Here is a 56672-nt window from a genome sequence, read left to right on the forward strand (position 1 = left end):
AACATCTTCAGCCAGAAACAACACGCGTCCTTGTGTGCAGCTTTAGCGTCCTTTGAATTGGGCGACGTTATCGCCCCTGCTGTCCTGGGCGGATAACGCAGCGCCAACCCCTAAACGCTCACCTGTCTGGGCATCAAACAGCAGTACCTTGGCCGGATCGAACTGCAAGTTCAGGCTCTCACCCACTTGCGGTGCGACATCAGGCGCGAGGCGGCAACACACCTTGACGTCATTGAGCTGGACGAACACCAGCGTGTCCGGCCCGGTGGGCTCGGTCACTTTGACTTCGGCGCGAAGCGTTGGCAGGCCATTGGCCTCGTGCGGTGCCAGCATGATCTGCTCGGGACGAATCCCCACGATGACATCCCGCTCTTCAAGCCCTGCGTCCTGCACCCCCAGCGGCAACTCACAACGTGCCTGCCCGCTGTCTAGCACGGCCATCAAGCGGCCGTCTTGACGCTTCAAGCGTAGACCAATGAAATTCATTGGCGGCGAACCGATGAAACTGGCGACGAACAGGTTGGCCGGGTCGTTGTAGATCTGCTTGGGGGTGCCGAACTGCTGAATGATGCCGTCCTTCATGACCGCGACCTTGTCGCCCAGGGTCATGGCTTCGATCTGGTCGTGGGTCACGTAGACGGTGGTGGTCTTCAGACGCTGGTGCATCAGTTTCATTTCAGTACGCATCTCGACCCGCAGCTTGGCGTCGAGGTTGGACAGCGGTTCGTCGAACAGGTAGATCTTGGGCCGACGTGCCAGCGCACGCCCCATCGCCACCCGCTGCTGCTGACCACCGGACAACTGGCCGGGCTTGCGATTGAGCAAGTGCTCGATCTGCAACAGCTTGGCGACCCGCGCGACTTCTTCGTCAATGGCCGACTGGGCCATCTTGCGGATCTTGAGGCCGAACTCGATGTTCTCGCGCACGCTCATGGTCGGGTACAGCGCGTAAGACTGGAACACCATGGCGATGTCGCGGTCCTTGGGGCTCATGCCGCTGACGTCCTGATCATCAATCATGATCGCGCCGCCAGTGATGTTCTCAAGGCCCGCGATGCAGTTCATCAGCGTCGACTTGCCGCAGCCCGAGGGCCCGACCAGGATCAAAAACTCGCCGTCCTTGATCGACAGTTCAATGTTCTTGAGGGTGTCTGGCAGGCCAGCACCATAGGTCTTGTTTACGTTACGAAGCTCGAGCGTTGCCATGATTACCCCTTGACCGCGCCGGCCGTCAGCCCGCGCACGAAATACTTGCCTGCGACCACATAGACCAGCAGGGTCGGCAGCCCGGCGATCATCGCCGCCGCCATGTCCACGTTGTATTCCTTGACCCCGGTGCTGGTGTTGACCAGGTTGTTCAGCGCCACGGTAATGGGCTGGGAATCACCGCTGGAAAACACCACACCGAACAGGAAGTCGTTCCAGATCTGGGTGAACTGCCAAATCAGGCAGACCATGATGATCGGGGTCGACATCGGCAGGATGATCCGCCGAAAGATCGTGAAGAAACCCGCGCCATCCAGACGTGCAGCCTTCACCAGTGCGTCGGGAATGCTGACGTAGTAGTTACGGAAAAACAGGGTGGTGAACGCCAGCCCGTACACGATGTGCACGATCACCAAGCCCGTGGTGGTGCTGGCCAGGCCCATCTTGCCGAGGGTGAACGAGGCTGGCAGCAGCACCGTTTGAAACGGCAGGAAGCAGCCAAACAGCAGCAAGCCGAAAAACAATTGCGAACCGCGAAAGCGCCACATCGACAGCACGTAGCCGTTCAACGCGCCGATGGCGGTCGAGGCCAGCACCGCCGGAACGGTGATCTTGATCGAGTTCCAGAAGTAACCGTCAACGGTGGCCCAGGCCTTGACCCAGCCAATGCCGGTAACCACGCTCGGCCAGCTCAGCAAGTTGCCGGTGCTGATGTCTTCCGGGGTTTTGAAACTGGTCAGCAGCATCACCACCAAAGGCACCAGGTACAGCAATACCGCGACAATCAGCACCGCGTAGATCGCGATGCGGCTCAGGCTTAATGAGCGTTTGCCGGTCAGACTAGTCATTTCGCTTGGCCCTCAGCTCGGAATACAGGTAAGGCACGATGATCGCGAGAATCGCCCCGAGCATCAGAATCGCACTGGCAGAGCCCATGCCCATCTGGCCGCGACTGAAGGTGAAGGAGTACATGAACATGGCCGGTAAATCTGACGAGTAGCCCGGGCCACCGGCAGTCATCGCCGCCACCAGGTCAAAACTCTTGATCGCGATGTGCGCGAGGATCATCACCGCACTGAAGAACACCGGACGCAGGCTGGGCAGCACCACTTTCCAGTAAATGCGCGGCAAGCTTGCGCCATCGATCTGGGCGGCACGGATGATCGATTGATCCACCCCGCGCAGGCCCGCGAGAAACATGGCCATGATAAAACCGGAGGCCTGCCAGACAGCGGCAATGACCAGGCAATACACCACGCGGTCAGGGTCGATCAGCCAGTCGAGGCGAAAGCCTTGCCAGCCCCAGTCACGCAGCAATTTGTCCAGACCCATGCCTGGGTTCAGCAGCCATTTCCAGGCGGTACCGGTGACGATCATCGACAGCGCCATCGGGTACAGATAAATCGTGCGGATAAACCCTTCGCGGCGAATGCGCTGGTCGAGAAACACGGCCAGGGTCACGCCGATCACCAGGGTGATGCCGATAAACATGCCGCCAAACACCACCAGGTTCTTGCTGGCGACCCACCAGCGGTCGTTGTCGTACAAACGCTGGTATTGCGCCAAGCCAGCCCACTTGTAGGTCGGCAGAAAGGTCGAGGTGGTGAACGACAGAACGAACGTCCACAGGATGTAGCCATAGAAGCCCACCAACACGATGATCATGCTCGGCGCCAGCACCAGTTTGGGTAGCCAGCGTTGCAACACATCGAAGGGCGAGACTTTCCTGAACGCAGCAACAGAACTCATGGTGGAAATCCGTGCGAGGAAAAAGTAGAGACTGCTCCGGGTAGGAGCGAGCTTGTCTCGCGATCTTTTAAAACCTCAAAAGATCGCGAGGCGAGCTCGCTCCTACAGGAGGGGGTTACTTGGCGGACTTGATCGCTGCGCCAAGTTTTTTGGCGGTGTCGGCCGGGTCGGCTTTAGGGTCGTTGATGTAATTGGTGATTACGTCAAAGAACGCCCCCTGCACGGCCAGCGTGGTCGCCATGTTGTGCGCCATGCTTGGCTGCAGGCCGCCGGACTTGGCATCTGCCAGGAAGTCCTTGGCCGAGGTCTGGGCACAGGCGTCAAAGCCGAGCTTTTCCATGTTGTTCAACATGTCGTTGCGAACCGGAATTGAGCCCTTGTTGATGCTGAAAACTTTCTGGAAGTCTTCACCCAGCGCCACCTTGGCAATGTCTTGTTGACCGGCCTTTGTGCCCTCGTCTTTCACCTTGAACACCGCCAGAGAGTCGATGTTGTAGGTGAAGGCTTTGTCAGTGCCCGGGAAGGCTACGCATTCATAGTCTTTGCCAGCGATTTTCTTGGCGGCGGTCCATTCACTCTTGGCCCAGTCGCCCATGATCTGCATGCCGGCCCTGCCGTTGATGACTTTGGCCGCTTCCAGGTTCCAGTCCTGGCCTTTGCCATCGGCGTCCATGTAGGTCGCGACTTTCTTCAGTTCGGTCAGCGCCTTGACCATTTGCGGGCCGGTTAGGGCATCGTTGTCGAGGTCAACCAGGGCTTTTTTGTAGCCATCGACGCCCATGACCGAGAGCACCACCGCTTCAAACACGGTGCTGTCCTGCCAAGGCTGGCCGCCGTGGGCAAGCGCAATAAAGCCCGCGGCCTTGAGCTTGTCACCGGCTGCGTAGAATTCTTCGAGGGTGGTCGGTGGTTTTTCGATACCGGCTTTTTTGAAGACTTCCGGGTTGATCCACAGCCAGTTCACGCGGTGGATATTCACCGGCACGGCCACGTAATCACCGTCGTACTTCACGGTGTCGGAGACTTTCTTGTCGAGCAGGCTGTCCCACTTTTCGTCTTTGGCGACCGTCTTCAACACGTCAGTGTCGAGCAGCCCGGTAGACGCCCACTCTTGAATGTCCGGCCCTTTGATCTGTGCCATACCCGGCGGGTTACCCGCCACAGCGCGGCTTTTCAGTACGGTCATCGCGGTGGCACCGCCACCCCCGGCGACAGCGCCGTCCTTCCAGGTGAAACCGTCTTTTTCAACTTGGGCCTTCAGCACATCGACAGCAGCTTTTTCGCCACCTGACGTCCACCAGTGCACCACTTCAACCGAACCTTTGGAGTCGGCGGCATAGCTGCTCAGAGGGAATAGTGTGGCGAGAGAGATAACGACGGCGAGGCGATTGAATGAATTCATGAGATGCCCTTTCTTGTTGTTATAGCTGTGCAAGTCTTTTGCTTGCGCTACGAATGAGTGTATCCACGCGCCACCCGCCTCAAGTAACGAAGAGACGTCTGTTTGTCACCGTCTGGTGACATTCAAAACGCGGCCACGGGGCTGTTTGAGATCTTTCAGTATGAGCAACGTCAGCCTTCTTGTAGGCCAGAACCGTTGAAATCCCCACGAGATACAGTTTTTTCCGCATTGCCTGTAGGACGCATCCCGAAGTCGTTTTCCCACGTTGTACCCGCAAATAACATCAGCGAGTCTGCTACTCATCGTCGTAGAAAAAGAACGGATGCCGACCCCCTCAGGAGATTTTAGCCATGACAGAACGTAACTTAACGTCCCGGAATCATTGCTTCATTTACCCCATCAAAGATCAGGAAGGTCGACCCTACGCCTGGAAAATCGATATTCAACGCGCGGGCAAAGTGCATGTGCATCACTTTGCTTTCGACCAATATGGCGGCGAGATTCCTGCCCTGGAGGCCGCCGAAAACTTGCGTAACCAACTGGTCCTGAAAATGCCGCAGTCTTTTACCTATGAAGACCGCCAGCGCTTGATGCCGCATAACACCAGCGGCCACCCCGGCGTGTACCGCGTGCAGTCCAATCAGATTGATTACTGGCGCGCCACCACGCGCATTCACGGCTACAACCTGAGCAAGAGTTTTCGCATTGACAAGTATGGCGATGACCAGGCCAAACAGCTGGCGCTTGAGGAGCGTGAACGGCAGTTAACCCTGTGCAGCGACCCCTACGATGTCGCCATGGAGAAGCTCCAGCATCACTTCAGCCAGACCAGCCGGCGCGTGCGCGAAAACCGTATCAAGGCGGCGATGCACAAGCCCCGTGAGCCAAAGCCCACCGCCCAGGAGGTCTCTGGCACGCAGATGGAACGCATACTGCCGATCAGCGCCGAGCAGGCCAGTCTGTCCATCAGTCGGCATTTCGCGGCAAGTACAAAGTGACCCGCAAGCCGCCCACGCGCAGGTTTTGCAAGCTCACTTCACCGCCATGGCTGTGGGCGATGCTGCGCGCAATCCCCAGCCCCAAGCCGTAGCCTTGCTGCTGCCCGGCCAGTCGAAAGTGTGGTTCAAACACCTGCTCAAGGCGCTGTTCGGGCACGCCCGGCCCCTCGTCGTCGACGGTCAGCACAAACGCTTGCTCGTTGTCGTCTATGCGCAAGTGCGCATTGGTGCCGTACTTAAGTGCGTTATCAATCAGGTTGCCCATGCAGCGGCGCAGGGCCAGGGGTTTGCCGTGATAAGGGCTGGTCGCTCGCCCCTGCAGCGTTACCCGACCATTACCCTGCGGCAGCACATAGGGTTCTATCAGACAGTCGAGCAAGGTGTTGACGTCCACCGACTCGATATTCTCGTGAATGTCGGTGTCTTTCACGCACTGCAGCGCACCTTTGACCAGCATTTCCAGCTCGTCCAGATCGCGGCCAAACTTGTATTGCAGTTGCTCGTCATCGAGCAGTTCTACGCGCAAGCGCAGCCGGGTGATGGGCGTGCGCAGGTCATGGGAGATGGCGCTGAATAACTGACCCCGCTCGGTCAGGTACCGGCTGATGCGCGCACGCATGGTGTTAAAGGCCCGCCCCACTTCAACCACTTCGCTGCCACCGCCCACTTCGACAGGCTGGACCTCGTCTTCGCCCAGTGACATGTCACGGGCCGCCCTCGCCAAACGCTTGAGCGGGCGGCTTTGCCAATGCACCAGCACGCCGATAAACAGCAGCAAAAAGATACTGCTCAGCACGATAAACCACAGTTGCAGCGCCGGCAGCCCTTCTTCCTCAAGGCTGGTGTAGGGCTGGGGAAGCAAAGAGGCGATGTACAGCCACTCGCCCTTAGCCATCTGGATTTGCGTCACCAGCACCGGCGGGTCAACCGGCTCCAGGGTCAGGGCAAAGTGCGCCCACGAACGCGGCAGTTCGTCGAGCTTCAGGCCCGCGTTGAAAATGCGTAAGTCCTGGGGGCTGACAAACTTCACCGACAAGTCGACATCCGGCCCCAGCGACTGGCGCAGCACTTGGTCCACGGCGTCCAGCACCGCCTGTTTGCGCTGGGTTGGCGGTAGCACCTGCATGTCCAGCGGCCGGTCATTGAGGCTGACGACAAAGCGCGTGCCGCCCATGCTGCGCATTTGATCCAGCACCAGCGGGCGATAGGCCAGCGGCAGGGAGCGCAAGTACGTCACTGTGGCGTTCATCGAGTGCGCCATGCTGCGGGCACTGTTGACCAGGCCTTCAAGCTGGGTGGTGCGCAATTGTGAGAGCCAGATGGCACTCGACAACGTCTGCGCAAGCAAGATGGCCAGCAACGTCAGCAGCAACATGCGGCCCAGCAGCGAACGGGGGAGATGCAGGCGGGATAAAAACTTAATGGCCATTTCCGACGGCGACCTCAGCTGCCAACTGGTAACCGCTGCCACGGATCGTGCGGATAAGCCGTGGCGGCTTCTCGGTGTCGCGCAGGCGCTGGCGCAAACGGCTGACCGCCATGTCGACAATGCGGTCCAGCGGCATCAGATCGCGGCCACGGGTGGCGTTGCCGATCATGTCGCGATCAAGGATCTGCTGCGGGTTGTCCAGAAACAGCTTGAGCAAGGCGAAATCCGCCCCTGACAAAATCACCTCTTCGCCATCGGTATGGAACAGCCGATGGGTCACGGTGTTGAGCCGCCACTCGTCAAAAGCCATGACTTCATGACCGGCGCTCGCACTGGAAAACTGCGCACGGCGCAACAAGGCCTTGATACGTGCTTGAAGCTCGCGGGGGCTGAAAGGCTTGCCCAGATAATCATCAGCGCCCAGTTCCAGGCCGATGACCCGGTCGGCTTCATCGGAACTGGCGGTGAGCATGATGATCGGAATTTGCGCAAAACGCGGGTGTTGGCGCACCCAGCGGCACAGGCTGAAACCGTCTTCGTCGGGCAGCATCACGTCCAGGATCAATAAATCGCTGGCCTGCTCATCAAGCGCCCGCCTGAAGCCCGCACCGTCGGCCACGGTGCGCACCTGAAAGCCGGCACGGGTGAGGTAGATATCAAGGAGCTCGCGAATTTCCTGGTCATCATCGACCAGCAAAATGGATTTGCCGGATGTGCTCACAGGCGCTGATCCTTATTGTTGTTATGGACGAAAGATCACTCGGTAGGAGCGAGCTTGCCTCGCGATCTTTTCAACGGTCAAAAGATCGCGAGACAAGCTCGCTCCTACAGTCAACCGAACGCTTGTTGCAGTGCCACGCCGGCGCCGATCAGGCCCGAGTACGGTGCGGTCACCAGCCAGACCGGGATGCCGTTGAGATAGTCGCTCATGCAGCCTTTGTCGGCAAAGCTTCGGGCAAAGCCGCTGGCCACAAAAATATCGGCAAAGCGCGGGATCACACCCCCAACAATGTACACCCCGCCACGCCCGCCGACTGTCAGAACGTTGTTGCCGGCCACACGGCCCAGCCAGCAACTAAAGTGCTCCAGCACCTGCAACGCCACCGGATCACCCGCCAACGCCGCCGCAGTGATCGCCCGGTCACTGTCCAGCACCGGTTCATGCCCGTCGACCGCACAGATCGCCCGATACACACGCGGCAAACCGCTGCCGCTCAAAATACTTTCGGCGCTGACGTGGCCGATTTCGTTGTAGATGTGCTGCCACAACTGCACTTCACGCGGGTTGCTCATGGGCAGGTCGACGTGGCCGCCCTCCCCCGGCAAGGCCAACCATTGCTCGTCGCCCAGGTTCAGCAACGTGCCTACGCCCAGCCCCGTTCCAGGCCCGATGACCACCGCCGGGCGCGCCGGATCGGCAATGCCGGGGCACACCTGGCGCACGTCTTCGGGTTGCAGGCGCGTCATGCCCAGGGCCATGGCGCTGAAGTCATTGATCAGCAGCAAGTGATCGACTTGCAAGGTTTCGCAAAACGCCGACCGGCTCAAGCGCCAATGGTTGTTGGTAAAGCGAAACTCGTCGCCGCTCACCGGCCCGGCCACCGACAGGCACACCGAACCCACCGCTCCGGGCGCCAGGTTCAACTCATTGAGGTAAACCTTGATTGCGTCTTCCGGGCAGGCGTAATCGGCCGTGGCCAACACGCTGACTGAACGCAACTGTTCGTCTTCCCAGAGGGCAAAACGGGCGTTGGTGCCACCAATATCACCGACGAGGGCGAGTTTCATTTCAGGGATTCCAGAGACGAGGTAAAGGTACTCGCGCCCTGCTCGGCCGAACTGAAGGCCTGACGCATAAACGCAAACAACTCGCGCCCGGTACCGACGGCATTGCTCAAGGTGCCGACAGCCGGGGTGCGTGCGGCGAATTCTGCCTCATCCACCAACAGTTGCAACGTGCCTTTTACACCATCGACGCGAATCAGGTCACCGTCCTGGACCCGCGCCAGCGCGCCGCCCACTTCCGCCTCGGGGCTGACGTGAATCGCCGCCGGGATTTTGCCCGACGCACCGGACATGCGTCCGTCAGTAATCAGCGCCACTTTGAAGCCGCGATCCTGCAGCACGCCCAGGAATGGCGTCATTTTGTGCAGCTCTGGCATGCCATTGGAGCGCGGGCCCTGAAAGCGCATCACGGCGACAAAGTCGCGTTCCAGTTCACCAGCCTTGAAGGCATCGGCCAGTTGTTGCTGGTCCTGGAATACCCGCGCCGGGGCTTCGACAATCTGATGTTCGGGCGCAACCGCCGACACCTTCATGACCCCGCGCCCCAAGTTGCCTTCCATCACCCGCAGGCCGCCCTCGGCCGAAAACGCACGGGCCACCGGGCGCAAGATGGTCTCGTCGAGGCTTTCGATCGGGCCATCACGCCAGACCAGTTGGCCATCCACGAGGAACGGTTCGCGGGTGTAGCGGCTCAAGCCGTAACCGGCCACGGTGTTGACGTTTTCGTGCAACAACCCGGCTTCGAGCAGTTCGCGAATCAGGAACGCCATGCCGCCCGCGGCCTGGAAGTGGTTGATGTCGGCTTTGCCGTTTGGATACACATGGGACAGGGTTGGCACCACCTCGGACAGGTCGGCCATGTCTTGCCAGGTCAACTGAATACCCGCTGCCATGGCAATCGCCGGCATGTGCAGGGTGTGGTTGGTGGAGCCGCCGGTGGCGTGCAAGGCGACGATGGAGTTGACCAGAGAGCGCTCGTCCACGATCTCGCCCAACGGGGTGAAATTACCGTTTTGCTGGGTCAGACGGGTGACTTGATGCGCCGCTTCGCGAGTCAGGGCATCGCGCAATGGCGTGTAAGGATTGACGAAAGAAGCACCCGGCAAATGCAGGCCCATCACTTCCATCAGCAACTGGTTGGTGTTGGCGGTGCCGTAAAAGGTGCAGGTGCCTGGGCTGTGATAGGACTTCATCTCGGATTCCAGCAGCTCTTCGCGGCTGGCTTTGCCTTCAGCGTAGCGCTGGCGTACGTCGGCTTTTTCTTTGTTGGAAATGCCCGACGGCATCGGCCCGCCCGGTACAAAGATGGTCGGCAGATGACCGAAGCGCAGCGCGCCCATCAGCAGGCCCGGCACGATTTTGTCGCAAATGCCCAGCATCAAAGCCGCGTCGAACATGTTGTGCGACAGCGCCACGGCGGTCGACAGCGCGATCACTTCACGGCTCAACAGGCTCAGCTCCATGCCGGCCTCGCCTTGGGTCACGCCGTCGCACATAGCCGGGGTGCCGCCCGCGAACTGGCCCACAGAGCCCATCTCACGCAGGGCTTGCTTGATTTGTTCCGGGAAGTGCTCGTATGGCTGATGCGCCGAGAGCATGTCGTTATATGACGAAACAATTGCCACGTTGGCAGCGTTCATCAGCTTGAGGGTGTTTTTGTCTTCTGTGCCACATCCGGCCACGCCATGGGCAAAGTTGGCACATTGCAGCTTGCCGCGTTGCGGTCCGTCACTGGCCGCATCACGAATAAGCGTCAGGTACGCCTCGCGGGTAGCTCGACTGCGGGCAATAAGACGCTCGGTGACTTCAAGAACGCGGGGATGCATGTGTTGAACTCCAGGCTAACGGATGTGGCGACCTGTGCGTGTCCTATGCTGACTGAGGCTCGCAGACGCGTGCTCAGTCGTTCGGACCCGTTGATTCAGGTCACTCGTTGTAGATAAAACAAAATATTGCCACTTAAATGGCTTGTTTTCTATTTTTATGAGAATAATCTTGTAATTCCAACAACAAATTGATGACAGGTGCTGTCCATGACATTACGAATCGCAATCAATGGTTTTGGCCGGATCGGCCGTAACGTCCTGCGAGCACTGTATACCCAAGGCTACCGACAGGACTTGCAGATCGTCGCCATTAACGACTTGGGCGACAGTTCGATCAACGCTCACCTGCTCAAGTACGACACCGTTCACGGCACGTTCGATGCCACTGTTGAGCATGATCAGGAAAGTCTGACGGTCAATGGTGACCGAATTGCGGTGACCGCCATTCGTAATCCGGCTGAACTGCCTTGGGCCGACCTGAAGGTTGATGTGGTGTTTGAGTGCACCGGTTTCTTCACCGAGCGCAGTAAAGCAGAGGCGCACATTACGGCCGGTGCGCGTAAGGTGATTATCTCGGCTCCGGGTAAAAATGCCGATGCGACGGTGGTCTATGGCGTTAACCACGACATTCTGCGCCAATCGCATCAAATCATTTCCAACGCGTCGTGCACCACCAACTGCCTGGCGCCTGTGGCGCAAATCCTCAACCGCGAGTTCGGCATTGCCAACGGCCTGATGACCACCATCCACGCCTACACCAATGACCAGAACCTCACCGACGTTTATCACACCGACCCGTACCGCGCGCGTTCGGCCACACAGAATATGATCCCGAGCAAAACCGGCGCCGCCGAAGCGGTGGGTCTGGTGTTGCCAGAGTTGGCCGGCAAGCTGACCGGCATGGCGGTACGCGTACCGGTGATCAACGTGTCGCTGGTCGACCTGACCGTTGAACTGACACGCGAAGTCACGGCTGAAGAAGTCAACGCAGTGTTTAAAGAAGCCAGCCAACATTCCAAGGTGCTGGGCTACAACAGCCTGCCGCTGGTTTCCAGCGACTTCAACCACAACCCGCTGTCGTCGATTTTTGACGCCAACCACACCAAGGTCAGCGGCAAGCTGCTCAAAGTGCTGGCGTGGTACGACAACGAGTGGGGCTTCTCCAACCGTATGCTCGACAACTGCCTGGCGCTGCACAACGCGGAGTGACGCGATGATCGGTATCAGCTTCACCACGGCCACCCTGGCGGCGCGCAAGCGCATCGCCCTGGTGGCGCATGATCACTGCAAAGGGTTTTTGCTGGACTGGGCCGAACGCCACAAGGCCGCGCTCAGCCAGCATGACTTGTGCGCAACGGGCACCACCGGCCTGTTATTGAGCAAGCGCCTGGGGTTGCCGATCGAAAGCATGATCAGCGGCCCGTTGGGCGGTGATCAACAGGTGGGGGCGCAGATCGCCGAGCAGAAAATCGACATGCTGGTGTTTTTCTGGGACCCGTTCGAGCCACAGCCCCACGACCCGGACATCAAGGCTCTGCTGCGCGTGGCGGCCGTGTGGAACATTCCGGTGGCGAGCAACGAATGCACCGCTGACTATTTGCTCAGCAGCCCCCTGATGAACCAGCCGCACGAACACCGCATTCCCGATTACGCGGCGTATTTGAAAGGCCGGGCATAAAATAACGCTCCTGCAGGACCGCATTTCCTGTAGGAGCGAGCTTGCCTCGCGATCTTTTGATCTAATACCACCCCGCTTAATTGGCGCTTACTCAAAACATCACTTGACCAAACACACAGATGATAAGCATTATCATTCGCTCAAAATCGGTCGGGTAGTGCTGTGAGTCAGTCCCAGTTCAATCAAGTCTTCCTTACTCAGCGGGTGACCTTGCTGCGCACGTTACAGCGGATGGTGAATAACCCCAGTACCGCCGAAGACTTGCTGCAAGAGACTTACCTGCGGGTTACCCGCGCCTTGAACGAGCGTTCGGTCGAGCACCTGGAACCGTTTGTCTACCAGACCGCGCGCAATCTGGCGCTCGATCACCTGCGCTCGCGGCGCATCCAGGCGCGCACAGTGGTTGAAGATGTTCCGATCGAGGTGCTTGAGGGCATTGCGTCTACCCACAGCACCCCGGAAGAAGCCCACCAAGCAGCGCAATTACTGGAGCGTTTGAGTGTGAGCCTGAGCCAGTTGAGCGCACGTCAGCAGCGGATTTTTATCCTCAGCCGGCTGCATGGCTGCAGTTATCAAGAGATCGCCGAAGAACTTGACGTGTCATTGAGTACCGTTCAAAAGGAACTCAAATTGATCATGGCAATCTGCATCGGGGTAGCCGACAGGCTGAATCGGCCTTAACCTTGCCCTTTAATGCCACGCGAACGCCCTGAAACTGCCAAGGAACCTCTGTGACGGACACTCACAAATCTGCTGCGCCCGACCCGGCGCACGAGGTGCTGCAAGACAGCGCCATGGATCAGGCACTGGATTGGCTGATCACCCTTGAGTGTGCGAGCGACGAACAGAAAATCGTGTTTGAGCAGTGGCTGAATGCCGACCCGGCGCACGCCAGGGCGTTTGCCAAGGCTAACGCCATCTGGAACGGGCAACCCGTGCTAGACGCTGCACAAACCCTGCAAACCCGGCGCAAGCCCAGCGTGCTGCGGCGTATCAGCCGGCATTGGAAGCACGTGGCTGCGGCGGCAGTGCTGGTACTGACAGTTGGTAGCTATACCAACGTGCCGCTACGCCTTCAGGCAGATCACCTGACCGTGGTGGGTGAACGCCAGCGCCTGCAACTCGAAGACGGCTCCAAAGTGCTGCTCAATACCAATTCGGCATTTTCCAGCAAAGTGGTGAATACCCAGGCCCGCGCCCGGTTGTTGCAGGGCGAAGCCTTTTTTGAAGTCCCGGCCAACCTTGAACTGCCCATGGTGCTGGATGCCGGCCCGGTACGCGTCAGCGTGCGTGACACCGCGTTTGCGGTGAGCTACTTCAATGGCGAAGCGCAAGTACGGGTACAGCGCGGTGATGTGGACTTGCGAGTGAACAGTGTCGGCACACAAATGCGCCTGTCGGCGGGCAACAGCGTCAGCATTGGCCCGAACGGTTTTGGCCGCCCCACTACCCTCAACCCCCAGACCGACCTTGCCTGGGTGCAAGGCCGATTGGTGTTTGAAAACTGCCCGATGAGCAAAGTGCTCGATGAAGTGCGCCGCTACTACCCCGGCTGGATCGTCAACAACAACGAAAAGCTCGCCAACGTGGCCGTCACCGGCAACTACCGGCTCGACCAGCCACTGGATATCGTGCGCTCGCTGGCCCACATCACCTCCAGCCGCCTCTCGGAATACCCGGCGCTGGTCATCCTCAATTAAAAAAATTCGATTAATCGACTCTTTTTTTACTCGATAGCCCAAGTTCATTCGTCTCGTTGTGATCAATGCAACTGATTCGCATTTTGAGTCAGCTTCGCAACTACAAGACTTGTCACCTCTGGAGCGCTATCAATGCCCACACGTTTCAACAGCCGGTCCACTTCCAACGCTCGCACTGGCGGCTTGCACCAGTGCACATTGTCGTTGTTGACCGTTGCCATGCTGATGGCTGGCGTACAGGCCGCACCGGCCCTGGCCGCAACCGATCCGCAGCCAGCCAGCCGCTCCGTGGGCAGTTATAAGTTTGCGATCGCTCAGCAGCCACTCGCCTCTGCGTTGAATGACTTCAGCAGCGTGACCGGCTGGCAGGTCGGCCTACCGGCAGAGCTGGCACAGGACGTGGCCTCGCCCGGCGTACGTGGCTCCCTGCCCCCGGAAAAAGCCCTGGAGCGCCTGCTCACCGGCACCAACCTGACGTACCGCAAGCTGAGCACTAATAACATCGTGCTGGAAAAACGCAGCGCGACCTCCGGCACCCTGGCCTTGCAGCAAGTCACCATCAGTGCCACGCGTAACGCACAAGATGTGAGCGCCGTCCCCAGCACCGTTACCGTTCATGACCGCCTGGACCTGGACCGCGAAAACGTTAACACCATCAAAGACCTGGTTCGTTATGAGCCGGGTGTTTCGGTAGGCGGCGCCGGTCAGCGCGGCGGCATCACCGGCTACAACATTCGCGGCATCGACGGCGACCGTATCCTCACCCAGATCGATGGCGTTGAGATCCCCGACTCGTTCTTCAACGGCCCTTACGCCCAGACTCAACGCAACTACGTTGACCCTGAAATCATCAAAAGCGTTGAAATCCTCCGTGGTCCGGCGTCCGTGCTGTATGGCAGCAACGCCATTGGCGGTGCCGTCAGCTACTTCACCTTGGACCCGGATGACATCATCAAGCCGGGCCAGGACGTTGGCGCCCGCCTCAAAACCGGTTACAGCTCGGCTGATCGCAGCTGGCTCAAGTCGGGCACCGTGGCCGGTCGCTCGGGTGACTTCGACGGTTTGCTGCACTTTAGCCAGCGCGATGGCCATGACACTGAATCGTACGGCGACCGTGGCGGCAACGGCCTGGCCCGTACCGCGGCCAACCCGGAAGACGTGAGAACCACCAGCGTGCTGGCCAAGGCAGGCTGGAACTACAACGATGACGACCGACTGGCCTTCACCTACGAGAAGTACAAAAGCCACGACGACGTCAATGTGAAGAGCGCCGTCGGCGGGCCGTTCAACAACGGCCAGGCACTGGGCATGTACCGCTCGCGTACCGGCACCGATACGGTGAGCCGTGAACGCTTCGGCCTGGTCAACACCATGACGGTCGACAGCCTGGTTGCTGATCACATCAAGACCAGCCTGAACTACCAAATTGCCAAAACCGACGAGGCCACACTGGAAGATTATTTCCCGTTCACACGTCACGTCATGCGTACGCGCGATACCAACTACCAAGAGAAACAGTGGGTACTCGACGCACAGGCAGACAAGGCCTTCAGCATCGGTGAAACCGATCATTTGCTGACCTACGGCGCCACCCTGAAAAACCAGAAAGTCACTAGCTCGCGCAGCGGCTCGGCTACTTGCCTGGCGGTGGGCAGAGGCTGCACAGCCGTCGGCGCTGATAGCCCGCTAGATTACCTGGTCAAGTCCAGCGACTTCCCTAACCCGACCATCAACACCTACAGCCTGTTCGCCCAGGACCAGATCAGCTGGAACGACTGGACGTTCTCGCCGAGCTTGCGTTACGACTACACGCGCCTGACGCCGCACCTTACCCAGGAATTCCTCAATACCATTCCTGTGGATGAACGAAACAACGTCCCGGACGACAAGAAAATCTGGCACCGCGTGTCGCCAAAATTCGGCCTGACCTACGCCCTGACCGAGCAATACACCTGGTACGGCCAGTACGCGGAAGGTTTCCGTACGCCGACGGCCAAAGCGCTATACGGCACCTTCGAGAACCTGGCAGCCGGTTACAAAGTGGCGGCCAACCCGAACCTGGAACCGGAAAAAAGCAAAAGCTTCGAAACCGGCCTGCGTGGCAAGTTTGATGCGGGTTCGTTCGATGTAGCGGTGTTCTACAACAAATACCGCGACTTCATTAACGAAGACGCCATCACCCCCGGCTACAACGAGACCACGTTCCAGAGCAACAACATCAAACACGCCACCATCAAGGGTGCCGAGGTTAAGGGTCAATTGAACCTGGATGCGTTCGGTGCGCCGAAAGGCCTGTACACACGCGGTTCGGTGGCGTATGCCCACGGCAAAAACGACGACAACGGCGAGCCGATCAACAGCGTCAACCCACTCAAAGCCGTTATGGGCCTGGGCTACGACCAGGAAACCTACGGCGCTCTGGTCAGTTGGACGCTGGTCAAGCGTAAGGACCAGGTGGATAACACCAGCTTCTTTGCCCCGGACGGCACCAGCAAGCAATTCAAGTCGCCAGGCTATGGCGTAGTGGACCTCACCGGCTTCTACAAAGTCACCAAGGACGTCACCGTCAACGCAGGCCTGTACAACCTGACCGACAAGAAATACTGGAACTGGGATGACGTGCGCGGCTACGACAGCGTGGGTGAAGCCGGTGTGCTCAACCCTGCCAACATGGATCGCCTGACCGCTCCAGGTCGCAACTTCTCGGTCAATCTGGTGTGGGACATCTGATAGACACATCCACTGCGTAGTCTTTTCAGGCTACGCAGTGAGGAATTTTTACTGTGATGCGTCTTCTTGATCGTCTAGTTACAAAGCGCATCTCATTCTCAAGGATATTTGCATGACCACTCCTGATACCGCACAGCGTCCAGCCTTGCGTTCTCAACGCCTGAACCAGATCACCAACGAGCCGCATCAAAAGCTCGATGCGCTGGTAAAAGCTCACAAGCCTTTTGACACCCGCGAAAACTTCGCCCGTTTTGTTGTGGCTCAATACCTGTTCCAATCCGAGCTGCAAGCGCTGTACACCGACGCGGCCTTGAAAGAGATCGTGCCGGACCTGCCAGAGCGTTGCCGTGCAGAACAAGCCAAGGCTGACCTGGCTGACCTGAACACCCAGGTGCCAGCTCCAGTCGCTGGTGCAGTCAATGCTCCGAGCAAAGCTGAAGCCTTGGGCTGGATCTTTGTGTCGGAAGGCTCCAAGCTTGGCGCTGCGTTTTTGATCAAGCGTGCTGTGGCACTGGACCTGAGCGAAACTTTCGGTGCGCGCCACTTGGGCGAACCGGCCGGTGGTCGTGCTGAAGGCTGGAAGAGCTTCGTTAAAACCCTCGACGGCCTGGAACTGAGCGCCGAAGAAGAAGCTGACCTGGACAAAGGTGCAGTCGCAGCGTTTGAACGTTTTACCGTATTGCTGGAACATGCTTACGCTGCTGAGCCAGAACTGGCCTAAGCAGGATCTGCTCGGTCAGCGAGCGCTGACCGAGTATCTTTTTCTGCGCCTTGAGCCTATGACACACCCAACTCAATCCTCATCCAAAATCGCCCGCTTCCTGTTTGGCGTGCTGGCGTACGTCAGCTTGGGCATTGGCCTGATCGCCATCGTGATCCCAGGCTTACCCACCACCGAATTTATTTTGCTCGCTGCCTGGGCTGCGACCAAAAGCTCCCCTCGCCTGAGTGCCTGGCTCGAAAACCACCGTTTGTTTGGCCCGATTTTGTTCAATTGGCGCAACGGCAAAATCATCCAGCGCAAAGCCAAAGTCAGCGCCACCATCAGCATGCTGCTGTGTGCCGGGTTGATGCTTTACGTGCTTGATCACGACTGGCCGGTGTTCCTGGCCATTGCCGGCATGAGCATGGGCAACCTGTGGATCTGGTCCCGCCCGGAACGCTTGCCGCTGGCGAGCGAGTAACTGAACCACACAACTGTAGGAGCGAGCTTGCCTCGCGATCTTTTGATTTTTTAAAAGATCGCGAGGCAAGCTCGCTCCTACAGTTTTATTGGGGGTTAGAGCGTTAACGCCCCGCTGTACAGCCCATACGCCGCGCCCAGCGCGGTAATCACGACTGCTGCAAATATCAGCGGCTCTATGCCCTTGAACAACGCCTGCCCTTGCTCACGCTTGGCCTTGGCAAACAGAAATATCCCCGGCGCATAGAGCAACGCGGACAACAGCAAGTATTTGGGCCCCGCCGCATACAGCAACCACATCGCGTAGATCAATGCGATGGCACCTATCAGCAGGTCCTTGACCCGGCTACGACTGGCCTTGGCGTAGGTTTCACCGCGCACGCACAACAACACCGAATACGCCGCCGACCAGAAGTACGGCACCAGAATCATTGATGAGGCGAGGTAGATTAGGGTGGTGTAGGTGCCCGATGACACAAGCGTGATGACCAGAAACAGCTGAATCATGATATTGGTCAGCCACAGGGCGTTGACCGGCACATGGTTGGCGTTTTCCTTTTTCAGGAACGCCGGCATGGTTTTATCCCGAGACGTCGCGTACAAAATCTCGGCGCACAACAACGCCCATGACAGCAGCGCTCCGAGCAATGAAACCGCCAGGCCTATGCTGATCAGAATCGCCCCCCAATCCCCCACCACATGCTTGAGCACCCCGGCCATCGACGGGTTTTGCAGTTGCGCCAGTTCAGGCTGAGTCATGATGCCCATCGACAGCACGTTCACCAGCACCAGCAACGCCAGCACGCCGAGAAACCCGATCACGGTGGCCTTGCCCACATCGGAACGCTTTTCGGCGCGCCCCGAGTAAACACTGGCGCCTTCGATACCGATAAACACAAACACGGTGACCAGCATCATGTTGCGCACCTGGTCCATCACGCTACCGACGCTGGGCATTTCTGAGCCCCACAGGTCACGGGTAAAGATGTCGGCTTTAAACGCCACGGCGGCCAGCACGATAAACATCACGATCGGTACGATTTTCGCGACGGTGGTCAGTTGGTTGATAAACGCGGCCTCTTTGATGCCGCGCATCACCAAAAAATGCACGCCCCACAGCAACAGCGATGCGCAGCCGATGGCAATGGGCGTATTGCCTTGGCCAAACGCGGGAACGAAAAAACCCAAGGTGCTGAACAGCAACACGAAGTAACCCACGTTGCCCATCCAGGCACTGATCCAGTAGCCCCAGGCAGACGAAAAGCCCATGTAGTCGCCAAATCCGGCCTTGGCGTAGGCGTACACCCCCGAATCCAGCTCAGGCTTGCGATTGGCCAGGGTCTGGAACACAAAAGCCAGCGCCAGCATGCCCACCGCCGTGATTGCCCAACCAATCAACACCGCAGCGCCAGCGGCTCGTTCGGCAATATTTTGTGGCAATGAAAAAATACCGCCACCAATCATCGACCCGACCACTAACGCAATCAAGGCATTGAGCCGAAGCTTCTGGGTCTGTTGAGACATCGCTACCTCTTAGTTATGGTGTTTATTAATGCTGCTTATCCATCGAGAGACGTTTACTGAGTAAATAAATTTTTGTCCAAAACGTTTAATAAAGTTGCGCTATAAGCCTCATTTTTTTAACAGCAAGATTTTCTATTAAAGACCAAAAAGTGGCGCAGATGCAGATGACGTTTTCATTTCATAGGCCGTTAAATGAAACATCCTGCTCACATTTGCAAATTCTCAAATAGTGTCTAGCTTCATTCCCCACGACGAATCAATTAAAGCCGCTGTATTACCTGAAAGCCCTCTGGAGCCGGGTTTCCAGCGCGCGTCATAAAAATGCGCAATAGCGACCTTCTCGCTCTTCTGACAATGGAATGTAGTCATGACCTGACCTAAGTCAACAGGGTAAGCAAACATCGCAATAACCTCTTAGACATCACTTCACATGGATTGGAGTCACTCTAAATGTCTGACACTCCTGGAAAACTTCGACTAGGTGCATTGGTTGCTCTGGTAGTCGGCTCAATGATTGGCGGCGGGATCTTTTCGCTGCCACAAAACATGGCGGCAAGTGCTGATGTCGGGGCGATTTTAATCGGCTGGGCGATCACCGCCGTGGGCATGCTGACCCTCGCCTTTGTGTTCCAGACCCTGGCCAATCGAAAACCCGACCTGGACGGCGGCGTGTACGCCTACGCCAAGGCCGGGTTTGGCGATTACATGGGTTTCTCGTCGGCCTGGGGGTACTGGATCAGTGCCTGGCTGGGCAACGTGGGTTACTTCGTGCTGCTGTTCAGCACACTCGGTTACTTCTTCCCGATCTTCGGTGAAGGCAACACGGTCGCCGCCATCGTCGGCGCGTCAATCCTGCTCTGGGCCGTACACTTTCTGGTCTTGCGCGGCATCAAGGAAGCAGCGTTCATCAACCTGGTGACCACCGTCGCCAAGGTCGTGCCGCTGATTCTGTTCATTCTGATTGCACTGTTCGCCTTCAAACTGGACATCTTCACCAGTGACATCTGGGGCCTGAAAAACCCGTCGCTGGGCAGCGTGATGGACCAGGTGCGCAACATGATGCTGGTCACCGTGTGGGTGTTCATCGGTATCGAAGGCGCGAGCATCTTCTCGTCCCGTGCCGAAAAACGCTCAGACGTCGGTCGCGCCACCGTGATCGGTTTTATCACCGTGCTGCTCTTGCTGGTGCTGGTGAACGTGCTGTCGCTGGGCATCATGACTCAGCCAGAACTGGCAAAACTGCAAAACCCTTCGATGGCGGCCGTGCTTGAACACGTGGTCGGCCACTGGGGTGCGGTGCTGATCAGCGTCGGCTTGATCGTGTCCTTGCTGGGAGCCCTGCTGTCGTGGGTGCTGCTGTGTGCAGAGATCATGTTCTCGGCCGCCAAAGACCACACCATGCCGGCGTTCCTGAAGAAGGAAAACGCCAACCATGTACCGGTCAACGCCCTGTGGCTGACCAACGTGATGGTGCAGATCTTCCTGATCATCACCCTGTTCTCGGAAAGCACCTACCTGTCGCTGATCTATCTGGCGACCTCGATGATCCTCGTGCCTTACCTCTGGTCGGCGGCCTACGGCCTGCTGCTGGCGGTGCGCGGCGAGACTTACGAGAACGCCCTGGCTGAACGCAAAAAAGACCTGATCATCGGTTCTGTCGCGCTGATCTACGCGATCTGGCTGATCTATGCCGGTGGCCTGAAATACCTGCTGCTCTCGGCCCTGCTGTATGCACCTGGCGCCATCTTGTTTGCCAAGGCCAAGCGCGAAAGCGGCCAACAAGTGTTTACCAACATCGAGAAAGTGATTTTTGCCGCAGTGATTATCGGTGCCCTGGTGGCAGCGTATGGCCTCTACGACGGCTTTCTAACCCTGTAATACCCTGTTTTATGTACTTTGGAGGATGACTGTAATGACCACGGAAAAAGTGAAGTACGGCGTGCATTCCGAAGCCGGCAAGCTGCATAAGGTTATGGTTTGTTCCCCAGGCCTGGCTCACCAGCGTCTGACCCCGAGCAACTGCGACGAGTTGTTGTTTGATGACGTGCTCTGGGTCAACCAGGCCAAGCGTGACCACTTCGATTTCGTCACCAAAATGCGCGATCGCGGGATTGATGTGCTGGAGATGCACAACCTGCTGACCGATATTGTTGCCATTCCAGAAGCGCTGGACTGGATCCTTGACCACAAGGTCACGCCAAATCAAGTGGGCGTGGGCCTGGTCAATGAAGTCAAAGCCTGGCTCAAGAGCCTTGAGCCGCGCCACATTGCCGAGTACCTGATTGGCGGTGTCTCTGCTGACGACCTGCCTAATAGCTTCGGTGGCAAAACCATCCAGATGTTCCGTGATTTCCTGGGCCACACCAGCTTTATCCTGCCGCCCCTGCCGAACACTCAGTTCACCCGTGACACCACCTGCTGGATCTACGGTGGCGTAACGCTGAACCCGATGTACTGGCCTGCCCGTCGCCAGGAAACCCTGCTGACCACGGCAATTTACAAGTTCCACCCTGAGTTCACCCAAGCTGAATTCAAGGTCTGGTACGGCGACCCGACCGTTGACCACGGCAATGCCAGCCTCGAAGGCGGCGACGTGATGCCAATCGGCAAGGGCGTGGTGCTGATCGGCATGGGCGAGCGCTCGTCACGCCAGGCCATCGGCCAACTGGCACAGAACCTGTTCAAGAACAAAGCAGTTGAGCGTGTGATTGTTGCCGGGCTGCCCAAGTCTCGGGCGGCGATGCACCTGGACACCGTGTTCAGCTTCTGCGATCACGACCTGGTGACCATCTTCCCGGAGGTGGTCAATCAGATTGTCGCCTTCTCCCTGTACCCGGATGAAAGCAAAGCCGGTGGCATTGACGTTCGCCGTGAAGAAGCCAGCTTCCTCGATGTGGTGGCCAAGGCCTTGGGCCTGAAAGCCCTGCGCGTTGTCGAAACCGGCGGTAACAGCTTCGCCGCCGAACGCGAGCAGTGGGATGACGGCAACAACGTCGTGGCTCTGGAGCCGGGCGTGGTCATCGGCTACGACCGCAACACGTACACCAACACCCTGCTGCGCAAAGCCGGTGTCGAAGTGATCACCATCAGCGCCTCTGAACTGGGACGCGGCCGTGGCGGCGGTCACTGCATGACCTGCCCGATCGTACGCGACCCTATCGATTACTAAGTCACCCATTGATTGCTTGCGCTGACCCCACAAGGGGCGGCGCAAGCCGGTTAACCAGAAACCCAGGAGATCCCCATGGCGTTTAACATGAAAAACCGCAGCTTGCTGAGCTTGGTTCATCACACCCCTCGTGAGCTGCACTTCTTGCTGGATCTGTCCCGTGACCTCAAGCGCGCCAAGTACACCGGTACTGAAGAGCCGCACTTGAAAGGCAAGAACATCGCGCTGATTTTTGAAAAAACCTCGACCCGCACCCGTTGCGCGTTCGAGGTGGCGGCCCACGACCAGGGCGCGCATGTGACTTACATCGACCCGGTTTCTTCGCAAATCGGCCACAAAGAAAGCATGAAAGACACCGCCCGCGTTCTCGGCCGCATGTTTGACGCCATTGAATACCGTGGCTTTGAGCAAGTGGTTGTCGAAGAGCTGGCCAAGTACGCAGGCGTACCGGTGTTCAACGGCCTGACCGCTGAGTTCCACCCGACGCAAATGATCGCTGACGTGCTGACCATGCGCGAACACAGCGATAAGCCGCTGCACAACATCAGCTACGCCTACCTGGGCGATGCGCGCAACAACATGGGTAACTCGCTGCTGCTGATCGGCGCCAAGCTGGGCATGGACGTGCGCATCGCCGCACCAAAAAGCCTGTGGCCAGAAGAAGCCTTCGTCAAACAGTGCGAGGAATTCGCCAAGGAAAGCGGTGCCAAAATCACCCTGACCGAAGACCCGAAAGCGGCGGTCAAAGGCGTGGATTTCATCCACACCGACGTATGGGTATCGATGGGCGAGCCGGTTGAAACCTGGAACGAACGCATCAAGCTGCTGCTGCCTTACCAGGTCAACACCGACATCATCAAGGCGGCAGAAAACCCGCGCGTGAAGTTCATGCACTGCCTGCCAGCGTTCCATAACAGCGAAACCAAAGTCGGCAAGGACGTGGCAGAGCATCACCCGAACCTGAAAAACGGCATTGAAGTGACCGAAGAAGTGTTCGAGTCGCCGGTCAACATTGCCTTTGAACAGGCTGAAAACCGCATGCACACCATCAAGGCCATTCTGGTGGCGGCGCTGGCTGATATCTAAGCCCTGACGCCCTCTTGTAGGAGCGAGCTTGCCTCGCGATCTTTTAAAAGATCGAAAGCTCGCTCCTACGGATCCGGTCCTCCCCTTTAAATAAGGACATTTTCTATGCGTATCGTCGTTGCACTGGGCGGTAACGCCCTTCTTCGTCGCGGCCAGCCCATGACCGCTGACAACCAACGCGAAAACATCCGTACGGCCACCGCCCAAATCGCCCGCGTCGCCCCTGGCAACGAACTGGTGGTGGCGCACGGTAACGGCCCGCAAGTGGGCCTGCTGTCGCTGCAAGCCGCTGCCTACACTGACGTTGCGCCCTACCCGCTGGACGTACTCGGGGCTGAAACCGAAGGCATGATCGGTTACATGATCGAGCAAGAACTGGGCAACCTGCTGCCCAAAGACGTGCCTTTCGCCACCTTGCTGACCCAGGTAGAAGTCGATCCCAAAGACCCGGCGTTCCAGAACCCGACCAAGCCGATTGGCCCGGTGTACAGCGAAGCTGACGCCAAGCGCCTGGCCGCTGAAAAGGGCTGGGACATTGCCCCGGACGGCGACAAGTTCCGCCGCGTGGTGCCAAGCCCCAAACCCAAACACATCTTTGAAATCCGCCCGATCAAATGGCTGCTGGAAAAAGGCACCGTGGTGATCTGCGCCGGCGGTGGCGGTATTCCGACCATGTACGGCGAAGACGGCAACCTCAAAGGCATTGAGGCGGTAATCGACAAAGACCTCGCCTCGTCCCTGCTGGCCCAACAACTCAACAGTGACTTGCTGGTGATCGCCACAGACGTCAACGCTGCCTTTATCAACTGGGGCAAACCTGACCAGAAAGGCATTGCTCACGCGCACCCGGACGAACTGGAAAAACTCGGCTTTGCCGCCGGTTCCATGGGCCCGAAAGTTGAAGCGGCCTGTGAATTTGCCCGCAAGACCGGCAAGACTGCTGTGATCGGCGCACTGGCGGACATTGAAGCAATCGTTCAAGGTAAGGCAGGTACTCGAGTGAGCACCGAGAAATCGGGTATTACCTACTTTTGAACCCAAGGGCAGGTCTGGCGGCCTGCCCTTGGCTACTTAGCCTCAAGGAGCAGCCCTATGGCCATTTTTAAACCCGGGTACCTGCATATCGAACGCGAATCGCTGGGTCCGCACGACTTTAGTTATGAGATCGTAATTAAGTACCAGGTCGTTCAAGATCCCAAGGAAGGCAAGTCCATGCAGTTCGATATGAGCGGCCAGATTAATGGCAAGGACTTCAAGGAATCGTTCACGCTGCCCAAGGACATGGCGTTCGATTTCGCCCGGGTGGCCTTCAAGATTGCCGTGAAAAACGGGATTCCAAACAACGCGAACATCCTGTCGATGCATAAATACTACGACTTGATGTTTAAGGACGTACGAGAGCAACTCGACGTCAAGCCGGGTGACCCGGTAAAACCTGAACACCTGGAATAATCCCCTCCCTGTAGGAGCGAGCTTGCCTCGCGATCTTTTAAACGATCAAAAGATCGCGAGACAAGCTCGCTCCTGCAGAGCCGATGTGCGGCTCACATTTCACCAATCCTCCCCGCCAAGGCATACTGGCCATCCCCTGGCTCAAGTTTTCTCGTTCCCATGCGTATCCATGTCAGTTTTATCGACCGTGTCGGCATCACCCAGGAAGTTCTGGCGTTGCTTGGCGGGCGTAATCTCAACCTGGATGCCGTGGAGATGGTGCCGCCCAACGTTTACATCGACGCCCCGACCCTCAGCCCGCAAGTGCTCGACGAGCTGCGCGAAGCGCTGTTTCGGGTCAACGGCGTGCAGTCGGTGCGGGTAGTCGATATCCTTCCCGGCCAGCGCCGCCACCTGCAACTCGACGCCCTGCTCGCCGCCATGACCGACCCGGTACTGGCGCTGGACAGCGGTGGCCACGTGCTGCTGGCTAACCCGGCGCTGGTCACGCTGTACGGCCGTGACCCTACTGGTGAAAGCATCGGCGAGCTGTTCAGCGATCCCGGCCTGCTCAATGTGTTGCTGGAAAACGGTTTTCGCCTGCCGTTGCGCGAAGTGACGCTCAACGGCCAGCCGCTGATGCTCGACGCCACGCCGATTACTGACGCCGGTGCCTTGCTCACGTTGTACCAGCCCAGCCGTATTGGTGAGCGGCTGGCCGCCCTGCATCACGATCACGCAGAGGGCTTTGACGCGCTGCTCGGTGACTCCCCGGCGATCCGCACCTTGAAGGCCCGTGCCCAGCGCGTGGCGGCGCTGGATGCGCCCTTGCTGATTCAGGGCGAAACCGGCACCGGCAAAGAACTCGTGGCCCGCGCCTGTCATGCGATCAGCACCCGTTTTGCAGCGCCGTTTTTGGCTTTGAACTGCGCGGCGCTCCCGGAAAACCTGGCCGAAAGCGAGCTGTTCGGCTATGCCCCCGGCGCCTTCACTGGCGCCCAGCGCGGCGGCAAACCGGGGCTAATGGAGCTGGCCAACCATGGCACGGTGTTCCTCGATGAAATCGCTGAAATGTCGCCCTACCTGCAAGCCAAGCTGCTGCGCTTTTTGAATGACGGCAGCTTTCGTCGGGTGGGCGGCGAGCGCGAGGTCAAGGTCAATGTGCGGATCCTCAGCGCAACCCACCGCAACCTCGAAAAAATGGTCAATGAAGGGACGTTTCGCGAAGACCTTTTCTATCGCCTGAACGTGCTGAACCTTGAGGTGCCGCCGCTGCGCGAGCGTGGCCAGGATATTTTGCTGCTGGCACGCGCCTTTATGCAGCAGGCTTGCACGCAGATCCAGCGCCCGGTGTGCCGCCTGGCACCCGGCACTTATCCGGCATTGCTGGGCAATCGCTGGCCGGGCAATGTACGGCAATTGCAGAACGTGATTTTCCGCGCGGCCGCGATCTGTGAAAGCACGCTGGTGGATATCGGTGACCTCGACATCGCAGGCACTTCGGTCGCGCGGCAAAGCGATGGCGAGATAGAAACCCTGGAGCTGGCGGTCGAAACGTTCGAAAAAGCCCTGCTGGAAAAACTCTACGTCAGCTACCCCTCAACTCGCCAATTGGCCAGCCGCCTGCAAACCTCGCACACCGCTATTGCGCACCGCCTGCGCAAGTACGGCATCCCGGGTAAAAATTAATCCAGAAAAGCCACATGCTCCGTATTGATTTCATTCCAGTGGAACGATTTCGATACAGGCACGCCAATCCTCAGTAACCCAAGGCTTTGATCCACTTGGATTTTTTAATTGCGCCAGCACTGTAGCGATTTCGCTACAGCGTGATGAGTCAGTCATCTGCGAAACCACTCTAAGCCACTGATAAATAGGTCTTTTTATAAACTGGCAACCTTCTTGCAATGATCATCGCATTCAGCTCGACCTGCACGAGCATTACACCTGTGACCACCAGACATGTCTGGCCCTGAGGAGTTTCGATGAGCGAATTGCGTTTTACTGAAGACCACGAATGGCTGCGTGCCGAAGCTGATGGCAGCGTGACCGTAGGCATTACGGCTTTTGCGCAAAACGCTCTGGGCGATGTGGTGTTTGTTCAGTTGCCAGAGTTGCAGGCTTACGACAAAGGCGCTGAAGTCGCCACGGTTGAATCAGTCAAGGCCGCCAGTGGTGTGTATATGCCACTTGACGGTGAAGTCCTCGAATCCAACGTCAAACTCGAAGACAGCCCGGAACAGGTCAACGAAGACCCGCTGGGTGAAGGCTGGTTTTTTCGCTTTAAACCGGCTGATCCCGAGGCGCTCGGCAAACTGCTCACGCAGGACGCTTACGACCGCTTGATCAAAGCTCAAGACGACAACTGAGGAGCCGGCCATGACGATTAATCTCAGCACTGCCAATGAATTCATCGCGCGCCACATCGGCCCGCGTCAGGCCGACGAACAGGCCATGCTCACTACTCTGGGGTTTGACTCGCTGCAAGCGCTCAGCGCCAGTGTCATCCCGGAAGGTATCAAGGGCACCAGCGTACTCAACCTGCCCGCCGGCCAAAGTGAAGCCGATGCCCTGGCATCAATCAAAGCCATCGCGGCAAAAAACCAGCTGCATAAAACCTATATCGGCCAAGGCTATTACAACTGCCACACGCCTTCGCCGATCTTGCGCAACCTGCTGGAAAACCCGGCCTGGTACACCGCTTACACGCCGTATCAGCCGGAAATCTCCCAGGGTCGTCTTGAAGCCTTGCTGAATTTCCAGACGTTGATCAGCGACCTCACCGGCCTGCCGATTGCCAACGCTTCGTTGCTCGACGAAGCCACCGCAGCCGCCGAAGCCATGACCTTCTGCAAACGCCTGAGCAAGAACAAAACCAGCGAGCGCTTCTTCGCCTCCCGCCACTGCCACCCGCAAACCCTCGATGTGCTGCGCACCCGTGCTGAGCCGTTGGGCATTGAAGTGGTGGTGGGTGACGAGCGTGAGTTGAGCGACCTGTCGCCGTTCTTCGGCGCCCTGCTGCAATACCCGGCAAGCAACGGCGATGTGTTCGATTATCGCGATCTGGTTGAACGCTTCCACGCCGCTAACGCGTTGGTGGCGGTAGCGGCTGACTTGTTGGCGCTGACCTTGCTGACGCCGCCCGGTGAGTTCGGCGCCGACGTGGCCATCGGCAGCGCCCAGCGCTTTGGCGTGCCACTGGGCTTCGGTGGCCCGCACGCGGCTTACTTTTCGACCCGCGATGCCTTCAAGCGCGACATGCCGGGGCGTCTGGTCGGCATGTCGGTAGACCGTCATGGCAAGCCGGCGCTGCGTCTGGCGATGCAAACCCGCGAGCAACATATCCGCCGCGAGAAGGCCACCAGCAACATCTGTACCGCTCAAGTGTTGCTGGCCAACATCGCCAGCATGTATGCCGTGTACCACGGGCCTCAAGGCCTGACCCAGATTGCCCGGCGCATCCATCAGTTGACTGCAATCCTTGCCCAGGGCCTGAAGGGGCTGGGGCTGAACGTTGAGCAAAGCCAGTTTTTCGACACCCTGACCCTGCACACCGGCAACCGCACCAGCGCGCTGCACGCCAAGGCTCAGGCCCGGCACATCAACCTGCGTGTGGTCGATGACGAACGCATCGGGCTGTCGCTGGACGAAACCAGCAGCCAGTCTGACGTCGTTGCTCTGTGGGCCTTACTCGCAGTCGATGGCCAGACGCTGCCTGACTTCGACGCGCTGGCCCAATCGGTAACAGGCACGCTGCCTGCGGCGTTGCTGCGCCAGTCGGCGATTCTGAGCCACCCGGTGTTCAACCGTTATCACTCCGAAACCGAGCTGATGCGCTATCTGCGCCGCCTGGCTGACAAAGACCTGGCGCTGGACCGCACCATGATCCCGCTGGGCTCGTGCACCATGAAGCTCAACGCCGCCAGCGAAATGATCCCGGTGACCTGGGCCGAGTTCGGCAACCTGCACCCGTTTGCCCCTGCCGAGCAAAGCCAGGGCTATCAGCAACTGACCCGCGAGCTGGAGCTCATGCTCTGCGAGGCCACCGGTTACGATGCCGTGTCGCTGCAACCCAACGCCGGCTCCCAAGGTGAGTACGCAGGCTTGCTGGCCATTCGTGCTTACCACCAGAGCCGTGGCGAAGAGCGCCGCGACATCTGCCTGATCCCCTCCTCGGCCCACGGCACCAACCCGGCGACCGCACACATGGCCGGTATGCGCGTGGTGGTGACCGCCTGTGACGCGCGCGGCAACGTCGACATTGAAGACCTGCGCGCCAAGGCCATCGAGCACCGTGATCACCTTGCCGCGCTGATGATCACCTACCCGTCGACCCACGGCGTGTTTGAAGAAGGCATCCGCGAAATCTGCGGCATCATTCATGACAACGGCGGCCAGGTGTACATCGACGGCGCCAACATGAACGCGATGGTCGGCCTGTGCGCACCGGGCAAGTTTGGCGGCGACGTGTCGCACCTTAACCTGCACAAAACCTTCTGCATCCCCCACGGCGGTGGCGGCCCGGGCGTTGGTCCGATTGGCGTCAAGTCGCACCTGATCCCGTTCTTGCCGGGCCACAGCGCCCTGGAGCGCAAGGAAGGCGCGGTGTGTGCCGCCCCGTTCGGCAGCGCCAGCATTCTGCCGATCACCTGGATGTACATCCGCATGATGGGTGGCGAAGGCCTGAAACGCGCCTCGCAGCTGGCCATTTTGAACGCCAACTACATTGCCCGCCGTCTCGAAGAGCATTACCCGGTGCTGTACTCGGGCGCCAACGGCCTGGTGGCGCACGAATGCATCCTCGATCTGCGTCCGCTCAAGGAAACCAGCGGCATCAACGTTGATGACGTGGCCAAGCGCCTGATCGACTTTGGCTTCCATGCGCCTACCATGTCGTTCCCGGTGGCAGGCACGTTGATGATCGAGCCGACTGAAAGTGAATCCAAACAAGAGCTGGATCGCTTCTGCGAAGCCATGATCCGCATCCGCGAGGAGATTCGCGCGGTCGAAAACGGCAGCCTCGACAAAGACGACAATCCGCTGAAAAACGCCCCGCACACGGCCGCAGAAATCGTTGGCGAGTGGACCCACCCGTACAGCCGCGAACAAGCGGTGTACCCGGTCGCGTCGTTGATCGAAGGCAAATACTGGCCGCCGGTGGGCCGTGTCGACAACGTGTTCGGCGACCGCAACCTGGTCTGCGCGTGCCCGTCGATCGAGAGCTATCAGGAGGCTTGATCCCGATCCGTAGGAGCGAGCTTGCCTCGCGATCTTTTGATCTTTTTAAAAGATCGCGAGACGAGCTCGCTCCTACAGGTTTTGCTTGCCAATTCATCTATAAGAAACCGGAGAACCCTATGTCGTTAAGCGTGTTCGACCTGTTCAAAATTGGCATCGGCCCTTCCAGTTCCCACACCGTCGGCCCCATGCGGGCTGCCGCACGTTTTGTCGAAGGTTTGGCCCGCGAGGGTTTGCTGCTCAGTACGGCCTGCGTGAAAGTCGAGCTGTATGGTTCCCTCGGCGCCACCGGTAAAGGTCACGGCAGCGACAAAGCCGTGTTGCTGGGGCTTGAAGGCGAACTCCCGGACACCGTCAACACCGAAACCGTGGCTGAACGCCTGGCCCGGATTCGCAGCAGCGGGCGTTTGAACCTGCACGGCGAACACGCCATCGATTTCAACGAAAAACTGCACCTGGCGATGATTCGCAAACCCTTGGCCTTTCACCCCAACGGCATGATTTTTCGTGCCCTGGACGCCGCCGGAATACAGATTCGCAGCCGCGAGTATTACTCGGTCGGCGGCGGCTTTGTGGTGGATGAAGACGCTGCGGGCGCTGACCGCATCGTCGAAGACAGTACGCCACTGAAGTACCCGTTCAAAACCGCCAAAGAGCTGCTGAACCATTGCACCACGCAGCACTTGTCCATCAGCCAGGTGATGCTGGCCAACGAAAGCGCCTGGCGCCCGGAAGCCGAAACCCGCAGTGGCTTGCTGCACATCTGGCAAGTGATGCAGGACTGTGTGAGCGCGGGCTGTCGCAATGAAGGGATTTTACCCGGTGGCTTAAAGGTCAAACGCCGGGCCGCCGCGCTGCATCGTCAACTGTGCAGCCACCCGGAAGCCGCCCTGCGCGATGCGCTGTCCGTGCTCGACTGGGTCAATCTGTATGCACTGGCGGTAAACGAAGAAAACGCCAATGGCGGGCGCGTGGTCACCGCGCCCACCAATGGGGCTGCGGGGATTATCCCGGCCGTGCTGCATTACTACATGCGCTTTATCGGCGGTGCCAACGAAGACGGCGTGGTGCGGTTTCTGCTGACGGCAGCCGCCATCGGCATTCTGTACAAGGAAAACGCCTCGATCTCGGGCGCCGAAGTCGGCTGCCAGGGCGAAGTCGGTGTGGCCTGCTCCATGGCCGCGGGCGCGCTCTGCGAAGTGCTGGGCGGCAGCGTGCAACAAGTCGAGAACGCCGCCGAAATCGGCATGGAACACAACCTGGGGCTGACCTGCGACCCGATTGGCGGGCTGGTGCAAGTGCCGTGTATCGAACGCAACGCCATGGGCTCGGTCAAGGCCATCAACGCCGTGCGCATGGCGTTGCGCGGCGACGGCCAGCACTTTGTCTCGCTCGACAAGGTGATCCGCACCATGCGCCAGACTGGCGCCGACATGAAAAGCAAATACAAAGAGACCGCCCGCGGCGGTCTGGCTGTCAACATTATTGAGTGCTGATTTTCAAGGAGTCACGAATGTCCACCGAACACTTGCTCATCACCCCGCTGCACGCACTGCACCTTGAACTCGGCGCCCGCATGGTGCCGTTTGCCGGCTATGACATGCCTGTGCAATACCCGCTGGGCGTGATGAAAGAGCACTTGCACACCCGTGAACAGGCCGGGTTGTTTGATGTTTCGCACATGGGGCAGATCCTGCTGACCGGCGCCGGTGCCGCCAAAGCACTGGAAACATTGGTGCCCGTCGACATCATCGACCTGCCGGTGGGCATGCAGCGTTACGCCATGTTCACCAACGAGCAAGGCGGCATTCTGGATGACCTGATGGTTGCCAATCTGGGCAATGACCGGTTGTTTTTGGTGGTTAACGCCGCCTGCAAGGCGCAGGACCTGGCGCACCTGCGCAAACACCTGGGCGCCCACTGCGAGATCCAGCCGCTGTTTGAAGAGCGCGCCCTGCTGGCCCTGCAAGGCCCGGCAGCGGTGAACGTGTTGCAGCGTCTGGCACCTGACGTCACCAAAATGACCTTTATGCAATTTGAGCCTGTGACGCTGCTGGGCGCGGCGTGTTACGTCAGCCGCTCAGGTTATACCGGTGAAGACGGCTTTGAGATCTCGGTACCGACGGCACACGCAGAAAAACTCGCCCGCGCCCTGTTGGCTGAACCTGAGGTTGAAGCCATTGGTTTGGGCGCACGTGATTCTTTACGTCTTGAAGCCGGTCTGTGCTTGTACGGCCACGACATGAACGAAAAAACCACGCCAATTGAAGCCAGCCTGTTGTGGGCGATCTCTAAAGCGCGTCGTGCCGACGGCCCGCGTGCGGGTGGCTTCCCAGGTGCCGACACCATTTTTGCTCAGCAACAACAAGGGGTTGCACGAAAAAGGGTCGGCTTGCTGCCCCAGGAACGCACACCGGTGCGTGAAGGCGCCGAGGTGGTCGATGCACAGGGTAACGTCATCGGCACAGTGTGTAGCGGCGGCTTTGGCCCAACCCTGGGCGCACCGCTGGCCATGGCGTATCTGGACAGTGCATTCACCCCGATAGACACCGAGGTCTGGGCGATTGTTCGGGGTAAACGTGTGCCGATGAAAGTGTCTAAACTGCCGTTTGTAGCGCAACGTTATTATCGGGGCTAAACCCCGGGCTTTTTATACAGTTGTATGACACTTGCGTGCCATACAACTGCCACAAAACAGTGCGAAGTTTCGATAGTGAAAAAAGCATTTTAAACATGAAAACAATTGAACACCTCTATGAACACACTTTCTTTAACGCTGCCCACATCCCACTGTAGGAGCGAGCTTGCTCGCGATCTTTTGATCTTTTAAATGCGTTGCTATAAGTGAACTACATGAGGTTATAAAGGGGTGTATTTAAGGGGCTTGTTTTTTTAATCCTGTTTTCGTAGAGTTTGACCACTGTGTTTGCATGGGTCGCTGGAATCGTGACCTGGGCAGTAGCTCTATGTTTGCTACAACCCGTTCTGCGTCTCTTACTTTCCTGCAACCCAGCACCAGTCCTCTTTCAACGTAAGGAGGCTGCCATTAATTGTTAGCGTCAAGGAATTAAGAAATGTCTCAACGTCAGAGCGGTACCGTCAAGTGGTTTAACGACGAGAAAGGTTTTGGTTTCATCACTCCGGAAAGCGGTCCGGATCTGTTCGTACACTTCCGTGCCATTCAAGGCAACGGTTTCAAAAGCTTGAAAGAAGGCCAGAAAGTGACCTTCATCGCTGTTCAGGGCCAAAAAGGCATGCAGGCTGACGAAGTTCAAGCCGAAGCCTAAGCCTCTGTTCCACAAAAGCCTCTGATGCTGACATCAGAGGCTTTTTTATGGGCGCAATTTCGTAAGATGGGTTTTTCCTTCACGAGAGCCTGCCATGTCGAAACCACCACTTAGCCCCAAAGGCGATTTCCCCGCCGCTGGCCTGGGGCGCCGCCTGGCAGCCATGTTCTATGACTTTCTGCTGTGTACGGCCCTGCTGATCGTGACCACGTTTATCTACAAGCTGATCATGATGGGCTTTATCGGTGAAGCCAAAATGCGCGAGCTGACCGAAGCCGGGTCGCTGGATGGCGACCCGTTGCTCTCGACCATTTTGTTGTTTGTCCTGTTCGCGTTCTTTGCCAAGTTCTGGACCCACAGCGGCCAAACCCTGGGCATGCAAGTGTGGGGCGTGCGCGTGCAAAACGCCGATGGATCGGCGATCAGCCTGTGGCAAGCGCTGTTGCGCTTTATGGTGTCGATTGGTTCGTGGCTGTGTTTAGGGCTGGGGTTTATCTGGTCTGTGTTCGATAAACGCAAGCGCACCTGGCACGACATATACTCCGACAGCCAGCTGGTTCGCATCCCTAAACAAAAGAAATAAAAAAAGCCCGTATCTCGCGATACGGGCTTTTTATTGTTGCTGTGTTTCTGTGGTCACTGCCGTTTGCTGGAGAAACGGGTTGCTGCGCAACCCTTCGCAGCCTTCGGCAGCGACTACAAGGGTTGGTTACTCTGCCAGCTTGAAGGTAATGAAGCTTGCGCGGCCCTGACGCAGTACACGCATCGAGACCGAACGATTTTTTGGCAATGCCTTGGCAATTTCAGTGAATTGCTTGGCATCGGTAATCGCCTGGTTGTTCAGATGAGTGATCACGTCACCCGGTTGCAGACCAATCAACGCCGCAGGACCGTCCTGTACGTCTTTGATGATCACGCCACCTTTGATGTCGTTGGCTTTCTTCTGCTCGTCGGTCAAGTCAGCGACAGCGACGCCCAGACGGTTGCTGCTTTGCTCAGCACCGGTCAGGCCAGCCATCTCCTTGCCTTCATCCGGGATAGCGCCCACGGTGAGGTCCAGGGTTTTGCGCTTGCCGTCACGCACCACTTCAAGGGTGGCTTTGCTACCGGCTTTCAGCGCGCCTACCAGGTGCGGCAGGTCGGCCGACATGACGATCGGCTGGCCATTCATGCTCAGGATCACGTCACCTACTTGCAGACCGCCTTTGGCAGCCGGGCCGTTGTCCAGTACTTGAGCGACCAGCGCACCGGCAGGTTTTTCCAGACCGAAGGATTCTGCCAGGTCTTTGTTGACCTCTTGAATCACCACGCCCAACCAGCCACGGCTAACCTTGCCACCGGCTTTGAGTTGGTTGGAAACGTCCATGGCCACATCGATAGGGATCGCGAACGACACGCCCATGAAGCCACCGGAACGGGTGTAGATCTGTGAGTTGATGCCGACCACTTCACCTGCCAGGTTGAACAGCGGGCCACCGGAGTTACCCGGGTTGATTGGCACGTCAGTCTGGATGAACGGCACATAGCTTTCATTCGGCAGGCTACGGCCGATGGCGCTGATGATGCCTTGGGTGACGGTGTGGTCAAAGCCGAACGGCGAGCCGATCGCTACCACCCATTGACCGGCCTTGAGGTCTTGGGACTTGCCCAGCTTCAGCACCGGCAGGTTTTTGCCTTCAATTTTCAACAGGGCCACATCGGAACGCGGGTCTGTACCAACCAGCTTGGCTTTCATTTCGCTGCGGTCAGACAGACGCACGATGATTTCGTCAGCGTCAGCCACTACGTGGTTGTTGGTCAGGATGTAGCCGTCCGGGGAGATGATAAAACCCGATCCCAGCGATTGAGCTTCGCGCTGACGCCCACCTTGGCCACCGCCCATGCCTGGCGGCATGCCGCGTTCAAAGAAATCACGCAGCCCCGGCGGCAAGCCTTCGAGGTCTGGCATGTTCGAGACTTTGCGGTCCGGCAGCTTTTGCGTCGTACTGATGTTGACGACGGCGGGTGATGCCTGCTCGACCAACTGCGTGAAGTCGGGCAACTGCGCTTCAGCCAGCGCGGGCACTGCCTGGCCGAGCATCAGCACGGCAGCAAAAATGGGTAAGTAAGACTTCAATCGAGGCATTGGTTTACAGCTCCCGTTAATAGCCAGCAGGGTTGTGCAATGAGTCCCAAAAACTTAAGCCAGCATAGACCGGTTTTTGGGCGGACCAGAAACAAACAAGGTCAGAGCCCATTAGGCACTGACCTTTGTAAAAAAAATGAAAAAAACAATTTGAAATGTTCACCGCGCATTTCAGTGTTCCATCAAGGTTTGACCGTCGCCGAGGGTTCGGCCTGCCCTGCCCGCATCGAGAGTGCGATGCGCTCTGCAGTGCCCATCGGGATCTCGCCCACCACGGTTGCGAGGATCTCTGCGTCAGGCGTCGAGAGGTGCCGTGAGACCGCAACAGTCGGCCCCAGCTGCAGGCGCATGTCGGGCACAGCGTCGCCTTTCAGGGGTTCGAGGAACACCGAGAAACGCGTCAAGCCGTCGTCATACATGAGGCTGGTGACTTCTGTTTTGGTTTTGGGATCGCGACGCACGTTGCTGCTCAAGAGTTCAAACCCTGGCGGCAACCAGTCGGAATGCCAGCTGTGCACAGGTTTGCTCACAGGTGCAGCCGCTTGAGAGGTGGTCACGGCCTGACAACGGTCACCGGGGGTGAGCTGGCTGTCGTTGGGCGGCGTCGTTTCAAGGTGGGTGAACTGAAAACGCTCCAGTAACTGCCCTTTGTCATTGATCAGCAATGACTTCAAAGGCAAGCCGGTTTCACGGTCCAGATACAGTTCAACGCCATAGCGATGCTGGTCACGCGGGGTTAGCACAATGACCGCTACAGGGCGACCGGCTACCCGCGAATCACCCGCGCGAGTCACGGCATACCAGTTTTCAAGGCGTTGCAAATCTAGCTGTCGCGCGGTGGTGTCGGCGACATCTGCAAGGCCGTTGATCAGTTTGCCAGTGACGCACTCGGTGCGCCCATCGGCACGGACCACCTCATAAGGTGCACCATCAAGCTGCACCAGTCGTTCACGCACTTTGCCGTCTTGCACGCGGTGCCAGATGCGATGGGTCGAAAAACTCCCATTGCGCTCGTAAACAAACGTGCCTTGATAGCTTTGCTGCTGCTCAGCCGCGCCTAAGCGTTTTAGCCAGTCTTGGGCGTCATCGGCATGAGCAGGTGCAACAAAAAAACCACTGAGCAGAAGCGGTAACAGAGGTAGGACGCGCATCATGGCCCTTAACGGTTTTCCAGGCTTGCAGCTCGTGCGTAAGGCAGAGGGCTTTCAGTTCCTTTCATGGCCGCTTGTTCAGCGTGCTGGCGCAAATAGCCCGGCAAACGCTGATTCTGCCAACCGGCCTGGCCTTGCAGTACACCATTGGCCATTGGCCCGGTGCCCTGATCAGAGCTCTCGCTGTAGTTGGCCAGTACCGCAGGGCCTTTGACTGTCGGCGCACTCAGGCTCGGCTGAGTGCCTTGCTGGGCCAGTTGGGCGCCCACGATGTCATCCTGGTTGTACAGTCTGACACCCGCCAGAACAGCCACCGTCACCGAGGCAGCAACTGCCAGGCGGCCAATGCTTTGCCAGTGACTGCGCTTGGCTTTGGCGGGTGTTTGTTCTTCGGCCAGTGCGGCCGATACTGCAGATGCGATGTCCAGGCGAGGGATCAGCAGATCTTTGTGCATCACTGCACGGGCAACCTGGTAGCGATTCCAGGTGGCACGTGTTTGTGCATCGTCAAAGGCATTCAATACCCGACGTAATTCCAGTTCGTCCGCTTCGTTATCCATCACTGCGGACAGCGATTCCTGCAGGGCTTCACGACTCATGGCGGTTCCTCTCTTGGCTGTCGCCGCTGTCTCAGTTTTCCTGCAACAACGGCTGCAGGGCTTTATCGATGGCTTCCCGAGCACGGAATATCCGGGATCGTACGGTACCCACCGGACATTGCATGACGCTCGCAATATCTTCGTAACTCAGACCATCAAACTCACGTAAAGTTAATGCCGTACGTAAATCTTCTGGCAGTAGCTGAATGGTGCGGTGAACCGTGCCTTCGATCTCATCGCGAAGCAAAGAACGCTCCGGCGATTCCAGATCTTTCAGACCGTGGTCACCATCATAAAACTCAGCATCTTCAGAACTCACATCGCTATCGGGTGGACGACGACCGCGTGACACCAGATAGTTTTTCGCCGTGTTAATGGCGATGCGGTACAGCCACGTATAAAAGGCGCTGTCTCCGCGAAAATTGCCAAGTGCACGGTAAGCCTTGATAAAGGCTTCTTGTGCCACGTCCTGGGCTTCATGGGTGTCGTGCACGAAACGCACGATCAACCCGAGAATTTTGTGCTGGTATTTCAGCACTAGCAGATCAAATGCACGCTTGTCGCCGCGCTGCACGCGCTCGACCAGCTGCTGATCCTCTTCCTGGGTTAGCATGAATACTCCTCATAAGACCGGGAGGAAGAGTGTTTTGCTAATTGATCAGGCTTGCAAACATAGACTCGGGCTTTTCGCAAAAGTTCTCTCCCCCCTGGCAAGTTTCCTGCGCACTCGGATTTGGCACGCACGAAAACGCAGCTCGGGCCTGGCCGGCTGCGTCAATAATCTTGTCGTCAAAGTCACCTGCGCGGGCCGTAAAATCAACCCCGTATGGCATTGACGCAACTCCCCTTTATGGCGGGCAACCTGCTATTGAACCCTGAGCTGTCGGAAAAGTTCCAAAATTCAGATCAGGTGTAACGTCTATAGCAGGATAAAATACAGTTCGTGCGCAGGTTGTGCCCGACGCGCAGCCTCTGGTTTGCCGATTTATTCTGCAAAACGGCATGCAGATCGCCACACTCTGAGGCACACTTCTCGCCCGCTGTAATGACCCAACGCCACAAAGGCCCGGCTATTGTGCCGATCCCCCCCTCTATATACTAGTGGGCGCTTTTTTTGCGGACATAAGAAGAATGAGCCAACATTTTCAACACGATGTGCTGGTGATTGGCAGCGGGGCTGCCGGTCTGAGCCTGGCGCTGTCACTGCCAGGCAATCTGCGCATTGCAGTTTTGAGCAAGGGCGACCTGGCCAACGGCTCGACATTTTGGGCACAGGGCGGCGTCGCTGCCGTGCTGGATGACACCGACACGGTCCAGTCCCACGTCGAAGACACCCTGAATGCCGGGGGCGGCCTGTGTCATGAAGATGCCGTGCGTTTTACGGTCGAACACAGTCGCGAAGCCATTCAGTGGCTGATCGACCAGGGCGTGCCCTTCACCCGCGATGAGGACGCCGACCCTGAGCACCCAGGGTTTGAGTTCCACCTCACTCGTGAAGGCGGCCACAGCCATCGCCGCATCATTCACGCCGCCGATGCCACCGGCGCGGCTATTTTCAAGACACTGCTCGAACAAGCCCGCCAGCGCCCCAATATTGAATTGCTCGAACAACGCGTGGCCGTTGATCTGATTACCGCCCGTCGCCTGGGCCTGGAGGGTGACCGCTGCCTCGGTGCGTACGTGCTCAACCGCGCCACCGGCGAAGTCGACACCTACGGCTCGCGTTTCACCATTCTGGCCTCAGGCGGCGCGGCCAAGGTGTACCTCTATACCAGCAACCCCGATGGCGCTTGCGGTGATGGCATTGCCATGGCCTGGCGCTCGGGCTGCCGGGTCGCGAACCTGGAATTCAACCAGTTCCATCCCACTTGCCTGTATCACCCGCAAGCCAAGAGCTTTTTGATCACCGAAGCCCTGCGTGGCGAAGGCGCACACCTCAAGCTGCCGAATGGCGAGCGCTTTATGCACCGTTTTGACCCGCGTGGTGAACTGGCCCCGCGAGACATTGTGGCCCGCGCCATCGACCACGAAATGAAACGCCTGGGTATCGACTGCGTGTACCTGGACATCAGCCATGAGTCCGACACGTTCATCAAGACCCATTTCCCGACGGTCTATGAACGCTGCCTGGAATTTTCCATCGACATCACCAAACAGGCGATTCCGGTAGTACCTGCGGCGCACTACACCTGTGGCGGGGTCATGGTGGATGGTCACGGGCGCACCGACGTCCCCGGCCTGTATGCCATTGGCGAAACCAGCTTCACCGGCCTGCACGGCGCCAATCGCATGGCCAGCAACTCTTTGCTGGAGTGCTTCGTGTACGCCCGCTCTGCGGCAGACGACATCCTCACGCAACTCGAACACATCGACATTCCGGATTCGCTGCCCAGCTGGGATGCCAGCCAGGTGACCGATTCGGACGAAGACGTAATCATCGCCCACAACTGGGATGAGCTGCGGCGCTTTATGTGGGACTACGTGGGCATTGTCCGCACCAACAAGCGCCTGCAACGGGCCGAGCACCGCGTGCGCCTGCTGCTGGACGAAATCGACGAGTTTTACAGTAACTATAAAGTCAGCCGCGACCTGATTGAGCTGCGCAACCTGGCACAAGTGGCCGAGTTGATGATCCGCAGTGCAATGGCGAGAAAGGAGTCACGGGGGCTGCATTACACCCTCGATTACCCGGACATGTTGCCTGAAGCGCTGGACACTATTCTGGTGCCAACCACCTACGCCGACTGAACTTGAGTCGCACGCGCAAGCGCCGGTGCTGATCCGGCGCCAGCGCGTCACGCGGGATGCACACCGCCCTCACCCACCACTCGCCCGGCACGCGGAACCGCAGCAGCACCATCATCGGCAACGCCAGGCTGTCGCGCTGCAACTGCACGGCCTGCCAGCCCTTGGCCCGACTCCATAACTGCCAACCCTCGGCGTTTCGTCGCACACCGCTGAAGGCCTTGGCGTGGGTCAACCGAATATGCCGGGGCACTGCCCAAACGCCATGCATCAGGCACAACAACAGTCCAAGCAGGCGAGCCCACACGGGTATCGAAAGAAGGCAGATTGAGATCAGTGCCAGCGATTGCACTGCCAGATACGCCGCCAGCAATTGCCCGGAGGCGTGCCAGCGGCATTCAAAAAAATCACTTGGGCTGAACACGGTCCAGAATCATGCGGACCATGCGCTGCAGCTCGGGGTCTTGAGACTCGCTGCGCTCCATGAACCAGCCGAACATGTCCTGGTCTTCGCACTCCAGGAGCTTGCGATAGACTTCGCGATCAACGTCATTGAGATGCGGGTAAACCTCCTTGACGAACGGTACCAACAGTACGTCCAGCTCAAGCATGCCGCGGCGGCTGTGCCAGTAGAGACGATTGAGTTCAACATCTTCGACCATGGAGCGCTCCTCAAATAGAGCGCAAGTATACAGACCGATCCAAGAGAGAACAGTCGGCTTTGGTCGGTTGTCGAGAACCTTTGCGAACTACCCATTTACAGGTCACCCCTCTATGATGTGTTCCAGACTTTACAACCTGCGATGACTCATGGCCGACTCTGCTTTTTTCTGCACCTTGTCTCACGAAGGCGTTCTTGCTGTTATTGGCAACGACGCCAGCAAGTTCCTGCAGGGACAACTCACCTGTAACCTCAATTATCTGAGCGACACGCGCTCAAGCCTCGGTGCGCGTTGCACGCAGAAAGGCCGGATGCAGTCGAGCTTCCGTATCCTCCTCGAACCGCAGGGCTGCTTTCTGGCCATGGCGCGTGAACTGGTCGAGCCACAACTGGCTGACTTGAAAAAATACGCGGTGTTCTCCAAATCAAAATTGACCGATGACAGCGATCACTGGGTGCGCTTTGGCCTGAGCCAGGGCGACGCAGTATTGCAAGGCCTGGGTATCGAGCTGCCTGCCGACACCGACAGCGTTGCCCGGGCGAATGGCCTCATTGCCATTCGTGTGTCAGAGGGCCGCGCAGAACTGTGGGCACCGGCCGAGCAAGCCGAACACCTGCACCAGCAGTTGAAAGCCCAGTTGCCTGAAGCCGATATCAACCAATGGACACTCGGCCAGATCCGCGCCGGCATTGGTCAGGTCATGCCGCAAACGCGCGAACTGTTCATCCCGCAAATGATCAACCTGCAAGCAGTAGGCGGTGTCAGCTTCAAAAAGGGCTGCTACACCGGGCAAGAAATCGTTGCGCGCATGCAATACCTCGGCAAGCTCAAACGCCGTCTTTATCGCCTGTCGCTTGAGGCCGGCAATGCGCAGCCAGAGCCTGGCACGCCGCTGTTTTCACCGACACACAGCAGCGCTGTGGGCGAAGTGGTGATTGCTGCTCATACTCCGGAGCGTATTGAACTGCTGGCCGTGTTGACAGCTGATGCGGTGGAAGCGGGAGACATTCACGTGGGCGATCTGCAAGGCCCTGCGCTGACGTTGCTTGACCTGCCTTATCAACTCGACCGTGATCGTGAGATACAGCGTTAATTCTCGAGAATAAAAATGAGCATGTTGGCGAGCAAAGTCCAGATGGACTTGGTAAAGGCCATCGTTCGAGATGACCTGGTTTTGCCCACGCTACCGGAAGTGGCGTTAAATATTCGCAAGGCAGCGGAAAACCCGGAAATCAGCGTCAGCAACCTCAGCAAAGTCATCGGTCGCGATACCGCGCTGGCGGCGCGGCTGATTAAAGTCGTCAACAGCCCGCTCCTGCGCGCGTTGTACGAAGTGACAGACTTGCACACCGCCATCACCCGGCTGGGCGTGAATTACAGCAGCAACCTGGCCATTGGTCTGGTCATGGAACAGATCTTCCACGCCCGCTCGCCCGTCGTCGAAAGCAAAATGCGCGACGTCTGGCGCCAAAGCCTGGAGGTGGCCGGTGTGTGCTATGCGTTTTGTCGGCGGTATACCTCGCTCAAACCCGATCAGGCAGCGCTTGGCGGGTTGGTGCATCAAATTGGCGTATTGCCGATCCTGATTTATGCCGAGGAACATAACGAACTGCTCGCAGACCCCGTGTCGCTGAACCATGTGATCGAGCGTATTCACCCGGTGATTGGCGACAAATTGCTTGCGGTCTGGGAGTTTCCGGAAATGCTGCTCAAGCTGCCGGGTCAATATCAGGACGTTAGCCGCGAGTCCAAGGCCATCGACTACATCGACCTGGTGCAGATCGCCACGGTGTTCTGCGAACAGCGCGACACCCCGGCACTCAGCCACAACCTGAATGCACTGCACGCATTCAAACGTCTGAAGCTGGATGCTGACAGCGAGCTGTTTCAGCAACAAATGAACGATGCGCGCGGGATGTTCATGTAACGCCACACCTGTGTCCGGCTGCTAAGCGGCCGCAAGATCAAAAGATCGCGAGGCAAGCTCGCTCCTACAGAACCCGTAGTCGCTGCCGAGGCACGAAGGCTGCGATCAACCTACAGCGAACGATTGTCGGCTGCCGATACGAAGCTCACCCGCACTTTTAGCCCACGCTCGGCGCCGTCATGCAAGCTGATGTGGGCCAGATGCGCGCGACAGATTTCGCCGACAATGGCCAGGCCCAGGCCACTCCCCGCCACTTGCTGGTTACGTCGATAAAACCGCTCAAACACTCGCTCCCGATCTTCATAGGGAATGCCCGGGCCGTCGTCTTCAACTTCCAGCACCGCTGGCAAGGACACCCGCAAGATCACGTTACCCCCAGTACAGGTGTGCGCCAGTGCGTTGTCGATCAGGTTGCTCAATAGCTCATTGAGCAAGGTCGGTTCCCCACGAAGCCAGACCGGCTGGTCGGCTTCCAGCGCCAAGGCCACGCCTCGGGAATGCGCCAGAGGCGCCATGGCCATGCCCAGCTCTCGGGCCAGTTGGCTGAGATCGAGCAATTGCGCCCCGCCTTCAGCAATCGCCCTGGCACCATTTTCAATGCGTGCCAGCGACAACAACTGGTTCGCCAAATGCGTCAGCCGGTCGGTGTCTTTAACCGTTTGTTCCAACGTGTGACGCAAAACCTGCGGGTCATGTGTGCGCAAGCCCAATTCAATGCGGGCCTTGAGCACGGCCAGCGGGGTGCGTAGCTCATGGGCAGCGTCGGCAATAAACTGCGCCTGGCGCTCAAACTGCCAACGCAGGCGCTCGGTAAAGTGGTTCAAGGTTTGCACCAGCGGCCTTAGCTCACGCTGCACCGGCACCAGCGGCAACGGCCGCAGATCATCCGGCTCGCGCTCTTCAACGGCGGTACGCAAACGCTCCAGCGGGCGTAAGGCGGCGCTCACGGCAAACCACACCACCAACAATGCGCCCAGCCCCAGCATGCCCAGACGCAGCAAGGTGTCAGCCATCAGGCTGCGCGCCATGGCCACGCGTGCCTCATCGGTTTCTGCCACGCGAATCTCGGCCATGCCATTCATGTTCGGTTCGCTAACGGCCTTGAGCAGGCTCACCACGCGGACGTTTTGCCCACGGTATTCAGCGTTGTAAAAACGCGCCAGCGCCGGGTAATCGTCAGTCCGTGGCGTGCCGGGTGGCGGTGCCGGCAAGTGTTCATAGCCCGAAATCAGCCGCCGCTGAATATCGTAAACCTGGTAATAGATGCGTCCGGCACTGTCGTAGGCAAAGGTGTCGAGCGCCACGTAAGGCACGTCGGCACTCAGGCTGCCATCACGCTGTGACAAGCCTGCGGCAATGGTGCGGGCGGATGCCAGCAAGGTGCGGTCGTAAGCCGTGTCAGCGGCTTCGCGACCATTGAAGTAAGCACTCAGGCTGCTGGCGAGCATCAGCACCACCAGCAACAGGGTCAGGGTCCACAGCAACCGCCAACGCAGGCTGTCGACCTTAAACATCACGGCCTTCCAGCAAGTAGCCCAGGCCCCGGAACGTCACAATTGCCACCGCATGGCCGTCGAGTTTTTTGCGCAAGCGGTGCACGTAGATTTCAATCGCGTCCGGGCTTGCTTCTTCGTCGAGGCCAAACACTTGAGCCGCCAGTTGCTCCTTGCTCATGACCCGCCCCGGCCTTGCGATCAGCGCTTCCAGTACGGCTTGCTCGCGTGAGGTCAGGGTCAGTAATTCGTCTTTTAGCGTGAAGCGCCGGGTCTCCAGATCGTAAACCAGCGGGCCGCAGCGCTGCTGACGCTCGCCACCCAACACGCTACGGCGCAACAGCGCTTTGACCCGCGCTTCGAGCTCAGCCAGCTCAAACGGCTTGGCCAGGTAATCATCGGCGCCCAGATTGAGCCCATGCACCCGATCCTTGACGTCACTGCGCGCAGTCAGCATCAACACCGGCAGGGTTTTGCCACGCGCGCGTAAACGCGCCAGCACCTCAAAACCATCCATTCGCGGCAGGCCCACGTCCAGAATGGCCATCGCATAGTCTTCGCAACTCAATGCCAGGTCAGCGGCCACACCATCGTGCAGGACGTCCACGGTCAGGCCGGTACTTTTCAACGCTTGAGCAACACTCTCGGCCAACTGCAACTGATCCTCGACCAAAAGAACACGCATCGGATTTACCTCATTATTTTTGTTCAGGCCTGTGGCTCTGTGGGCGAAGTGTACAGACGCAAACGGGGCTGTGAACCCCAAATAAACACTGAAAGAAAACTGAAAGGTTCACGAAAGGTTGGCGGATTAGGATTCGCCAACAAACAGTTACATCTGTTGCGCAAATGATTTTTTAGCGCTGCGCAAAACACCTCGACGTGTTTTCGCCAATAAGAACAATAATGGAGCACACCGTATGCTGACGCCTCAGCCTATCGCCCTTTGCCTTCCTGCTTGCCCCGTCTTCGCTCACCGCCACACAGGCCTGCGAACGACATTCTGTTGCCCCTCGCTGTACCCATGACGCTGACGATGCACGGCACTTGCCCTGCGTAAACGTTGGCGATGGCCACGACTGATAACAGCACTTTTCTGCTCATTTAAAACAATAACTCCTGCGGAGACATTATGAATTTCTCACTGCGCTCTTTGGCTCTTGCTGCCGGCTGCATGTTGTTCGCTGGCCAATTGATGGCTGAACCTAAACGCCCTGAATGTATCGCCCCGGCCTCCCCTGGCGGCGGTTTTGACCTGACCTGCAAGCTGGTGCAAAGCGCACTGGTAAACGAAAAACTGCTCAGCAAACCGATGCGCGTGACCTACATGCCGGGTGGCGTGGGCGCGGTGGCGTATAACGCGGTAGTTGCGCAGCGCCCGGCAGACGCCGGCACGTTGGTGGCATGGTCCAGCGGTTCACTGCTGAACCTGGCACAAGGCAAGTTCGGGCGTTTCGATGAAGGCGCTGTTCGCTGGCTCGCGGCCGTCGGCACCAGCTACGGCGCGCTCGCCGTGAAAAAAGACTCGCCCTACAAGAATCTTGACGATCTCGTTCAAGCACTGAAAAAAGATCCGGGCAGTGTGGTGATTGGTTCTGGAGGCACAGTGGGTAGCCAGGACTGGATGCAGACAGCACTGGTCGCCAAAGCAGCAGGTATCAACCCGCGTGAATTGCGATACGTAGCGCTGGAAGGCGGCGGCGAAATCGCCACGGCCTTGCTGGGCGGCCATATCCAGGTCGGCAGCACCGATATTTCCGACTCCATGCCTCACATCCAGAGCGGTGACATGCGCCTGCTGGCGGTCTTCGCCGATGAGCGTCTCGACGACCCGCAAATGAAAGAGATCCCGACCGCCAAAGAACAGGGCTACGACATCGTCTGGCCGGTGGTGCGCGGCTTCTACCTGGGGCCAAAAGTCAGCGACGCCGACTATGCGTGGTGGAAAGAGACCTTCGACAAACTGCTGGTGTCCGAAGACTTCGCCACCTTGCGTGATCAGCGCGAACTGTTTCCGTTCTCGATGACCGGCCCGGAGCTGGACGCCTACGTGAAGAAACAAGTGACTGATTACAAAGTCCTGGCCAAGGAATTTGGCCTCATTCAGTAACCGTCGCTGATCGCTGACTGTGCCCTTAACCGTGGGGGCACAGCCCCGGAGTGAACCATGCTCTTACAACGTATTTTTGCCTCGGCGCTGCTCATCGTCTGCCTCTGTCTGGCGGCGATGGCCTGGCCCTATCAGGCGTCTTTTTCTTACGAACCGGTCGGCCCACGCGCCTTCCCGCTGTTGATGCTCGGCCTGATGTGCCTGGGCTTGATCTACATGATCTTTCGCCCCTCGCCGGTGGTGCACAGCGAGGATGACCCGCAACTGGATCGCGAAACCCTGATCAAAATCGGCCTGTGTGTCGTGCTGTTGCTGATCTTTGCCGGCACCTTCGAAACCCTCGGTTTTGTCCTCAGCGCCATCTTGGTCGGCATCCCGATGGCACGCCTGTATGGCGGCCGCTGGTTGCCGAGCATTGTGATCATCAGCCTGATGAGCGTCGGTCTTTATCTGCTGTTTGATAAAGCGATGGACGTTCCGCTGCCGCTTGGCCTGCTCGAAGTTCTGGAGAACTGATATGGATACTTTTAGCTATTTGGGCCAGGGCTTCGGCGTCGCGCTCAGCCCTTACAACCTGGTTACCGCACTGTGCGGCACCTTGATCGGCACCGTAGTCGGCCTGCTGCCCGGCCTTGGCCCGATCAACGGCGTGGCCCTGCTCATCCCGATTGCCTTCGCCCTCGGCCTGCCGCCAGAGTCCGCGCTTATCTTGTTGGCCGCGGTGTACCTGGGCTGTGAATACGGCGGGCGTATCAGCTCGATTTTGCTGAACATCCCCGGCGAAGCATCGACGGTCATGACCACCCTTGACGGCTACCCAATGGCCCGTAAAGGCCTGGCCGGCGTGGCGTTGTCGCTTTCGGCCTGGAGCTCGTTCATCGGCGCATTCATTGCCACCTGCGGCATGGTGCTGTTTGCCCCGCTGCTGGCCAAATGGGCGATTGCCTTCGGCCCGGCTGAATACTTTGTGCTCATGGTGTTCGCGATTGTCTGCCTGGGCGGCATGGCTGGCGACCGACCACTCAAGACGTTTATCGCAGCACTGATCGGCCTGTTTCTGTCGTGCGTCGGGATCGATGCCAACAGCGGTGTGTACCGCTTCACCGGCGATAACATCCACCTGACTGACGGCATCCAGTTTGTCGTGTTGGTGCTCGGGCTGTTTTCCATCAGCGAGATTCTGCTGTTGCTGGAAAAAACCCATCGCGGCCAGGAAGCCGTGAAAGCCACCGGCCGTATGATGTTCAACCTCAAAGAAGCCTCCGCGGTGTTCGTAGTGAATATCCGCTGCGGTTTGCTGGGCTTCATCATGGGCGTGCTGCCGGGTGCCGGTGCAACCTTGGCCAGTGCGGTGGCCTACATGACGGAGAAACGTCTGGCCGGTGCCACAGGCACATTCGGTCAAGGTGACTCGCGTGGTCTGGCGGCACCCGAAACCGCTATCGGCGCTTCGGCGTGCGGTGCCCTGGTCCCGATGCTGACACTCGGTGTACCGGGTTCCGGCACCACGGCGGTGATGATCGGCGCCTTGTCGCTGTACAACATCACCCCGGGCCCACTGCTGTTTGAACAGCAACCGGACATTGTCTGGGGCCTGATCGCTTCGTTGTTCATCGCCAACATCATGCTGGTGATCCTCAACATTCCGATGATCCGCATCTTCACGCGCATTCTGGCCGTGCCTAACTGGGCACTGGTGCCGGTGATTGCCATCATCACGGCGATTGGCGTGTATGCCGTGCACGCAACCACCTTCGACTTGTTCCTCATGATCGCCATCGGCATCTTCGGTTATATCCTGCGCAAGCTCGACTTCCCGCTGTCGCCGGTCCTGCTAGGGTTCATTCTGGGCGGGCTGATGGAGCAGAACCTGCGTCGGGCGCTGTCGATTTCCAATGGTGCACTGGAGATTTTGTGGGCCAGCCCGATCACCATGAGTGTCTGGGGCCTGACCGCCGTGATGCTGCTGTTCCCTATCGTGCGTATCTGGCGCAAGCGCAGCGCCAAACGCCACACCACAGCCAATGCCTGAATCAGGCGTTAAAGGCTGCGAGTGACACCGCCGCCAGTCGCCCTGACTGGCGGTTGCCTTTATGGCAACCCAGTAAAGCGCCTGGCGGGCGCCCTGCTCGCCGGGTAATCAGTTGATCACCAACTTGTGTGCAATCAACTTAAACACCCACGTAAGCGTATGTATAAAACACTCGCATGAGTGTAGGAATATTCCATTACTGTCATGGACATTCCTACAACCTTGCCACGTTGTTGAGTCGTCAGCAGACCGATTATTTTTAGCACATCAAGAATGATCTTCTCGTCCGGCACACTCCTCAATGCAAGGGCAACATATGAAAAAGTGCAGTTTTTCCAGGCGACCACTCTCGCCGGATACACCCTCTACATCGCCTGATTTCATACCCTCTCTAACGCCAAAAGAGCATGAAGTCCTCAGTTGGTGTGCCCAAGGAAAAACCAGTGCCGAGGTGGCGCTCATTCTGAACAGATCAGAAACAACGATCAATTTTCATATCGCTAATGTACGAATGAAATTCGGCGTCACGTCACGTCACGCCGCCGTCATCAAAGCCATTAAGCTCGGCATGCCTCTGCTGCCTTAGCGGGCAATAAAAAGGCGTGCCAAGGACTATAAGCATGAGCCTATCAACAGCCTCTCTCTCACTATCAGACTGCACCAGCGATGATGCGTTTTGGCCCCCCATCAACTTGACATCGCTCAGGAAGGCCCTGTCCTTGAGCTCAAGTATCAGTGAAGGACGGCTTAGAACAGCAGCGCACGGTGCAACTGCCACCGTCAATAAAGCACTGACCGTGTGGCAGCAGCATGTTCAACAACAAGGTTATGGGTATTTAGAAGAAGTACCCGCACCCACCATCAATAACTGTTCCGTGTTAGTGGCTCACTACCTCAGCGCTGTTGAAGCCAACGCAGCCATTGAGCTTTATCAGCACTTTAAAATTGAAAAGTGCGGACGCCGCTGTTCTATGAATGAACCGCCTGCCGCCCATTTGTTCACGCATGAGTACCGACATCATGACGAATGAAATGATTAGATTGGCTTCGTACTGGTATCTGGAAATCGGGCTTGCGATGATCGACCGTGATGCAGTGTTTGGTGCCTGCCTGGGGGCGTGGGTGGTCACCAGTGCACGCAGGTCTCTCAAGGGCTGGCAACATGCAGGCTCCTTTCTGCTGAGCGCCTGCGTCGGTTATTTATTCACCCCTGTCGCCCTGCCACACTTAAACGGTTTATCCGTGGGAGTCACTGCATTTATTTGCGCACTGGTGGTCATACCCATCAGCATAAAACTCATGATTTGGGTGAACTCTGCAGATATTGTCGATGTACTGCGACGTTTTAAAGGGCCTAAATAAACTAAAGGCGAGCGGCATCATACTCAAGACGAGCTGACAGCTCTTCAACTTGACGAAGTAACAGATAAAGCTGTTGTTTTTCTTCGGCCACTTTATACACAACGCGTTGATCGGAGCGCTTTAATGTTCGAAACATCAATACCATTTTTCGTTCATGTTCCGACAGCCTGCCTACGGTTTCAACCACCGTCGCTGGCGACTGCAATAACATTGGACCCTGACCACCAAATAGCCAGTCAAGCGAGACACCATGTGCGCTGGCAAGCTCCATACACACCGAATAAGGAATGCGATCACGGCCTTTCCAACTACTGAGTGTTTGCGGACTTACTCCCAGAATCTCAGAAAGCCCGGAGTCTGTTTTAACGCGGGTTATTTTTTTCAACCGTCCAAGTATTTCAATAGATTTACTGCTACTCAATTTGAATTTTTCCAATTTGACATTGTTGTGTTTTTTGGCAGAATTTACGCGTATTGAGTATTTTTTAGTTATAGATATGTAACATTTCCCATCAAAACAAAAGACTATTGAAACAGCACATTAGGAAAAAACAAACACATAAAGAAAACTAGAAAAAAAGATTACTTGTCCGAAGTCATAATTCTTACAAGAACAGTTAAAAAGGATTACTCATCATCAAAAAACTGACTAACCCCGACATAAGGTGTCAGCCTGCATGATCAACGGATTGATCTTTCTTTGAAATTAACGTGCTTATTTAAACGAGCACACAACAATAGTTCAATTGGAGTCAGTCATGAGCACCTATAAAATGGTTTGTCCGCATTGCTTAAGCAGAATGCGTATTCGCACCAGCGAAGGTCGACATATCTTCTTACGCGTCGCTTATTTGCAATGCACAACCGAAGCCTGCGGCTGGTCAGTCAGGGCAGAATTTGAAATGACCCATGAGCTGTCTCCCAGTGGTATGCCGAACCCGGACGTGCGCCTGCCGGGTGTCAATCAGGAGTTGCGCCAAGCGGCGCTACCCTCCGAAAAAATCACTGCCGAGGGCGCCCGCGCATGACTCTTATTTATTCGCAAATCGAAGACCACCCCTACCTTCAGCAAGCTGCGCTGGTGTTCTTGCAACGTTATCAGGCTCAGCACCCCGGTAACGATCAGGTGCTTTTTTGCAAGGCAGTTCGGTATTTGGTCACGACGTTTGAATTAAGCACAGCGCTTGCGGAAAAGCTGGTCAGTCATGCCTATGGCGATTTAAAAACCATTCATGAACGACGACGTCTGGACGTCAGTGCCAGCAGCGACACGCTCGCTGTGATTACCGACCCGGCCAACGGCATGACCTGGGCTGTGCCTGTCGCAGCAATAGTCGGCAGAGTGATTGAGGCGCCCGATAACTGTCGCTTGCGCCTGGTCTGACCCGCACAGGCTCAGATCATTGCGCCCTCAGCACACCAGGCGCCTTACCTGGTGTGCCAACGGCGTATGGGCCCTGATCAAACAGGCGGTAACTTCCAGTCGATCGGGGTCAAGCCATTTTGCTCAAGGAACTTGTTGGTACGGCTGAAATGCCCATTGCCGATAAACCCACGGTAAGCCGACAACGGCGACGGGTGCACCGAGGTCAGCACCAGATGTTTAGTCGCATCGATCAGCTTTTGCTTGCTCTGCGCATGGGCGCCCCAAAGCAAAAAGACCAACTGAGGTTGCTGCTCACTGACGATTTGAATAATGCGATCGGTAAAACGCTCCCAGCCTTTTTTGGCATGGGAGGCGGCAATCCCCCGCTCCACAGTCATCGTCGTGTTAAGCAACAACACGCCCTGATCCGCCCAGGACTGCAAACAGCCGTGAGGCGCGATATCAATATTCAAGTCACGCTTGAGTTCTTTATAGATATTGACCAGCGAAGGCGGCACAGCAACACCCGGCTGAACCGAGAAACACAAACCATGAGCCTGGCCAGGCCCGTGATAGGGGTCTTGCCCCAGAATGACCACTTTGATGTTGTTCAGGGGCGTTGAGTTCAGCGCATTGAAAATCAACGGCCCGGGCGGGTAGATTTCTTTGCCGGCGGCATGTTCCTGGCGCAAAAACTCGCGCAACTCACCCATGTAGGGTTCATCGAACTCCTCACGCAAAGCCTGCTTCCAGGCAGCTTCAAGTTTTATACGATCATCCGACGTCATGGCTACACCCTTAAAAACAATGCCGCGGACACTAGAAAAGCTCGCTCCCATTGTCAATTGATCAATACCCGCAGCGCAGACTGACGATACGCACGCCAGCCTGCGACGCAGGGATTAGTCGCGTTACGTGCTCTGTGTTTTATCGACCTCCCCAGCCTCGGCCGTACCCTCCCCCATAACCATAGTGATACCCAGGTCCTGGGCCCCAGTAGTGTGGCGACGGGGCGTAGTAGGGGTGCGGGTAGACGTAATAAGGTCGGTAAACGCCGTAGTAATAAGGTGCTGGCACCGTATAAACATCAGAGCGATAAACGCTGTAACCCGAGTTATAAGGCACACACGCAGACACAGCCAAACCCAATACAACAATAGTGAGTAGACGTCGGAACATGGCGGCCTCCTGGACCGCGAAGGGGCACGATCCAGCGGCGCTGGACGGCGCCAAACAGCAATGCTGCCTGACGATTTATATGACCGCAAAAAGCAGACTCAGTGCCATGCAACACTAACTCTCAGACCAGTGGCCAGGCCAGTACGCGACAAGGTGTATAGCGCAGCGCCATTGCACAAGGCATACACTGGCGCCACCGATGCCAGCCACTCCACGGACACCCGACATGACAGCCCCCAACCTCTGCCCCGCCTGTGGTGCGCGTAATGACTGCTCTATGGCCAGTGCACAGACCGAGCATCTGCCCTGCTGGTGTTACAGCGTCAGCATTGATCCTGAGATCCTGCGGGCTTTGCCGCCCGAGCAACGCAACAGCGCGTGCCTGTGCCCCCGCTGCGCCGACGTACTCAGCCAATTACCTCCAGCGCCCCCAGAACACCTCGCGTAATATGCACGCCTGTATCTCTTGTGATTGATCGCTATGCGAGTAGACCGTTTTCTGAGCAACCTGCCACAGTTCAACCGCCAGCAGGCTCGCTTGTTGCTGATTGAAAAGCGCGTGCGGGTTGATGGCCAGATCGTATCTGACCCGCACCATGACATTCGCGAGTTCAGCCGGGTTGAGTTGGATGAACAGGTGTTGCAAGCCGGCAAACCCGCGCGTTATTTCATGCTGCACAAACCGCCAGGCTGCGTCAGCGCCACCCAAGACCCGGAGCACCCGACCGTGCTGGATCTGCTGAACGAAGCGGACAAGCACGACTTGCACATCGCGGGTCGACTGGACTTCAACACCAGCGGCTTGATGCTCATCACCAATGACGGCCATTGGTCTCGCCACCTGACGCAACCGCAAACCAAACTGCCCAAGGTGTACTACGTCGAGACGGAACAAGACATCACTGACGACTACATCACCCGGTTCGAACAGGGCGTGTATTTCGCCTACGAAGACCTGACCACCTTGCCTGCCACACTTGAACTGCTCGGCCCACGCTCGGCGCGCTTAAGCATTGTTGAGGGTCGCTATCATCAGGTTAAACGCATGTTTGGCTACTTCGACAATAAGGTCGTGCGCCTGCACCGTGAAAGCATTGGCCCGCTGATGCTCGACAGCCGACTCGCTCCGGGCGAATACCGTGCGTTGACGTCAGAGGAAATCCAGCAGTGCTGCCCTGCGATGCAACCGCTGTAGGAGCGAGCTTGCCTCGCGATCTTTTGATCGTTGAAAAGATCGCGAGGCAAGCTCGCTCCTACAAGTGAATGCGCTTAAGGCCACGCCTGCCTGTCACAATCGCGGCGCATTATCAGTCTGACAGACGCTCGATTCACTGGAGTCAGACCCATGATGAAGCCCGAAATCGCTGTGCTCGACATTCAGGGGCAGTATCGAATTCACACTGAGTTCTACCGCTCTGATACCGCGCAAAACACCATCATTCTGGTCAACGGGTCGATGTCCACCACAGCCTCGTTCGCCCAAACCGTCAAAAACCTGCACCCGCACCTCAACGTCGTCCTTTACGATCAGCCCTACGCAGGCCAGTCCAAACCCCACAACCGGCATCAGACCCCTCTGACCCAAGAACTGGAAGCCGACGTGCTTCTGGAGTTGATTGAGCACTTCGACGCCCAGTACGTGCTGTCATTCTCATGGGGAGGCACCGCCGCGCTGACCGCCCTGGCCAGTTCACCCCGGCGTATCGAAAAAGCCGTCATCAGCTCATTTTCGCCCCTCATCAATGTCCCCATGCGCAACTACCTGGAGCGCGGCCGCCGTTGCCTGGCAGACTGCAACCGCACGCAGGTCGGCAACCTGGTCAACGACACCCTGGGCAAACACCTACCTTCCCTGTTCAAGCGCTTCAACTACCGGCACGTCAGCACCTTGGCCGAACACGAGTACGCGCAAATGCACTTTCACATCAACCAGGTGCTGAGCGGCGACCCTCAGTGCTATCTCAAGGCCACACAACGCATTGAAATACCGGTGCTGTTCATCAATGGCGAATGGGACGAATACACCGCCGCCAATGACGCACGGCAATTCGCACACGCGATCCGCGACAGCCAATTTGTCAGCGTAGAAAACACCGGACACTTTCTGGACATGGAACACAAACAGGCTAGCCACATCAGCAAGATTGCCTTGCTCGACTTTTTAAAACCGCCAGCGCCTGTCATCACAAGGCCCGCACAGCGACTGTCGATAGCGCTGTAACGGTGCTTGAAACACGAAAAGGTTTTAACCAACGCCCTGAAATGCACGTTTCAAGAATAAAAAACTTCTCATCAAGGCCGACTTCTGGTACAAAGTTAGCCGCTTTGAGCGGGTATAGTTTAGTGGCAAAACGAAAGCTTCCCAAGCTTTAGTTGAGGGTTCGATTCCCTCTACCCGCTCCAATTCTGCTTCTCCCTCGTTGCTCAGTATTCTCCCCTCCAGCTATCCACGCCCGCCCTCAGACTCCAAACATTTCTTCCGACAAGCCACTCATACTCCTCATACGCAATGGGTCGTCGTTTGCGTGCTGAAATTCGTTGGCTACCCCTTCAAGATTGGACCGGATCATCCTGTATCCACAGCGCCAGACTTGGAGAAATACCTTGCTGACTGACGGTCTTTACAACGGCTTTTTTTATGCATAGAAAATATGCATAATGAGAGCATTCAGGATTCAATACGACAGGGCCAAAAACCTCGCCAATCAGCAAAAGCACAAAGGCATTAGTTTGGCTGATGCGGAGCAGGTCTTTTACGACGAGGCTGGCGTAACTATTCAGGACCATGACCACGACGAAGAACGCTGGGTCACCATGGGGCTAGATGCAAAGGGCCGTGTACTGGTTGTCGCCTATACGTATCGAGACCCGCATTTTGTGCGTGTTATCAGTGCCAGACTGGCAACCAAACATGAACGACGCCAGTACCAGGAGGCTTGAACCATGAAAAGCGAATACGATTTCAGTACTGGCAAACGCGGCGCGGTTGCCAGCAGCAAAGGCAAGACACGTATCACCATCATGCTCGACGATGTTGTGATTGAAGCTGCCCGCAAGCGCGCGGAAAGTGCGGGCACAGGCTATCAGACGTTGATCAATAACCTCCTCCGACAAGCATTGGTCTCTGAAGACGCGCATAACCTTGCCCCTGCTCCGAAAAAACGAGCCAGTACGTTGCAGGTGATTAACGATGGGATCAGCCAGTCCGATGTCGAAGCGTTGGAGCAACAACTCATCGCTGTCGCCGGCGAATTAAATCGAGTTTTGGGCACGCCAAAGCCGAGCAAACCCAAGACTCATGAATGCCTTTAAAAAGGTACGCAGTTGCCTCACTAGCAACAAGCTCGTCCATGTAATTACAGATTGGATTTACAACACGCTCTCACGCAGTTGCGGGAAGACCTTCGACACTTTGTTCAGCAGGTAGTCGCCATATTCCCCGTTGAAGGCGTGCACGTTGGCCTGGTCCCAGCGTTGAGCGCTGTCGTCTTGTTGTTCAACCGCAGGCAAGCCCTTGATCGGCTGGACCCTGGCGCGGTAGTTGGGGTCGAAGAACAGCGGGAATGACAGGCGGTCCGAACCCGAGGTGTTGCGCGCCACGCGGTGCGGTGTCGAGCGGTACAGGCCGCCGGTCATGCGGTCGAGCATGTCGCCGATGTTGCACAAAAACGCGCCGGGGATCGGTGTCGCTTCAATCCAGCCTTGTGGGGTGCGCACTTGCAGGCCGCCTATGCTGTCCTGATGAAGGATGGTCAGCAGCCCGTAATCAGTGTGCTCGCCCACGCCCCATTGCACATCCAGCCCTTCTGGCACGGGTTGCGAGGGGTAATTGAACAGCCGGAACAGTATCAGCGGGTCGGCGGTGTAGCGGTCGTGGAAATACTGCGCGTCCAGCCCCAGGCTCAGGGCGACGCCTTCGAGCAGCCGATGCCCAAGCTGAGTCACCGCCTCCATGTAGGCCAGAATGGTCTCGCGAAAACCAACGACATCCGGGAACAGGTTCGCGCCATGTACCGGAGTATTGGCCACGACTTCGGGCGCCGTGTCGTCCAGCTCAGTGCCCAGGTACAGACCCTCTTTCCAGTCAGGCCGGTTTGAGGTCAGTTCGCCGCCCAGCGGAAAGTAACCCCGCCAGGCACGCCCGCCGAGTTCCATGCGCCAGCGCAGTTTGGTGGCTTCGTCCAGGGCAAAGAACTCATGGCTCAAGGCTTCAAGGCGCTGAACCAGTGCCGGGTCAATGCCATGCCCGACGACATAGAAAAAACCCTGTTCGCGGCAGGCGCGGCTGATCTGCTCGGCGACTTCACTGCGCCCGCTTGCAGTGAACAATGGCGCTACATCAATGATGGGTAACTCTCGGATCGCAGTGCTCATGGCCACTCAGCCCTCAAACGGCAGACGAAAAAGGTGTACGGATATCCGCCAAAAATTTCTGCGTGCGCGGATGTTCCGGGTTCTGGAAAAAGCTTTCGGCAGGCGCTCGTTCGAGTACCCGGCCCT

Annotated in this window: 57 protein-coding genes and 1 tRNA gene (1 of these 58 only partly in view); 37 read left to right on the top strand and 21 right to left on the bottom strand. The window is 57.6% G+C overall.

Annotated features, from left to right (window positions below):
• Positions 1-42 precede the first annotated feature (42 nt).
• The 4 genes from ACJJU9_RS19095 to ACJJU9_RS19110 form a co-directional block, all read right to left on the bottom strand.
• Positions 43-1206 (bottom strand): ABC transporter ATP-binding protein, encoded by a 1164-nt coding sequence (locus tag ACJJU9_RS19095; RefSeq protein WP_048367937.1) that lies wholly within the window; start codon positions 1204-1206, stop codon positions 43-45.
• A gap of 2 nt (positions 1207-1208) precedes the next feature.
• Positions 1209-2054 (bottom strand): carbohydrate ABC transporter permease, encoded by an 846-nt coding sequence (locus ACJJU9_RS19100; RefSeq protein WP_048367940.1) that lies wholly within the window; start codon positions 2052-2054, stop codon positions 1209-1211.
• Positions 2047-2955, bottom strand: coding sequence for a carbohydrate ABC transporter permease (locus ACJJU9_RS19105; protein WP_407729311.1), 909 nt, complete (start codon positions 2953-2955; stop codon positions 2047-2049). Before ACJJU9_RS19105 ends, ACJJU9_RS19100 begins: the two co-directional genes overlap by 8 nt.
• A gap of 115 nt (positions 2956-3070) precedes the next feature.
• A complete protein-coding gene (locus ACJJU9_RS19110; protein WP_407729312.1) occupies positions 3071-4357 on the bottom strand; it encodes an ABC transporter substrate-binding protein in 1287 nt (428 codons plus the stop codon).
• 350 nt (positions 4358-4707) lie between these two features.
• On the opposite strand from ACJJU9_RS19110, the gene ACJJU9_RS19115 reads away from it, so the two are divergent.
• On the top strand, positions 4708-5355 hold the full coding sequence (locus tag ACJJU9_RS19115; protein ID WP_048367945.1) for an AP2 domain-containing protein: 648 nt from the start codon (positions 4708-4710) through the stop codon (positions 5353-5355).
• Here the strand turns inward: ACJJU9_RS19115 and ACJJU9_RS19120 are convergent.
• From ACJJU9_RS19120 to edd, 4 genes are all read right to left on the bottom strand, one after another.
• Positions 5324-6784 carry an ATP-binding protein gene (locus tag ACJJU9_RS19120; protein ID WP_407729313.1) on the bottom strand — a complete coding sequence of 487 codons (1461 nt, stop codon included), beginning with the start codon at positions 6782-6784 and terminating at the stop codon, positions 5324-5326. The two genes, ACJJU9_RS19115 and ACJJU9_RS19120, sit on opposite strands and share 32 nt — an antisense overlap.
• Positions 6774-7505, bottom strand: coding sequence for a response regulator (locus ACJJU9_RS19125; protein WP_407729314.1), 732 nt, complete (start codon positions 7503-7505; stop codon positions 6774-6776). The genes ACJJU9_RS19120 and ACJJU9_RS19125 overlap by 11 nt, the downstream gene beginning before the upstream one ends.
• Before the next feature lie 110 nt (positions 7506-7615).
• A complete protein-coding gene (locus tag ACJJU9_RS19130) occupies positions 7616-8572 on the bottom strand; it encodes a glucokinase (protein ID WP_407729315.1) in 957 nt (318 codons plus the stop codon).
• Positions 8569-10395: a phosphogluconate dehydratase gene (gene edd / locus ACJJU9_RS19135; protein ID WP_048367953.1), complete on the bottom strand. Its 1827-nt coding sequence runs from the start codon at positions 10393-10395 to the stop codon at positions 8569-8571. Before edd ends, ACJJU9_RS19130 begins: the two co-directional genes overlap by 4 nt.
• A gap of 207 nt (positions 10396-10602) precedes the next feature.
• Between edd and gap the strand changes: the two genes are divergently transcribed.
• The 7 genes from gap to ACJJU9_RS19170 all read left to right on the top strand — a co-directional run bounded on the left by gap (position 10603) and on the right by ACJJU9_RS19170 (position 17687).
• A complete protein-coding gene (gene gap / locus ACJJU9_RS19140) occupies positions 10603-11604 on the top strand; it encodes a type I glyceraldehyde-3-phosphate dehydrogenase (protein WP_153373727.1) in 1002 nt (333 codons plus the stop codon).
• 4 nt (positions 11605-11608) lie between these two features.
• Entirely contained in the window at positions 11609-12073 is a 465-nt protein-coding gene (locus ACJJU9_RS19145; RefSeq protein ID WP_048367957.1) for a methylglyoxal synthase, read from the top strand.
• Positions 12074-12235: 162 nt separating this feature from the next.
• Entirely contained in the window at positions 12236-12754 is a 519-nt protein-coding gene (locus tag ACJJU9_RS19150) for an RNA polymerase sigma factor (protein ID WP_048367959.1), read from the top strand.
• Positions 12755-12804: 50 nt separating this feature from the next.
• On the top strand, positions 12805-13773 hold the full coding sequence (locus tag ACJJU9_RS19155; protein ID WP_048385447.1) for a FecR domain-containing protein: 969 nt from the start codon (positions 12805-12807) through the stop codon (positions 13771-13773).
• A 132-nt stretch (positions 13774-13905) separates the two neighbouring features.
• The gene (locus ACJJU9_RS19160) at positions 13906-16503 is read left to right on the top strand and encodes a TonB-dependent receptor (protein WP_407729316.1); all 2598 of its coding nucleotides are present in this window, start codon (positions 13906-13908) and stop codon (positions 16501-16503) included.
• Positions 16504-16615: 112 nt separating this feature from the next.
• Positions 16616-17224, top strand: coding sequence for a biliverdin-producing heme oxygenase (locus tag ACJJU9_RS19165; protein WP_407729317.1), 609 nt, complete (start codon positions 16616-16618; stop codon positions 17222-17224).
• 58 nt (positions 17225-17282) lie between these two features.
• A complete protein-coding gene (locus ACJJU9_RS19170; RefSeq protein WP_048368458.1) occupies positions 17283-17687 on the top strand; it encodes a YbaN family protein in 405 nt (134 codons plus the stop codon).
• 95 nt (positions 17688-17782) lie between these two features.
• Here the strand turns inward: ACJJU9_RS19170 and arcD (ACJJU9_RS19175) are convergent, their stop codons facing one another.
• Positions 17783-19210, bottom strand: a complete 1428-nt coding sequence (gene arcD / locus ACJJU9_RS19175) for an arginine-ornithine antiporter (RefSeq protein ID WP_048367966.1) — start codon at positions 19208-19210, stop codon at positions 17783-17785.
• 450 nt (positions 19211-19660) lie between these two features.
• Between arcD (ACJJU9_RS19175) and arcD (ACJJU9_RS19180) the strand changes: the two genes are divergently transcribed.
• From arcD (ACJJU9_RS19180) to ACJJU9_RS19235, 12 genes are all read left to right on the top strand, one after another.
• Complete coding sequence (gene arcD, locus ACJJU9_RS19180) at positions 19661-21088, top strand: arginine-ornithine antiporter (protein WP_048367967.1); 1428 nt, start codon at positions 19661-19663, stop codon at positions 21086-21088.
• Positions 21089-21122: 34 nt separating this feature from the next.
• Entirely contained in the window at positions 21123-22379 is a 1257-nt protein-coding gene (gene arcA / locus ACJJU9_RS19185; RefSeq protein WP_048385453.1) for an arginine deiminase, read from the top strand.
• Between the two features lie 75 nt (positions 22380-22454).
• Positions 22455-23465, top strand: coding sequence for an ornithine carbamoyltransferase (locus tag ACJJU9_RS19190; protein ID WP_048367970.1), 1011 nt, complete (start codon positions 22455-22457; stop codon positions 23463-23465).
• 105 nt (positions 23466-23570) lie between these two features.
• Positions 23571-24500 (top strand): carbamate kinase, encoded by a 930-nt coding sequence (arcC, locus tag ACJJU9_RS19195; RefSeq protein WP_048385455.1) that lies wholly within the window; start codon positions 23571-23573, stop codon positions 24498-24500.
• 57 nt (positions 24501-24557) lie between these two features.
• Complete coding sequence (locus tag ACJJU9_RS19200) at positions 24558-24917, top strand: DUF5064 family protein (protein WP_407729318.1); 360 nt, start codon at positions 24558-24560, stop codon at positions 24915-24917.
• Positions 24918-25076: 159 nt separating this feature from the next.
• Positions 25077-26585 carry a sigma-54-dependent transcriptional regulator gene (locus ACJJU9_RS19205; protein ID WP_048385459.1) on the top strand — a complete coding sequence of 503 codons (1509 nt, stop codon included), beginning with the start codon at positions 25077-25079 and terminating at the stop codon, positions 26583-26585.
• A 296-nt stretch (positions 26586-26881) separates the two neighbouring features.
• Positions 26882-27265 (top strand): glycine cleavage system protein GcvH, encoded by a 384-nt coding sequence (gene gcvH, locus ACJJU9_RS19210; RefSeq protein WP_407729319.1) that lies wholly within the window; start codon positions 26882-26884, stop codon positions 27263-27265.
• Positions 27266-27275: 10 nt separating this feature from the next.
• Complete coding sequence (gene gcvP, locus ACJJU9_RS19215; RefSeq protein WP_407729320.1) at positions 27276-30134, top strand: aminomethyl-transferring glycine dehydrogenase; 2859 nt, start codon at positions 27276-27278, stop codon at positions 30132-30134.
• 119 nt (positions 30135-30253) lie between these two features.
• Complete coding sequence (locus tag ACJJU9_RS19220; RefSeq protein ID WP_407729321.1) at positions 30254-31630, top strand: L-serine ammonia-lyase; 1377 nt, start codon at positions 30254-30256, stop codon at positions 31628-31630.
• Positions 31631-31647: 17 nt separating this feature from the next.
• Entirely contained in the window at positions 31648-32772 is a 1125-nt protein-coding gene (gene gcvT, locus ACJJU9_RS19225; RefSeq protein ID WP_407729322.1) for a glycine cleavage system aminomethyltransferase GcvT, read from the top strand.
• Positions 32773-33208: 436 nt separating this feature from the next.
• A complete protein-coding gene (locus tag ACJJU9_RS19230; RefSeq protein WP_007977299.1) occupies positions 33209-33421 on the top strand; it encodes a cold-shock protein in 213 nt (70 codons plus the stop codon).
• A gap of 94 nt (positions 33422-33515) precedes the next feature.
• A complete protein-coding gene (locus ACJJU9_RS19235) occupies positions 33516-34004 on the top strand; it encodes an RDD family protein (protein ID WP_407729323.1) in 489 nt (162 codons plus the stop codon).
• 126 nt (positions 34005-34130) lie between these two features.
• Here the strand turns inward: ACJJU9_RS19235 and ACJJU9_RS19240 are convergent, their stop codons facing one another.
• The 4 genes from ACJJU9_RS19240 to rpoE all read right to left on the bottom strand — a co-directional run bounded on the left by ACJJU9_RS19240 (position 34131) and on the right by rpoE (position 37909).
• Positions 34131-35546, bottom strand: a complete 1416-nt coding sequence (locus ACJJU9_RS19240) for a DegQ family serine endoprotease (protein ID WP_407729324.1) — start codon at positions 35544-35546, stop codon at positions 34131-34133.
• 182 nt (positions 35547-35728) lie between these two features.
• Complete coding sequence (locus ACJJU9_RS19245) at positions 35729-36697, bottom strand: MucB/RseB C-terminal domain-containing protein (RefSeq protein WP_407729325.1); 969 nt, start codon at positions 36695-36697, stop codon at positions 35729-35731.
• Between the two features lie 8 nt (positions 36698-36705).
• Positions 36706-37296, bottom strand: coding sequence for a sigma-E factor negative regulatory protein (locus ACJJU9_RS19250; protein ID WP_048385470.1), 591 nt, complete (start codon positions 37294-37296; stop codon positions 36706-36708).
• 31 nt (positions 37297-37327) lie between these two features.
• A complete protein-coding gene (rpoE, locus tag ACJJU9_RS19255; protein ID WP_048367992.1) occupies positions 37328-37909 on the bottom strand; it encodes an RNA polymerase sigma factor RpoE in 582 nt (193 codons plus the stop codon).
• A gap of 518 nt (positions 37910-38427) precedes the next feature.
• Between rpoE and nadB the strand changes: the two genes are divergently transcribed.
• Entirely contained in the window at positions 38428-40044 is a 1617-nt protein-coding gene (gene nadB / locus ACJJU9_RS19260) for an L-aspartate oxidase (protein WP_048385472.1), read from the top strand.
• Here the strand turns inward: nadB and ACJJU9_RS19265 are convergent.
• The gene (locus tag ACJJU9_RS19265) at positions 40013-40465 is read right to left on the bottom strand and encodes a protein YgfX (RefSeq protein WP_407729326.1); all 453 of its coding nucleotides are present in this window, start codon (positions 40463-40465) and stop codon (positions 40013-40015) included. The two genes, nadB and ACJJU9_RS19265, sit on opposite strands and share 32 nt — an antisense overlap.
• Positions 40449-40703 carry a succinate dehydrogenase assembly factor 2 gene (locus tag ACJJU9_RS19270; protein WP_048385476.1) on the bottom strand — a complete coding sequence of 85 codons (255 nt, stop codon included), beginning with the start codon at positions 40701-40703 and terminating at the stop codon, positions 40449-40451. Before ACJJU9_RS19270 ends, ACJJU9_RS19265 begins: the two co-directional genes overlap by 17 nt.
• A gap of 148 nt (positions 40704-40851) precedes the next feature.
• On the opposite strand from ACJJU9_RS19270, the gene ACJJU9_RS19275 reads away from it, so the two are divergent.
• Positions 40852-41796, top strand: a complete 945-nt coding sequence (locus ACJJU9_RS19275) for a YgfZ/GcvT domain-containing protein (RefSeq protein ID WP_407729327.1) — start codon at positions 40852-40854, stop codon at positions 41794-41796.
• 15 nt (positions 41797-41811) lie between these two features.
• A complete protein-coding gene (locus tag ACJJU9_RS19280; protein ID WP_407729328.1) occupies positions 41812-42630 on the top strand; it encodes an HDOD domain-containing protein in 819 nt (272 codons plus the stop codon).
• 110 nt (positions 42631-42740) lie between these two features.
• Here the strand turns inward: ACJJU9_RS19280 and ACJJU9_RS19285 are convergent, their stop codons facing one another.
• Positions 42741-44144 (bottom strand): sensor histidine kinase, encoded by a 1404-nt coding sequence (locus ACJJU9_RS19285; protein WP_048385481.1) that lies wholly within the window; start codon positions 44142-44144, stop codon positions 42741-42743.
• Positions 44137-44808 (bottom strand): response regulator, encoded by a 672-nt coding sequence (locus ACJJU9_RS19290; RefSeq protein WP_331367775.1) that lies wholly within the window; start codon positions 44806-44808, stop codon positions 44137-44139. The genes ACJJU9_RS19285 and ACJJU9_RS19290 overlap by 8 nt, the downstream gene beginning before the upstream one ends.
• 447 nt (positions 44809-45255) lie before the next feature.
• Between ACJJU9_RS19290 and ACJJU9_RS19295 the strand changes: the two genes are divergently transcribed.
• The 6 genes from ACJJU9_RS19295 to ACJJU9_RS19320 all read left to right on the top strand — a co-directional run bounded on the left by ACJJU9_RS19295 (position 45256) and on the right by ACJJU9_RS19320 (position 49627).
• Entirely contained in the window at positions 45256-46233 is a 978-nt protein-coding gene (locus ACJJU9_RS19295; RefSeq protein ID WP_153330712.1) for a tripartite tricarboxylate transporter substrate binding protein, read from the top strand.
• A 57-nt stretch (positions 46234-46290) separates the two neighbouring features.
• Positions 46291-46749, top strand: coding sequence for a tripartite tricarboxylate transporter TctB family protein (locus ACJJU9_RS19300; RefSeq protein ID WP_407729329.1), 459 nt, complete (start codon positions 46291-46293; stop codon positions 46747-46749).
• 1 nt (position 46750) lies between these two features.
• Entirely contained in the window at positions 46751-48265 is a 1515-nt protein-coding gene (locus ACJJU9_RS19305) for a tripartite tricarboxylate transporter permease (RefSeq protein WP_048368007.1), read from the top strand.
• Between the two features lie 316 nt (positions 48266-48581).
• Positions 48582-48851: a helix-turn-helix transcriptional regulator gene (locus tag ACJJU9_RS19310; protein WP_082148640.1), complete on the top strand. Its 270-nt coding sequence runs from the start codon at positions 48582-48584 to the stop codon at positions 48849-48851.
• Positions 48852-48885: 34 nt separating this feature from the next.
• Positions 48886-49296: a head completion/stabilization protein gene (locus ACJJU9_RS19315; protein WP_407729330.1), complete on the top strand. Its 411-nt coding sequence runs from the start codon at positions 48886-48888 to the stop codon at positions 49294-49296.
• Positions 49286-49627, top strand: coding sequence for a putative holin (locus ACJJU9_RS19320; RefSeq protein ID WP_082158003.1), 342 nt, complete (start codon positions 49286-49288; stop codon positions 49625-49627). Before ACJJU9_RS19315 ends, ACJJU9_RS19320 begins: the two co-directional genes overlap by 11 nt.
• 1 nt (position 49628) lies before the next feature.
• Here the strand turns inward: ACJJU9_RS19320 and ACJJU9_RS19325 are convergent, their stop codons facing one another.
• The gene (locus ACJJU9_RS19325; protein WP_194289374.1) at positions 49629-50048 is read right to left on the bottom strand and encodes a helix-turn-helix domain-containing protein; all 420 of its coding nucleotides are present in this window, start codon (positions 50046-50048) and stop codon (positions 49629-49631) included.
• 337 nt (positions 50049-50385) lie between these two features.
• On the opposite strand from ACJJU9_RS19325, the gene ACJJU9_RS19330 reads away from it, so the two are divergent.
• A complete protein-coding gene (locus ACJJU9_RS19330) occupies positions 50386-50655 on the top strand; it encodes an ogr/Delta-like zinc finger family protein (RefSeq protein WP_048385491.1) in 270 nt (89 codons plus the stop codon).
• On the top strand, positions 50652-51011 hold the full coding sequence (locus tag ACJJU9_RS19335) for a hypothetical protein (protein ID WP_048368010.1): 360 nt from the start codon (positions 50652-50654) through the stop codon (positions 51009-51011). The genes ACJJU9_RS19330 and ACJJU9_RS19335 overlap by 4 nt, the downstream gene beginning before the upstream one ends.
• Before the next feature lie 77 nt (positions 51012-51088).
• Here ACJJU9_RS19335 and ung read toward each other — a convergent pair whose 3' ends face one another.
• Positions 51089-51781, bottom strand: a complete 693-nt coding sequence (gene ung, locus ACJJU9_RS19340) for a uracil-DNA glycosylase (protein ID WP_048385492.1) — start codon at positions 51779-51781, stop codon at positions 51089-51091.
• A gap of 617 nt (positions 51782-52398) precedes the next feature.
• Between ung and ACJJU9_RS19345 the strand changes: the two genes are divergently transcribed.
• The 6 genes from ACJJU9_RS19345 (at position 52399) to ACJJU9_RS19370 (ending at position 55484) form a co-directional block, all read left to right on the top strand.
• Positions 52399-52620, top strand: coding sequence for a cysteine-rich CWC family protein (locus ACJJU9_RS19345; protein ID WP_153373713.1), 222 nt, complete (start codon positions 52399-52401; stop codon positions 52618-52620).
• Positions 52621-52653: 33 nt separating this feature from the next.
• A complete protein-coding gene (locus tag ACJJU9_RS19350; RefSeq protein ID WP_048385496.1) occupies positions 52654-53367 on the top strand; it encodes a pseudouridine synthase in 714 nt (237 codons plus the stop codon).
• Between the two features lie 153 nt (positions 53368-53520).
• On the top strand, positions 53521-54393 hold the full coding sequence (locus ACJJU9_RS19355; protein ID WP_407731017.1) for an alpha/beta fold hydrolase: 873 nt from the start codon (positions 53521-53523) through the stop codon (positions 54391-54393).
• Positions 54394-54501: 108 nt separating this feature from the next.
• Positions 54502-54575, top strand: a tRNA-Gly gene (locus tag ACJJU9_RS19360).
• 255 nt (positions 54576-54830) lie between these two features.
• Entirely contained in the window at positions 54831-55112 is a 282-nt protein-coding gene (locus ACJJU9_RS19365; RefSeq protein ID WP_048368018.1) for a BrnT family toxin, read from the top strand.
• Between the two features lie 3 nt (positions 55113-55115).
• Entirely contained in the window at positions 55116-55484 is a 369-nt protein-coding gene (locus ACJJU9_RS19370; protein ID WP_407729331.1) for a BrnA antitoxin family protein, read from the top strand.
• 57 nt (positions 55485-55541) lie between these two features.
• Here the strand turns inward: ACJJU9_RS19370 and ACJJU9_RS19375 are convergent, their stop codons facing one another.
• Together ACJJU9_RS19375 and ACJJU9_RS19380 are read right to left on the bottom strand one after the other, a co-directional pair.
• Complete coding sequence (locus ACJJU9_RS19375; protein ID WP_153373708.1) at positions 55542-56546, bottom strand: isopenicillin N synthase family oxygenase; 1005 nt, start codon at positions 56544-56546, stop codon at positions 55542-55544.
• Positions 56547-56559: 13 nt separating this feature from the next.
• A protein-coding gene (locus ACJJU9_RS19380) for an amino acid ABC transporter ATP-binding protein (RefSeq protein WP_048368023.1) crosses the window boundary here: on the bottom strand, positions 56560-56672 show its 3' end. 631 nt of this gene lie beyond the right edge of the window; only the last 113 of its 744 coding nucleotides appear in the window; its start codon lies off the right edge, out of view — the gene reads right to left on this strand; the stop codon is at positions 56560-56562.

This window comes from Pseudomonas helleri, from assembly GCF_045830615.1.
GTDB lineage: Bacteria > Pseudomonadota > Gammaproteobacteria > Pseudomonadales > Pseudomonadaceae > Aquipseudomonas > Aquipseudomonas helleri.

Coding starts and splice junctions, on each gene's coding strand:
- ACJJU9_RS19095 (WP_048367937.1), bottom strand. CDS start 1,206: ATGGCAACGCTCGAGCTTCGTAACGTAAACAAGACCTATGGTGCTGGC.
- ACJJU9_RS19100 (WP_048367940.1), bottom strand. CDS start 2,054: ATGACTAGTCTGACCGGCAAACGCTCATTAAGCCTGAGCCGCATCGCG.
- ACJJU9_RS19105 (WP_407729311.1), bottom strand. CDS start 2,955: ATGAGTTCTGTTGCTGCGTTCAGGAAAGTCTCGCCCTTCGATGTGTTG.
- ACJJU9_RS19110 (WP_407729312.1), bottom strand. CDS start 4,357: ATGAATTCATTCAATCGCCTCGCCGTCGTTATCTCTCTCGCCACACTA.
- ACJJU9_RS19115 (WP_048367945.1), top strand. CDS start 4,708: ATGACAGAACGTAACTTAACGTCCCGGAATCATTGCTTCATTTACCCC.
- ACJJU9_RS19120 (WP_407729313.1), bottom strand. CDS start 6,784: ATGGCCATTAAGTTTTTATCCCGCCTGCATCTCCCCCGTTCGCTGCTG.
- ACJJU9_RS19130 (WP_407729315.1), bottom strand. CDS start 8,572: ATGAAACTCGCCCTCGTCGGTGATATTGGTGGCACCAACGCCCGTTTT.
- edd (WP_048367953.1), bottom strand. CDS start 10,395: ATGCATCCCCGCGTTCTTGAAGTCACCGAGCGTCTTATTGCCCGCAGT.
- gap (WP_153373727.1), top strand. CDS start 10,603: ATGACATTACGAATCGCAATCAATGGTTTTGGCCGGATCGGCCGTAAC.
- ACJJU9_RS19145 (WP_048367957.1), top strand. CDS start 11,609: ATGATCGGTATCAGCTTCACCACGGCCACCCTGGCGGCGCGCAAGCGC.
- ACJJU9_RS19160 (WP_407729316.1), top strand. CDS start 13,906: ATGCCCACACGTTTCAACAGCCGGTCCACTTCCAACGCTCGCACTGGC.
- ACJJU9_RS19165 (WP_407729317.1), top strand. CDS start 16,616: ATGACCACTCCTGATACCGCACAGCGTCCAGCCTTGCGTTCTCAACGC.
- ACJJU9_RS19170 (WP_048368458.1), top strand. CDS start 17,283: ATGACACACCCAACTCAATCCTCATCCAAAATCGCCCGCTTCCTGTTT.
- arcD (WP_048367966.1), bottom strand. CDS start 19,210: ATGTCTCAACAGACCCAGAAGCTTCGGCTCAATGCCTTGATTGCGTTA.
- arcD (WP_048367967.1), top strand. CDS start 19,661: ATGTCTGACACTCCTGGAAAACTTCGACTAGGTGCATTGGTTGCTCTG.
- arcA (WP_048385453.1), top strand. CDS start 21,123: ATGACCACGGAAAAAGTGAAGTACGGCGTGCATTCCGAAGCCGGCAAG.
- ACJJU9_RS19190 (WP_048367970.1), top strand. CDS start 22,455: ATGGCGTTTAACATGAAAAACCGCAGCTTGCTGAGCTTGGTTCATCAC.
- arcC (WP_048385455.1), top strand. CDS start 23,571: ATGCGTATCGTCGTTGCACTGGGCGGTAACGCCCTTCTTCGTCGCGGC.
- ACJJU9_RS19200 (WP_407729318.1), top strand. CDS start 24,558: ATGGCCATTTTTAAACCCGGGTACCTGCATATCGAACGCGAATCGCTG.
- ACJJU9_RS19205 (WP_048385459.1), top strand. CDS start 25,077: ATGCGTATCCATGTCAGTTTTATCGACCGTGTCGGCATCACCCAGGAA.
- gcvH (WP_407729319.1), top strand. CDS start 26,882: ATGAGCGAATTGCGTTTTACTGAAGACCACGAATGGCTGCGTGCCGAA.
- gcvP (WP_407729320.1), top strand. CDS start 27,276: ATGACGATTAATCTCAGCACTGCCAATGAATTCATCGCGCGCCACATC.
- ACJJU9_RS19220 (WP_407729321.1), top strand. CDS start 30,254: ATGTCGTTAAGCGTGTTCGACCTGTTCAAAATTGGCATCGGCCCTTCC.
- gcvT (WP_407729322.1), top strand. CDS start 31,648: ATGTCCACCGAACACTTGCTCATCACCCCGCTGCACGCACTGCACCTT.
- ACJJU9_RS19230 (WP_007977299.1), top strand. CDS start 33,209: ATGTCTCAACGTCAGAGCGGTACCGTCAAGTGGTTTAACGACGAGAAA.
- ACJJU9_RS19235 (WP_407729323.1), top strand. CDS start 33,516: ATGTCGAAACCACCACTTAGCCCCAAAGGCGATTTCCCCGCCGCTGGC.
- ACJJU9_RS19240 (WP_407729324.1), bottom strand. CDS start 35,546: ATGCCTCGATTGAAGTCTTACTTACCCATTTTTGCTGCCGTGCTGATG.
- ACJJU9_RS19245 (WP_407729325.1), bottom strand. CDS start 36,697: ATGCGCGTCCTACCTCTGTTACCGCTTCTGCTCAGTGGTTTTTTTGTT.
- ACJJU9_RS19250 (WP_048385470.1), bottom strand. CDS start 37,296: ATGAGTCGTGAAGCCCTGCAGGAATCGCTGTCCGCAGTGATGGATAAC.
- rpoE (WP_048367992.1), bottom strand. CDS start 37,909: ATGCTAACCCAGGAAGAGGATCAGCAGCTGGTCGAGCGCGTGCAGCGC.
- nadB (WP_048385472.1), top strand. CDS start 38,428: ATGAGCCAACATTTTCAACACGATGTGCTGGTGATTGGCAGCGGGGCT.
- ACJJU9_RS19270 (WP_048385476.1), bottom strand. CDS start 40,703: ATGGTCGAAGATGTTGAACTCAATCGTCTCTACTGGCACAGCCGCCGC.
- ACJJU9_RS19275 (WP_407729327.1), top strand. CDS start 40,852: ATGGCCGACTCTGCTTTTTTCTGCACCTTGTCTCACGAAGGCGTTCTT.
- ACJJU9_RS19280 (WP_407729328.1), top strand. CDS start 41,812: ATGAGCATGTTGGCGAGCAAAGTCCAGATGGACTTGGTAAAGGCCATC.
- ACJJU9_RS19285 (WP_048385481.1), bottom strand. CDS start 44,144: ATGTTTAAGGTCGACAGCCTGCGTTGGCGGTTGCTGTGGACCCTGACC.
- ACJJU9_RS19290 (WP_331367775.1), bottom strand. CDS start 44,808: ATGCGTGTTCTTTTGGTCGAGGATCAGTTGCAGTTGGCCGAGAGTGTT.
- ACJJU9_RS19295 (WP_153330712.1), top strand. CDS start 45,256: ATGAATTTCTCACTGCGCTCTTTGGCTCTTGCTGCCGGCTGCATGTTG.
- ACJJU9_RS19300 (WP_407729329.1), top strand. CDS start 46,291: ATGCTCTTACAACGTATTTTTGCCTCGGCGCTGCTCATCGTCTGCCTC.
- ACJJU9_RS19305 (WP_048368007.1), top strand. CDS start 46,751: ATGGATACTTTTAGCTATTTGGGCCAGGGCTTCGGCGTCGCGCTCAGC.
- ACJJU9_RS19310 (WP_082148640.1), top strand. CDS start 48,582: ATGAAAAAGTGCAGTTTTTCCAGGCGACCACTCTCGCCGGATACACCC.
- ACJJU9_RS19315 (WP_407729330.1), top strand. CDS start 48,886: ATGAGCCTATCAACAGCCTCTCTCTCACTATCAGACTGCACCAGCGAT.
- ACJJU9_RS19320 (WP_082158003.1), top strand. CDS start 49,286: ATGACGAATGAAATGATTAGATTGGCTTCGTACTGGTATCTGGAAATC.
- ACJJU9_RS19330 (WP_048385491.1), top strand. CDS start 50,386: ATGAGCACCTATAAAATGGTTTGTCCGCATTGCTTAAGCAGAATGCGT.
- ACJJU9_RS19335 (WP_048368010.1), top strand. CDS start 50,652: ATGACTCTTATTTATTCGCAAATCGAAGACCACCCCTACCTTCAGCAA.
- ung (WP_048385492.1), bottom strand. CDS start 51,781: ATGACGTCGGATGATCGTATAAAACTTGAAGCTGCCTGGAAGCAGGCT.
- ACJJU9_RS19345 (WP_153373713.1), top strand. CDS start 52,399: ATGACAGCCCCCAACCTCTGCCCCGCCTGTGGTGCGCGTAATGACTGC.
- ACJJU9_RS19350 (WP_048385496.1), top strand. CDS start 52,654: ATGCGAGTAGACCGTTTTCTGAGCAACCTGCCACAGTTCAACCGCCAG.
- ACJJU9_RS19355 (WP_407731017.1), top strand. CDS start 53,521: ATGAAGCCCGAAATCGCTGTGCTCGACATTCAGGGGCAGTATCGAATT.
- ACJJU9_RS19365 (WP_048368018.1), top strand. CDS start 54,831: ATGAGAGCATTCAGGATTCAATACGACAGGGCCAAAAACCTCGCCAAT.
- ACJJU9_RS19370 (WP_407729331.1), top strand. CDS start 55,116: ATGAAAAGCGAATACGATTTCAGTACTGGCAAACGCGGCGCGGTTGCC.
- ACJJU9_RS19375 (WP_153373708.1), bottom strand. CDS start 56,546: ATGAGCACTGCGATCCGAGAGTTACCCATCATTGATGTAGCGCCATTG.